47 protein-coding genes (1 of these 47 running past the window's edge) are annotated in these 57671 nt (G+C 68.2%); 26 read left to right on the forward strand and 21 right to left on the reverse strand.

The window, feature by feature from the left end; translation table 11 throughout:
- Positions 1-560, reverse strand: a 560-nt coding sequence (locus BSE24067_RS17030; protein ID WP_174904802.1) for an SH3 domain-containing protein, incomplete at its 3' end; no start/stop codon positions are given.
- Between the two features lie 33 nt (positions 561-593).
- A complete protein-coding gene (locus BSE24067_RS17035) occupies positions 594-1028 on the reverse strand; it encodes a hypothetical protein (RefSeq protein ID WP_151065187.1) in 435 nt (144 codons plus the stop codon).
- A gap of 308 nt (positions 1029-1336) precedes the next feature.
- On the opposite strand from BSE24067_RS17035, the gene BSE24067_RS17040 reads away from it, so the two are divergent.
- Positions 1337-2896 carry a sigma-70 family RNA polymerase sigma factor gene (locus BSE24067_RS17040; protein WP_151065188.1) on the forward strand — a complete coding sequence of 520 codons (1560 nt, stop codon included), beginning with the start codon at positions 1337-1339 and terminating at the stop codon, positions 2894-2896.
- Positions 2897-3085: 189 nt separating this feature from the next.
- Positions 3086-3964 (forward strand): helix-hairpin-helix domain-containing protein, encoded by an 879-nt coding sequence (locus BSE24067_RS17045; RefSeq protein WP_151065189.1) that lies wholly within the window; start codon positions 3086-3088, stop codon positions 3962-3964.
- Between the two features lie 64 nt (positions 3965-4028).
- Here the strand turns inward: BSE24067_RS17045 and BSE24067_RS17050 are convergent, their stop codons facing one another.
- Together BSE24067_RS17050 and BSE24067_RS17055 are read right to left on the reverse strand one after the other, a co-directional pair.
- Positions 4029-4454, reverse strand: a complete 426-nt coding sequence (locus BSE24067_RS17050) for a helix-turn-helix domain-containing protein (protein ID WP_151065190.1) — start codon at positions 4452-4454, stop codon at positions 4029-4031.
- A 242-nt stretch (positions 4455-4696) separates the two neighbouring features.
- Positions 4697-6211, reverse strand: a complete 1515-nt coding sequence (locus tag BSE24067_RS17055) for an acetyl-CoA hydrolase/transferase family protein (protein ID WP_151065191.1) — start codon at positions 6209-6211, stop codon at positions 4697-4699.
- A gap of 631 nt (positions 6212-6842) precedes the next feature.
- Between BSE24067_RS17055 and BSE24067_RS17060 the strand changes: the two genes are divergently transcribed.
- The 7 genes from BSE24067_RS17060 to BSE24067_RS17090 are packed head-to-tail and all read left to right on the forward strand — an operon-like array spanning position 6843 to position 14138.
- Positions 6843-7601, forward strand: a complete 759-nt coding sequence (locus BSE24067_RS17060; RefSeq protein WP_151065192.1) for a CDP-alcohol phosphatidyltransferase family protein — start codon at positions 6843-6845, stop codon at positions 7599-7601.
- The gene (locus tag BSE24067_RS17065) at positions 7598-8407 is read left to right on the forward strand and encodes a HalD/BesD family halogenase (RefSeq protein WP_151065193.1); all 810 of its coding nucleotides are present in this window, start codon (positions 7598-7600) and stop codon (positions 8405-8407) included. The genes BSE24067_RS17060 and BSE24067_RS17065 overlap by 4 nt, the downstream gene beginning before the upstream one ends.
- A complete protein-coding gene (locus BSE24067_RS17070) occupies positions 8404-9405 on the forward strand; it encodes an HpnL family protein (RefSeq protein ID WP_151065194.1) in 1002 nt (333 codons plus the stop codon). The genes BSE24067_RS17065 and BSE24067_RS17070 overlap by 4 nt, the downstream gene beginning before the upstream one ends.
- Positions 9406-9440: 35 nt before the next feature.
- A complete protein-coding gene (locus tag BSE24067_RS17075) occupies positions 9441-10208 on the forward strand; it encodes a phosphocholine cytidylyltransferase family protein (protein ID WP_151065195.1) in 768 nt (255 codons plus the stop codon).
- Positions 10205-11890: a phosphoenolpyruvate mutase gene (aepX, locus tag BSE24067_RS17080; protein ID WP_151065196.1), complete on the forward strand. Its 1686-nt coding sequence runs from the start codon at positions 10205-10207 to the stop codon at positions 11888-11890. Before BSE24067_RS17075 ends, aepX begins: the two co-directional genes overlap by 4 nt.
- Positions 11887-13074, forward strand: a complete 1188-nt coding sequence (gene aepY / locus BSE24067_RS17085) for a phosphonopyruvate decarboxylase (RefSeq protein ID WP_151065197.1) — start codon at positions 11887-11889, stop codon at positions 13072-13074. Before aepX ends, aepY begins: the two co-directional genes overlap by 4 nt.
- Positions 13074-14138 (forward strand): 2-aminoethylphosphonate aminotransferase, encoded by a 1065-nt coding sequence (locus tag BSE24067_RS17090; protein WP_151065198.1) that lies wholly within the window; start codon positions 13074-13076, stop codon positions 14136-14138. Before aepY ends, BSE24067_RS17090 begins: the two co-directional genes overlap by 1 nt.
- Positions 14139-14190: 52 nt before the next feature.
- On the opposite strand, the gene BSE24067_RS17095 is transcribed toward BSE24067_RS17090, so the two are convergent.
- Positions 14191-14847, reverse strand: coding sequence for an HD domain-containing protein (locus BSE24067_RS17095; RefSeq protein ID WP_151065199.1), 657 nt, complete (start codon positions 14845-14847; stop codon positions 14191-14193).
- 171 nt (positions 14848-15018) lie between these two features.
- On the opposite strand from BSE24067_RS17095, the gene pdxR reads away from it, so the two are divergent.
- The 3 genes from pdxR to BSE24067_RS17110 all read left to right on the forward strand — a co-directional run bounded on the left by pdxR (position 15019) and on the right by BSE24067_RS17110 (position 17446).
- Complete coding sequence (pdxR, locus tag BSE24067_RS17100) at positions 15019-16431, forward strand: MocR-like pyridoxine biosynthesis transcription factor PdxR (protein WP_151065200.1); 1413 nt, start codon at positions 15019-15021, stop codon at positions 16429-16431.
- Between the two features lie 118 nt (positions 16432-16549).
- Positions 16550-16966, forward strand: coding sequence for a cupin domain-containing protein (locus tag BSE24067_RS17105; protein ID WP_151065226.1), 417 nt, complete (start codon positions 16550-16552; stop codon positions 16964-16966).
- A gap of 24 nt (positions 16967-16990) precedes the next feature.
- Positions 16991-17446, forward strand: coding sequence for a carboxymuconolactone decarboxylase family protein (locus tag BSE24067_RS17110; RefSeq protein ID WP_151065201.1), 456 nt, complete (start codon positions 16991-16993; stop codon positions 17444-17446).
- Positions 17447-17623: 177 nt separating this feature from the next.
- Here the strand turns inward: BSE24067_RS17110 and BSE24067_RS17115 are convergent, their stop codons facing one another.
- Entirely contained in the window at positions 17624-18775 is a 1152-nt protein-coding gene (locus BSE24067_RS17115) for an acyltransferase family protein (RefSeq protein WP_151065202.1), read from the reverse strand.
- A gap of 345 nt (positions 18776-19120) precedes the next feature.
- Between BSE24067_RS17115 and pip the strand changes: the two genes are divergently transcribed.
- Positions 19121-20053, forward strand: a complete 933-nt coding sequence (pip, locus tag BSE24067_RS17120) for a prolyl aminopeptidase (protein WP_151065203.1) — start codon at positions 19121-19123, stop codon at positions 20051-20053.
- A 66-nt stretch (positions 20054-20119) separates the two neighbouring features.
- Here the strand turns inward: pip and BSE24067_RS17125 are convergent, their stop codons facing one another.
- From BSE24067_RS17125 to BSE24067_RS17155, 7 genes are all read right to left on the reverse strand, one after another.
- Positions 20120-20392 carry a hypothetical protein gene (locus tag BSE24067_RS17125; protein ID WP_151065204.1) on the reverse strand — a complete coding sequence of 91 codons (273 nt, stop codon included), beginning with the start codon at positions 20390-20392 and terminating at the stop codon, positions 20120-20122.
- Positions 20393-20576: 184 nt separating this feature from the next.
- Positions 20577-21677 (reverse strand): transglutaminase family protein, encoded by a 1101-nt coding sequence (locus BSE24067_RS17130; RefSeq protein WP_151065205.1) that lies wholly within the window; start codon positions 21675-21677, stop codon positions 20577-20579.
- Positions 21671-24271, reverse strand: coding sequence for a circularly permuted type 2 ATP-grasp protein (locus BSE24067_RS17135; RefSeq protein WP_151065227.1), 2601 nt, complete (start codon positions 24269-24271; stop codon positions 21671-21673). Before BSE24067_RS17135 ends, BSE24067_RS17130 begins: the two co-directional genes overlap by 7 nt.
- A 236-nt stretch (positions 24272-24507) precedes the next feature.
- Positions 24508-27936 carry a transglutaminase family protein gene (locus tag BSE24067_RS17140; RefSeq protein ID WP_151065206.1) on the reverse strand — a complete coding sequence of 1143 codons (3429 nt, stop codon included), beginning with the start codon at positions 27934-27936 and terminating at the stop codon, positions 24508-24510.
- Positions 27937-28029: 93 nt separating this feature from the next.
- Entirely contained in the window at positions 28030-29046 is a 1017-nt protein-coding gene (locus tag BSE24067_RS17145; RefSeq protein ID WP_151065207.1) for a transglutaminase family protein, read from the reverse strand.
- 8 nt (positions 29047-29054) lie between these two features.
- Positions 29055-29996, reverse strand: coding sequence for an alpha-E domain-containing protein (locus BSE24067_RS17150; RefSeq protein ID WP_151065208.1), 942 nt, complete (start codon positions 29994-29996; stop codon positions 29055-29057).
- Positions 29997-30060: 64 nt separating this feature from the next.
- The gene (locus BSE24067_RS17155) at positions 30061-31476 is read right to left on the reverse strand and encodes a circularly permuted type 2 ATP-grasp protein (protein ID WP_170297484.1); all 1416 of its coding nucleotides are present in this window, start codon (positions 31474-31476) and stop codon (positions 30061-30063) included.
- Between the two features lie 781 nt (positions 31477-32257).
- Between BSE24067_RS17155 and BSE24067_RS17160 the strand changes: the two genes are divergently transcribed.
- From BSE24067_RS17160 to BSE24067_RS17205, 10 genes are all read left to right on the forward strand, one after another.
- Complete coding sequence (locus BSE24067_RS17160; protein WP_151065211.1) at positions 32258-33262, forward strand: LysR substrate-binding domain-containing protein; 1005 nt, start codon at positions 32258-32260, stop codon at positions 33260-33262.
- Positions 33263-33952: 690 nt separating this feature from the next.
- Positions 33953-34390 (forward strand): hypothetical protein, encoded by a 438-nt coding sequence (locus BSE24067_RS17165; RefSeq protein ID WP_151065212.1) that lies wholly within the window; start codon positions 33953-33955, stop codon positions 34388-34390.
- Between the two features lie 76 nt (positions 34391-34466).
- Entirely contained in the window at positions 34467-35249 is a 783-nt protein-coding gene (locus BSE24067_RS17170; RefSeq protein ID WP_151065213.1) for a hypothetical protein, read from the forward strand.
- Positions 35250-35352: 103 nt separating this feature from the next.
- The gene (gene pgaA / locus BSE24067_RS17175) at positions 35353-38274 is read left to right on the forward strand and encodes a poly-beta-1,6 N-acetyl-D-glucosamine export porin PgaA (RefSeq protein ID WP_151065214.1); all 2922 of its coding nucleotides are present in this window, start codon (positions 35353-35355) and stop codon (positions 38272-38274) included.
- 16 nt (positions 38275-38290) lie between these two features.
- Positions 38291-40384, forward strand: coding sequence for a poly-beta-1,6-N-acetyl-D-glucosamine N-deacetylase PgaB (gene pgaB / locus BSE24067_RS17180; protein WP_151065215.1), 2094 nt, complete (start codon positions 38291-38293; stop codon positions 40382-40384).
- Positions 40381-41652 carry a poly-beta-1,6-N-acetyl-D-glucosamine synthase gene (gene pgaC / locus BSE24067_RS17185; RefSeq protein WP_151065216.1) on the forward strand — a complete coding sequence of 424 codons (1272 nt, stop codon included), beginning with the start codon at positions 40381-40383 and terminating at the stop codon, positions 41650-41652. Before pgaB ends, pgaC begins: the two co-directional genes overlap by 4 nt.
- Positions 41630-42118, forward strand: coding sequence for a Biofilm PGA synthesis auxiliary protein PgaD (locus BSE24067_RS17190; protein WP_151065217.1), 489 nt, complete (start codon positions 41630-41632; stop codon positions 42116-42118). The genes pgaC and BSE24067_RS17190 overlap by 23 nt, the downstream gene beginning before the upstream one ends.
- A 117-nt stretch (positions 42119-42235) precedes the next feature.
- Complete coding sequence (gene glmS, locus BSE24067_RS17195) at positions 42236-44059, forward strand: glutamine--fructose-6-phosphate transaminase (isomerizing) (protein WP_151065218.1); 1824 nt, start codon at positions 42236-42238, stop codon at positions 44057-44059.
- Entirely contained in the window at positions 44056-45363 is a 1308-nt protein-coding gene (locus BSE24067_RS17200; protein ID WP_151065219.1) for a hypothetical protein, read from the forward strand. Before glmS ends, BSE24067_RS17200 begins: the two co-directional genes overlap by 4 nt.
- A gap of 379 nt (positions 45364-45742) precedes the next feature.
- Complete coding sequence (locus BSE24067_RS17205) at positions 45743-46579, forward strand: c-type cytochrome (RefSeq protein ID WP_151065220.1); 837 nt, start codon at positions 45743-45745, stop codon at positions 46577-46579.
- A 10-nt stretch (positions 46580-46589) separates the two neighbouring features.
- On the opposite strand, the gene BSE24067_RS17210 is transcribed toward BSE24067_RS17205, so the two are convergent.
- Genes BSE24067_RS17210 through BSE24067_RS17220 form a run of 3 tightly spaced genes read right to left on the reverse strand, consistent with a single transcriptional unit; the run spans position 46590 to position 49559 of the window.
- Positions 46590-47846 carry a Zn-dependent hydrolase gene (locus BSE24067_RS17210; protein ID WP_151065221.1) on the reverse strand — a complete coding sequence of 419 codons (1257 nt, stop codon included), beginning with the start codon at positions 47844-47846 and terminating at the stop codon, positions 46590-46592.
- The gene (locus BSE24067_RS17215) at positions 47839-48378 is read right to left on the reverse strand and encodes an L-2-amino-thiazoline-4-carboxylic acid hydrolase (protein WP_151065222.1); all 540 of its coding nucleotides are present in this window, start codon (positions 48376-48378) and stop codon (positions 47839-47841) included. The genes BSE24067_RS17210 and BSE24067_RS17215 overlap by 8 nt, the downstream gene beginning before the upstream one ends.
- 14 nt (positions 48379-48392) lie before the next feature.
- Complete coding sequence (locus BSE24067_RS17220; RefSeq protein ID WP_151065223.1) at positions 48393-49559, reverse strand: branched-chain amino acid ABC transporter substrate-binding protein; 1167 nt, start codon at positions 49557-49559, stop codon at positions 48393-48395.
- 178 nt (positions 49560-49737) lie between these two features.
- On the opposite strand from BSE24067_RS17220, the gene BSE24067_RS17225 reads away from it, so the two are divergent.
- From BSE24067_RS17225 to ahpF, 3 genes are all read left to right on the forward strand, one after another.
- On the forward strand, positions 49738-50631 hold the full coding sequence (locus tag BSE24067_RS17225; RefSeq protein WP_151065224.1) for a LysR substrate-binding domain-containing protein: 894 nt from the start codon (positions 49738-49740) through the stop codon (positions 50629-50631).
- A gap of 339 nt (positions 50632-50970) precedes the next feature.
- Entirely contained in the window at positions 50971-51534 is a 564-nt protein-coding gene (ahpC, locus tag BSE24067_RS17230) for an alkyl hydroperoxide reductase subunit C (protein WP_040139575.1), read from the forward strand.
- 122 nt (positions 51535-51656) lie between these two features.
- Positions 51657-53255: an alkyl hydroperoxide reductase subunit F gene (gene ahpF, locus BSE24067_RS17235; RefSeq protein WP_151065225.1), complete on the forward strand. Its 1599-nt coding sequence runs from the start codon at positions 51657-51659 to the stop codon at positions 53253-53255.
- A gap of 114 nt (positions 53256-53369) precedes the next feature.
- Here the strand turns inward: ahpF and BSE24067_RS17240 are convergent, their stop codons facing one another.
- The 5 genes from BSE24067_RS17240 to BSE24067_RS17260 all read right to left on the reverse strand — a co-directional run.
- Positions 53370-54161, reverse strand: coding sequence for an extensin (locus BSE24067_RS17240; protein ID WP_174904803.1), 792 nt, complete (start codon positions 54159-54161; stop codon positions 53370-53372).
- Positions 54162-54329: 168 nt separating this feature from the next.
- The gene (gene lpxO, locus BSE24067_RS17245) at positions 54330-55229 is read right to left on the reverse strand and encodes a lipid A hydroxylase LpxO (protein WP_151068541.1); all 900 of its coding nucleotides are present in this window, start codon (positions 55227-55229) and stop codon (positions 54330-54332) included.
- A gap of 194 nt (positions 55230-55423) precedes the next feature.
- Entirely contained in the window at positions 55424-55978 is a 555-nt protein-coding gene (locus BSE24067_RS17250) for a carboxymuconolactone decarboxylase family protein (RefSeq protein ID WP_151068542.1), read from the reverse strand.
- A gap of 25 nt (positions 55979-56003) precedes the next feature.
- Complete coding sequence (locus BSE24067_RS17255) at positions 56004-57338, reverse strand: aspartate aminotransferase family protein (RefSeq protein WP_151068543.1); 1335 nt, start codon at positions 57336-57338, stop codon at positions 56004-56006.
- Between the two features lie 15 nt (positions 57339-57353).
- Positions 57354-57671, reverse strand: the final stretch of a protein-coding gene (locus BSE24067_RS17260) for a C45 family autoproteolytic acyltransferase/hydrolase (protein WP_151068544.1). It continues 732 nt past the right edge of the window; only the last 318 of its 1050 coding nucleotides appear in the window; its start codon lies off the right edge, out of view — the gene reads right to left on this strand; it ends in the stop codon at positions 57354-57356.

The following is a 57671-nucleotide window of genomic DNA, read 5'->3' on the forward strand; positions in this document are numbered from 1 at the left end:
GGGCCGCTCCAGCCGCCGCGCGTGGCCGACGGCCGCGGGTCATGCTGCGCGGGCGGCGCAGGCGGCACACCGCCCGGCGCACGCTGTATCGGGCCGCCCGGTTGCGGGTGCCCGTATGCGGGCGGCATGCCGCCGGGGCCGATGCGCGGCTCCGCGCGCCGCTCCCAGCGGTCGCGATCGTGAAACCACGGCCGGTTGCGGTAATAGCGGTCCCAGTACGCGCCGATCGCGAACCCGGTCACCGGCACGCCGATGATCGCGCCGTACTCGAGCAGCGGCACGTAGCTCCCCTGATACGGATAGTCGAGCTGCTGCGCGTCGATCCAGCCGCGTACGCCCGGCAGCGCGACATCGCACCACGAGTAGTCGCTGAGGCAGCCGAACACGTCGAGCGCGGTGCCCGGCGGAATTTCCGCGACGACCGGATAGTCGGGTGCCGGCCCCGCATAGAGCTCGGCTCCCGAGTTCGTGTAGGCGCTGCGCTGCGCGTCGGCAACGCCCGGTACGGCGGCCATGCCGAACAGCACGACGCACAGACTTCGGATGATGGTGTTGCTCATGGTGCTCTCCCGCGCGGTGCCGCCGCGCGTCCGTCAGTGTCGATGGCCGCCGCCCCAGTGTCCCCCGCCCCAGTGGCCGCCGCCCCACGGACGATGCCAGTACCCGCCGCGGTATCCGCCGCCCCAATGCCCCCAGAAGCCGAGGCCGATCGTGACGGGCGGCCCGTACCAGGCCGGGTAGTACGCGGGATAGTACGCCGGGTAAGGCACGTAGACGGGAGCGGCATAAACGGCAGCCGGCGCATACGCATAATCGTCGGCGGTCGGCGGCAGGGCAGCCGCGGCGGACGGTGCCGACGCAGCCGAAGCCGCGCTGGCCGGCGCCGCCGGGATCTCGCGCTGCGACAACGTGGCAGGCACGGGCGCGTAATACGGTACATAGCCGTAAGGGCCCGTGTAATAGCAGCCGCTCAGCGCCAGCGTCGCCAGCACGATGGCGGCAGGCCTCGCGGCGGAAATCGGATTCATCTCGTAGCTCCGCAGGAATGCGCTGCACCGCATGGCGCGCGCCTGACTGTAGCTTACGTCCACTGCATATTTCCGCGGGTTTGATCGGTTACTTTTTGTTTCCGCGCGGCAGCGGCGTCGCAGGGGCCGCGCAGGCACGCGGCATGCTTCGGCGTCTGCCGCGCCGGCGTTGAAGTTGGCGCATTCGCCCTCACGTTGAATATCGAGTCAGGCTGACCGGCGCGGACGGGTGTTCGCGGCCCCCGGCGGCCTGAAACCCGCGGGCTTCGGCCCGCCCAGACAGGAACGCGGCTCACGCCGCCATCGACATGACTACGCCACGCCCCACGCTTCGGGCGGACACGCCCCTCGATCCGATCATCCAGCTGCTGGCGCTCGCCGGCGAACAGGGTTATCTGACGCACGCCGATCTCGTCGACGCGCTGCCGCCGGAAAGCGACGGCCCCGACGCGCTGGACGTCGTGCGCGCCGCGCTCGCGGACATCGGCATCGCCGTGCTCGACGAGCCGCCCGAGCCGGTGCCGTTCGCGGGTGCGGCGCCAGTCGACGTCGATCGCGACACGCTCGACGAAGGCCGCGCGCTCCTGGGCGACCTCGCGCGCGGCACGAGCGCATCGACCGATCCGCTCGCGCTCTACATGCGGCGCATCCATGCGGTGCCGCTGCTCAAGCGCGAGGACGAAATCGTGCTCGCCCGCGAAATCGAAACGGGCCGCCATCAGATCCTGCATGCGCTCGCCGGATATCCGGCCGCGGTCGACACTCTGCTCGCACGCCGCGGCGCCACGGGTGCATCCGGCGCGGGCGGCGACGAAGGCGACGCCGTCGACGGCGGAGAAGACGACACGCTGCCGTCCCCCGCGCGCGACGATGCGCTGCAGGCCGCGGTCGCGACCGTGCGCCGAGCGCTGCACGCGCACGGCTGCCGCTCGGACGAATACCGCGACGCGCGCAACCAGCTGGCCGCTCTGCTCGGCTCGCTCCCGTGGGTCGCATCGGCCGTCGACGACGCGAGCCGCGTCGTGCGCGCGCTCGCGGCCGCACCGGTCGGCGCCGCTGCCGTCACCGGCGGCGACGACGCGTGCTTCGACTCGGTCGCACGCCGCGCGCTCGGCGCCGCGTTGAGCGACGGCCAGCAAAAGGTGCGCGACGGCACGCGCGCGATGCTCGAAGCGAACCTGCGGCTCGTGCTGTCGATCGCGCGCAAGTACCTGAACCGCGGCGTCGACCTGCCCGACCTCGTGCAGGACGGCTGTCTCGGCCTGATGCGCGCGATCGAGAAATTCGAATACCGGCGCGGTTTCAAGTTCTCGACGTACGCGACCTGGTGGATCCGCCAGGCGGTCGCGCGCGCGGTGGCCGACCGCTCGCGCACGATCCGCGTACCGGTGCACGTCGGCGACCAGTACCAGCGCGTACAGCGGCACGCGCTGCGGTTCCGCCAGCGCACCGGCCGCCGCGCGACGCCGGCCGAGCTGGCGGCCGAAACCGGCCTCGCCGAGGACAAGCTGCGCGCGGTGCTCGCGCTGCCGGCCGAACCGCTGTCGCTCGACACGCCGCTACCCGACGCGGATGCCGGCCTCGTCGACCTGATCGAGGACCAGGCGTCGGCCAGCCCGTTCGAGCGTCTCGCGGACACGCGGATGCGCGAATGCGTGTCGTCGCTGCTGCGGACGGTCACGCCGGCCGAAGCCAACGTGCTGCGCCGGCGGTTCGGCCTCGGCGGCGCGGAGCCCGACACCTACGATGCGATCGCGCAGGACGCGGGAATGTCGCGCGAGCGCGTGCGGCAGATCGAGAAGCGTGCGCTGGCGACGTTGCGCACGGTAGCCGAGGCCGAGGGCGCGCAGTCGTTCCTCGACGCGTGACGCCCACCGCCACGTTCGTGCCCCATCGCGGGCACGAACGCGCGCGGCCGGTTCCCCCAGGTGCAACGTTTGCCATTGACGCGCATCAAGTTTTGCTCATCGCTTACCGCGACAATGTGCTGAAATGAAAGGTGAAGCGGCGCATCGCGCGCCGCGGCCATTCCGTTTGCGCCTCCTCGGCCCCTCACCATGCAGACGACCTTCAGCCAGACGCACGAGGACAACCGCCGGATCGCGGACTGCCTGCGCGAAGCCGCGCAGCTGCTTGCCGACCAGGGCGCGAATCCCTATCGGGCGGCCGCGTACCGCGTAGCGGCCGACACGATCGAGTCGATCGACGGCGGCATCCGTCCGCTGTTCGACGCGGGTGGCGTCGACGCGCTCGGCGCGCTGCCGCAGATCGGCACCGGCGTCGCGCAAGCGATCGCCGAATTGCTGGTGACGGGGCGCTGGCGCCTGCTCGACCGGCTGCGCGGCGATGCAGAACGCGCGTCCGCGTTCGAAGCCGTGCCGGGCATCGGTCACGCGCTCGCGCTGCGGATTCACGACGAATTGCATATCGACACGCTCGAGGAGCTCGAACGCGCCGCCCGCAACGGCCGGCTCGAAGCGATCGCCGGCGTCGGCCCGCGGCGCGCAGCCGGGATCCGCGCGGCGCTCGACGACGTGCTGGCGCGCCGCCGGCGCTGGCAAGGCCACGCGCGCGACGCCGATCTCGGCACCGAGCCGCCGGTCGAGCTGCTGCTGTACATCGACCGCCTGTACCGCAACAAGGCCGCGGCCGGCGCGCTGCCGATGCTCGTGTCGCGGCGGCTGAACGCGGACGTCAGCGTGTCGCCGCCCGTCATGCACATGACGAAGGGCGGCTGGCATTTCACCGCGCTGTGCCCGTTTCCCGCGCGCGCGCAGGAGTCCGGCCGCACCGCGGACTGGGTCGCGCTCTACTTCTACGATGCGTTGCAGTGCGAGCACCAGCGGACGGTCGTCACCGGCACGCTCGGCTCGCTCGTCGGCAAGCGCATCGTGCGCGGACGTGAAATGGAATGCCGCGTGTATTACGCGGGATGATGCGCGCGGGCCGCAGGCGGCCGCGCCGCGGCGCGTGCTCGACGCTCCGTTGCCCGCGACGGGCCTAAGCGCTTTCCGGCTTCGCGCGGCGCAGCGGATGGCGATGCGCGGCGATTCTGAGCAGCTTCTGGAACGACGGACATTCGAGATGGCGCGGCGCCGGACACACGGCCGCGTGCCGCAGTGCGTCGCGCACCGCGCCCAGGCGACGGATCGTGCGGTCGAGCTCGTCGGCCTTGTCGTCGAGCTTCGCGCGATCGATCGCGGGCCGGCCGTCGGCGCCGAACATCGCGAGGATGTCGTCCAGCGAAAAACCGGCCTCGCGGCCGAGCGCGATCAGCGCAAGCCGCTCCAGCACCGATTCGTCGTACTGGCGGCGCAGCCCGTGACGGCCTGCCGGCACGATCAAGCCCTTTTCTTCGTAATAGCGCAGCGTCGACGCGGGCAATCCCGAGCGGCGCGCGACGTCGGCGATGTCCAGTCGGCTCATCCTTGATCTCAAGTGAACTTGAGGTTGCAAGATAGCCGTTCGACTCTTTCCGCACAAGCCTGGACCGTGATGCCGCTGCCCGCCCCGACCCGTCTTCCGCTGTGCGCGGCCGCCGCGGCCGCTCGCGCCGAAGGCACGCGATGCGCTCCGCCGACTCCCTGTTGCGCATTGCGGTGATCGGCGCGCGCCCGGCGCCGACGACGGGAACGGCGGCGCGAACGCGTCGCGCGCAGCGCGGCCGCTCAGACCTTCATCGTCCCCGTGCGCACATAGCGCTCGTGCCACGACAGCGCCTCGGCGAGCAGGTGCGGCGTGTGCTTGCCGAAGCTCTCGCGCGACGCGCGCTCGAAGTAGTCGTCGAGCATCGGCCGGTAATCGGGATGCGCGCAGGTCGCGATGATCTTGCGCGCGCGCTGCTTCGGCGACAGGCCGCGCAGGTCGGCGAGCCCCTGTTCGGTGACGACCACCGCGACGTCGTGCTCGGTATGGTCGACGTGGCTCGCCATCGGCACGATCCGCGAGATCGCGCCGCCCTTCGCGGTGCTGGCCGACATGAAGCACGACAGATAACCGTTGCGCGCGAAGTCGCCGGAGCCGCCGATGCCGTTCTGGATCTTCGTGCCCATCACGTGCGTCGAATTCACGTTGCCGTAGATGTCGGCCTCGATCATCCCGTTCATCGCGATGCAGCCGAGGCGGCGCACGAGTTCCGGATGGTTGCTGATCTCCTGCGGGCGCAGCAGGATTTTTTCGCGGAACGTCGCGATCTCGTCGGCGAAACGCTGGACGGCGGCCGGGCTCAGCGACAGCGCGGTCGCCGACGCGAAGCTCAGCGTGCCGTCGTCGAGCAGGTCGAGCATGCCGTCCTGGATCACCTCGGTGTACGCGGTCAGGTTCGAGAAGCCGGCCGAGCTCAGCTCCGCGAGCACCGCGTTCGTGATGTTGCCGACGCCCGACTGCAGCGGCAGCAGATTGTCCGGCAGGCGGCCGCGCTTCACTTCGTGGCGCAGGAAGTCGATCAGCTGCAGCGCGATCTGCTTCGACGTCGCGTCCGGCGCGGAGAACGCGTTGCTGCGGTCCGGCGCGTCGGTCTCGACGATCGCGACGATCTTGTCCGCCGGGCAGCGCAGGTACGGCTCGCCGATCCGGTCGTCGCTTTTCGTCAGCGGAATCGGCTTGCGATGCGGCGGCAACGCGGTGCCGTAATAGATGTCGTGCATTCCGTCGAGGCCGAGCGGCTGGCGTGCGTTCACCTCGAGGATCACGTGCTTCGCCCGCTCGAGCCACGTCTTGTTGTTGCCGATCGACGCGGACGGAATCAGCAGACCGTCGTCGCGGATGCCCGCGACTTCGACGATCGCGACGTCCAGCTCGCCGTACAGCCCGAACCACGCGTATTGCGCGACGTGGCTCAGGTGGACGTCCTGGTAGTCGACCTCGCCGCTATTGATCTTGTCGCGCAGCGTCGGGTCGGACTGGTACGGCAGGCGCATCGAGATGCCGTCGGTGCGGGCGAGCGCGCCGTCGAGCTCGGGCGCGGTGGACGCACCGGTCAGCACGTTGATCCGGAAGTCCTCGCCGCGCGCGTGGGCCGCTTCGATGTGGGCGGCGAGCGCTGCCGGCACGGCCTTCGGATAGCCGGAGCCGGTGAAGCCGCTCATCGCGACGGTCATGCCGGGACGGATCAGCGCGGCGGCTTCGTCGGCGGTGCGGACGAGTGAACGCAGCGCGGGAGCAAGGATGCGTGAAGAAGACATGGCAGGTTATCTGACGCTTTTGGTGTGTCGTTGACGTCGCGGGGGGTGTCTCCTGAGCGACGCGAAGCCCTTGGGGCCGCAACGGGCGGCCCGGCACCACAGGCACGGTCGGAGTATCGCAGAGGCAATCGCGGCGAAATGTCTGCCGGTTGCAAAAGATACTTGCAGGTTGCAACGGGTATCGAACGGCCGTTCTGTGACAGGCACGGCGATGGCTCGAATGCACGCGAAAGCCGCGTGAAAGCGAACCGAAGGTCTGCCGCGGTCCATTCGACGAGCGGCTGAACCGGCTGAACGCCAATCGGCCGGCGCCGTTCGTTCCGCATTCACTACGGATCGTCGAACAATCGGCATGCGTCGGGTCGCCCGGAATTGCCGCAGCCGATTGTCATCCGGCCGCGCTTTTTCGGGCCTGATCCACGTCAAGCCGCGCGCACGCGCGAATCGACCGCCGCCCTTGACAGCCGTGTCACGCGAGCCACACTGAACCACGCACGGCCCGCGCGCGAGCGCCGTTTCGCGCGTCCGGTTTGCGACCGGCCGATGCCCGTATTACGCGGTAACACTCCCGCATGTCAGGACATTGATCGAATAAAAAGCAACAAATTACAATTCCGTATATATTTCGCCGATGGACCAAAGAAAAACCGCCACACGTTCCGAACCGCCGTTGCCACGCACCTGGGATGCGCGGCTCGCGCGCTCGCTCGTTCGACCGCTGATCGACACGCCCGTCACCCCGAATCACCTCACCACCGTCCGTCTGCTGATCGGACTCGCCGGCGCCTGGTGCCTTGCGCAAGGCGGCTTCGGCTGGAGCAACGCCGGTGCATTCCTGATCGTGCTGTCGAACTTCGTCGACCACACCGACGGCGAACTCGCGCGGATCAGCGGCAAGACCAGCAAGATCGGTCACTTTTACGACCTCGCGGCCGATGCGCTCGTGACGGTCGCGCTGTTCGTCAGCATGGGCGTCGGCATCGTCGCGCAGGGCGGGCAGATGGCCGTATCGCCGGTGCTGCTCGGCGCGGTGGCCGGTGCCGCCGTCGCGCTGATCTTCTTCCTGCGCATGCGGATCGAATCGATCGCCGGCAAGGCCGGCACCAAGCAGGCGTTCGCCGGCGGCTTCGAGACCGAAGACGTGCTTTACCTGCTGCCGATCGTGACGCTCGTCGACGGCGTCCAGCCGTTCCTGCTCGCGGCGTCGATCGGCGCCCCGCTGTTCGCCGCATGGGTCGTGATCGACTGGTGGCGCATCGTGCGCCGCGGCAGCGCCCCGCGAGCAAACGCCGGGCCGTCCCAAGTTTTCTCGTCCCCTTCGGGGGGCCTGTCGCATAGCGACAGGTCTGGGGGCGCTCAAAGTTCCACTGAAATCCAGGCTTCGAAATGACTTCTAGCACGCGCGACGACTCCGTGCTGAGCCCGGCACGCCCCGCGCCTGCGCGCGCGGCAGCGGCCGATCCCGATCGCACCGTGGCCGACTGTGTCGGCCGTCTCGACGTCGACCGCCTGCGCGGCGACTACACGCGCCAGGGCTCGTTCCTGTATCTCGACGCGTTCCTGCCGGCCGACGCGCACGCGAAGCTCGCGGCGGCGGCCCGCGCGCTGCAGCCGCGCCTGAACCGCAATTACCTGCCCGGCCACAAGCAGGGCGGCAGCGTGAGCCGTCATGCGATCGACGAGCACGCGCCGTACATCGCCGAGCTGTACCGGTCGAAGGCGCTGATCGGCTTCCTCGAGAAGATCACCGGCGACAAGCTGATGCTGTCGCCGGACGACGATCCTCACGCGTACGCGCTCTACTACTACACGAAGCCCGGCGACCACATCGGCTGGCACTACGACACGTCGTACTACGACGGCCGCCGCTACACGCTGCTGATCGGCGTGATCGACGAATCGTCGTGCCGGCTCGACTACGAACTGCATACGCGCAATCCTGACGTGCCCGACGAGCCGGGCTCCGTGCAGATCGCCGACGGCGGCATCGTGCTGTTCGACGGCGACAAGCTGCGCCACCGGATCACGCCGCTCGGCCAGAACGAGACGCGCGTGTCGCTGACGTTCGAATACGTGACCAACCCCGGCATGCGGCCGTGGAAGCGCTTCATCTCGAACATGAAGGACGCGATCGCGTATTTCGGTTTCCGGCAGGTATTCAAGCAGCTGGCCACGCGCCGGCCGAGCGGGTCATGACACGCGCCGGCCTGATCCTGCTGTCCCTCGGTACGGCACTGTTCGTCGCACTGCTCGCGTGGCAGGGCGTCGGCGCGGTCGCGTCGACGTTCCTCGCGGCCGGCTGGGGCCTCGCGCTCGTCGCGGCGTTCCACGTCGTGCCGCTCGTGATCGATGCTTTCGCGATTTCCGTGATGTTCGGCCGTGGCCAGCCGGGCGCCGATCTCGGCAATGCGCTGCGCGCGCGCTGGGTCGGCGAATCGGTGAACAGCCTGCTGCCCGCCGGACAGATCGGCGGCCCGGTGCTGATGGTGCGCCACCTCGCGCAGCGCGGCACGCGGATGGCCGACGCGGCCGCCGTCGTCACGGTCAGCACGACGATGCAGGCGCTCGCGCAGATGGCGTTCGCGCTGATCGGCATCGCCACGTTCAGCGTCTATGCGACGCACGAATCGGTCGCTCACCTGCGCACGCCGGCGCTGATCGCCACCGGCGTGCTCGGCGCTCTCGCCGTCGCGTTCTACACGGCGCAGCGGCGCGGGCTGTTCGGCCGCGGGATGCGCCTCGCGTCGAAGCTGCTCGGGCCGCGCGACTGGTCGTCGCTCGCGACCCGTGCGGATGCGATCGACAACGCGGTCGGCGCGCTGTACCGCGATCGCGCGAAGGTCGCGAAGACCTTCGCGTTGAGCCTCGCCGGCTGGATCGTCGGCACCGCCGAAGTGTGGCTCGCGCTGCACTTTCTCGGGCACCCGGTCAGCTGGCTCGACGCGCTGCTGCTCGAGAGCGTCGGCCAGGCGATCCGCGGTGCGGCGTTCGCGATCCCGGGCTCGCTCGGCGCACAGGAAGGCGGTTATCTGCTGCTCGCGCCGCTGGTCGGCCTGCCGCCCGACGCGGCGCTCGCGCTGTCGCTCGCGAAGCGCGCGCGCGAACTCGCGCTCGGCCTGCCGGGCCTGCTCTATCTGCATTTCAGTGAAAGAAACTGGCAGCGGCGCCACGCGCCGCAGCCGCTCGCCGACTGATCGTTCAGATCGCCGGCTTTTTGGTTGGAGAACCCATGCGAGCCATCATTCTTGCGGCAGGCCTCGGCTTGCGCCTGCAACAACCGCCCGAGGCGCAGTTTCCGAAGTGCCTGCTGCGCTTCGACGACGTGTCGCTGCTCGAGCGCCATCTGCGTGTGCTCGACGCCGCGGGCGTCGATGAAATCGTGCTCGGGCTCGGCTTCCAGCACGAGAAGGTCGAGCAGGAGCTGAAGCGCCTCGGCCGCACCGCCGAGATCGTGATCAACGACCGCTACGACCTCGGCAGCGTGCTGACCGTGCACACCGTCGCCGATGCGATGACGCGCGGCGGCGACGTACTGCTGATGGATGCGGACGTGCTGTACGACGAGAACATCCTGCACGCGCTGATCGCCGATGCCGACAAGGCCGTCGACCGCCTGCTGATCGACCGCGACTTCGAGGCCGGCGACGAGCCCGTCAAGCTGTGCCTGAAGAACGGCGTGCCGGTCGAGCTGCGCAAGCAGCTCGCGGTCGACCTCGACTACGACACGATCGGCGAATCCGTCGGCTTCTTCCGCTTCACCGAAGGCACCGCGCGCCGCCTCGCGGCGATCGTCGCCAGCTACGTCGACAGCGGCCGCGCGAACATGCCGCACGAGGAAGCCGTGCGCGATTTGCTGCTCGAAGGCGGCCATGCGTTCGACGTCGCCGACGTCACCGGTTCGCCGTGGATCGAGATCGACTTCCCGAACGACGTCGCACGCGCGACGCAAGACATTCTCCCCCTGATTCAACGCACTACCGCAGGAGCCGCACGATGAACGCACGCGAACCCAACTTCTCCGAATCGCGCAGCGCACGCCTGCGCCGCATGCTCGTCAGCAGCGAGCTCGAATTCCTGATGGAAGCGCACAACGGGCTGTCCGCGCGCATCGTTCGCGAAGCCGGCTTCAAGGGCATCTGGGCATCGGGCCTCGCGATCTCCGCGCAGTTCGGCGTGCGCGACAACAACGAAGCGAGCTGGACGCAGGTCGTCGACGTGCTCGAATTCATGGCCGATGCGAGCGACCTGCCGATCCTGCTCGACGGCGACACCGGCTACGGCAACTTCAACAACGTGCGCCGCCTCGTGAAGAAGCTCGAGCAGCGCGGCATCGCCGGCGTGTGCATCGAGGACAAGCAGTTCCCGAAGACCAACAGCTTCATCGACGGCGAACGCCAGCCGCTCGCCGAAATCGACGAGTTCTGCGGCAAGATCAAGGCCGGCAAGGATTCGCAGAGCGATCCCGACTTCTCGATCGTCGCGCGCGTCGAGGCGCTGATCGCGGGCTGGGGGATGGACGAGGCGCTGCGCCGCGCGAACGCGTACGCGGAAGCCGGCGCCGATGCGATCCTGATCCACAGCAAGCTGTCGCGCCCGGACGAAATCCTGCAGTTCGCGCGCGAATGGAGCGGCAAGGCGCCGCTCGTGATCGTGCCGACCAAGTACTACAGCACGCCGACCGACGTGTTCCGCCAGGCCGGCATCAGCACCGTGATCTGGGCGAACCACCTGATCCGCGCGTCCGCGTCGGCGATGCAGGCCGTCGCGCGCGAGATTCACGAGAACGAGACGCTGATCAACGTCGAGGACCGCGTCGCATCGGTCAACGAGATCTTCCGCCTGCAGGATGCCGACGAATACTCGGCGGCCGAGCGTATCTACCTGTCGTCGTCGTCGCGCGCGTCGAACGCGGCGGTGGTGCTCGCCGCGAGCCGCGGCAAGGGGCTCGAAGCCGTCACCGAAGATAAACCCAAGGTCATGCTGCCGGTCGCCGGCAAGCCGCTGTTGCGCTGGCTCGTCGACGGCTTCAAGAAGCATGGCGTGAACGACATCACCGTGGTCGGCGGCTATCGCGCCGACGCGATCGACACGTCGGGCATCAAGCTCGTCGTCAACGAGCGCCATGCGCAGACGGGCGAGCTCGCGTCGCTCGCATGCGCGGCCGACCGCCTGACCGGCGACACCGTGATCTCGTACGGCGACCTGCTGTTCCGCAGCTACATCCTGCGCGACCTCGCGGAGAGCGAGGCCGAGTTCAGCGTCGTGGTGGATTCGTCGCTCACGGAGACCAACCAGAGCGTGCGCGACTTCGCGCTCTGTTCGGCCGCGGACGACCGCGGCCTGTTCGGCCAGAAGACGTACCTGCAACGCGTGTCGAGCGACGTTGCCGCCGGCACGCCGCACGGCCGCTGGATCGGCCTGCTGAACGTGCGCGGCGCAGGTGTCGACCGCCTGAAGGCGATGCTTGCAACGCTGCAGGCGCGTCCTGATTTCGACACGCTCGACATTCCGTCGCTGCTGAACGAACTGATCGCCGCCGGCGAGAAGATCGAGGTGCAGTACGTGCACGGCCACTGGCGCGGCGTCAACGATCTCGAGGACTTCCGCCGCGCGGGCGACTTCGCGCACGGCCAGACGCCGCTGTCCGAGCCGGGCGCCGGCAACGGGAGCGCGCAATGATCGAGGCGGCCCAGTTCGTCGAGGCCGCGCGCGAACGCGGCTTCGACTGGTACGCGGGCGTGCCGTGCTCGTACCTGACGCCGTTCATCAACTACGTGCTGCAGGATCCGACGCTGCATTACCTGTCCGCCGCGAACGAAGGCGACGCGGTCGCGCTGATCGCGGGCGCGACGCTCGGCGGCAAGCGCGGGATCGCGATGATGCAGAACTCGGGGCTCGGCAACGCGGTGAGCCCGCTCACGTCGCTCACGTGGACGTTCCGGCTGCCGCAGCTGCTGATCGTCACGTGGCGCGGGCAGCCGGGCGTGCCCGACGAGCCGCAGCACGCGCTGATGGGGCCGATCACGCCGGCGATGCTCGACACGATGGAGATTCCGTGGGAGACGTTCCCGACCGACGCCGAACAGGTCGGCCCGGCGCTCGACCGCGCGATCGCGCACATGGACGCCACCGGCCGCCCGTACGCGCTCGTGATGCAGAAAGGCAGCGTCGCGCCGTATGAACTGAAGGCGAACCCGGCGGCGCCGCCGCGTGCGCACGTCGCCGCGCAGTCGGCGCCACGCGCGGCGTCGCCGGCCGCATGGCCGACCCGCCACGATGCGCTGCAGCGCGTGATCGCGCACACGCCGGTCGATTCGACCGTCGTGCTCGCATCGACCGGCTTCTGCGGCCGCGAACTCTATGCGATCGACGATCGGCCGAACCAGCTGTACATGGTCGGCTCGATGGGCTGCGTGACGCCGCTCGCGCTCGGTCTCGCGCTCGCGCGCCCCGACCTGCGCGTGGTGGCCGTCGACGGCGACGGCGCCGCGCTGATGCGCATGGGCGTGTTCGCGACGCTGGGCACGTACGGCCCGTCGAACCTCACGCACGTACTGCTCGACAACGGTGCGCACGAATCGACGGGCGGCCAGGCGACCGTGTCGCAGCACGTGTCGTTCGCGGGCGTCGCGGCCGCGTGCGGCTATGCGTCGGCCGTCGAAGGCGACACGCTCGACGTGCTCGATGCGGCGCTCGACGCCGCGCATCCGGCGGACGGCGCGCGCTTCGTGCGGCTTGCGATCCGCACGGGCGTGCCCGACGGCCTGCCCCGCCCGACCGTCACGCCGGTCGAGGTCAAGACCCGCCTGATGCGGCATATCGGCGCCGCGCAGACCGAAGCCCACGTTGAAGGAGCCCATTGATGCTGCTGCTGAACCCCGGCCCGGTCACGCTCTCCGAACGCGTGCGCCGCAGCCTGCTGCAACCCGATCTGTGCCATCGCGAAAGCGAATTCTTCGACTTGCAGGATGAAGCGCGTGCGCGCCTCGTCGCCGCGTACGAACTCGATCCGGCCGAATGGGCCGCCGTGCTGATGACGGGCTCGGGCACGGCCGCCGTCGAAAGCATGATCGCGGCGCTCGTGCCGCAAGACGGCAAGCTGCTCGTGATCGAGAACGGCGTGTACGGCGAGCGGATCACGCAGATCGCCACGCAGTACCGGATCGCGCATGACGTGCTGAAGCACGAGTGGATGCAGGCGCCCGACCTCGCGCAGATCGCCGCGCGGCTCGACGCGGGCGGGTATTCGCACGTCGCGGTGATTCATCACGAGACGACGACCGGCCGGCTGAACGATCTCGGTGCGATCGCCGACGTATGCCGCGCGCGCGGCGTGAAGATGCTCGTCGACGGCGTCAGCAGTTTCGGCGCGGAGGCGATCGACTTCGCCGGCGGCGTGATCGACGCGGTCGCCGCGACCGCGAACAAGTGCCTGCACGGCGTGCCGGGCGCGGCGTTCGTGATCGTGCGCCGCAGCGCGCTCGCGAAGGCCGCGAGCCGGACTTACTACCTCGATCTCGGGCGGCTCGCGAAGCTGCGGGATCAGCGCAATACGCCGTTCACGCCGTCCGTGCACGCGTATTACGCGCTCGTCGAGGCGCTGCGCGAGTTCGACGAGGCCGGCGGCTGGCGTGCGCGCCATGCGCATTACAAGGCGCTCGCCGATCAGGCGCAGGCCGGGCTCGCCGCGCGCGGGATGCCGCTGGTGCTGCCGGAGGGGGCGTCGTCGGTCGTGCTGCGCGCGTATCGGCTGCCGCAGGGTGTCACGTACGAAACGCTGCACGACGGGCTGAAGGCGCGCGGCTTCGTGATCTACGCAGGGCAAGGCGGGTTGTCGAAGGAACTGTTCCGGATTTCGACGATGGGCGCGATTCAAGCGGCCGACGTCGAGCGGTTGCTCGACGGGTTCACGGCGTTGACGCAGTAAGCGTCGAGCCCCGCTTCGTCCACGAGAGGCCCGCAAGGGCCTTTCTTCTTTCTTATGCCCAGCTCGAGTTCAACATGATGCTGCACACGTTCACGCGGGTGAACCCCGGATCCTTGTGCGCGAGAAAGTCATCGTTGAAGGTGCCGAACGTCGTGCCGGGGCGATGCTTCATGCCGTCGTAGAACGCATCGATCATCTTGTTCGCAAAGTCCGCGCCGCGCGGATAGGCTTCGACCACCGCGGCGCGCTGCTCGTCGGTGAAGAGATCGAAGCCGCGCCCCGCCACGTCCATTCCCGCTCCCGCTTGAACCAGCGCGATCTCTCCGTGCATGTGCTCCGGAATGCCCGGCGTCGTATGGAGCGCAACGGCCATCCAGACCTTCTCTATGTCCGACTCGGAAATACGATGGCTGCGCAGGAAATCGCGCGCCGCATTGGCGCCGTCCACTTCGAAGCGAAGCTGGCTTTCGTGGTAGACCGACGTCAATCCGATATCGTGAAACATCGCCGCGACATAGAGGAGCTCGCGATCGAACGCCATGTTCTTCCGTTGCCCGAGCAGCGCGCCCCACAGGTACACGCGCGTCGAGTGATTGAACAGCAAATCGCCCTCGGTATCGCGAATGAGTTGCGTGACCTCCCGCGCCAGCTGGCTGTCCGGGATCACCGCATTGATCGATCTATTCGTCTGCACGATGTCTTCCTTCATCTGTTTGCTCGATTTCGTGTGGCTCACCTGATCCGGCGCGCATCCGATTCGCCGCAGTCGGGCATCGGACTCGGGCCCGGACCGATTGGCCACGTCCACGGAGAAAAGCTACGCTTCTCCCGAGACATCAGATAGTCCCAAGATCGGCGAATCCGAATGCACCATCGACACATGACGACGCTCTCCTTTGACGTGGATCGCTCCACACGCACGTCGCTGTCCGTCCAGATCTACAGTTCGATCCGCGATGCGATCGAATCCGGCAAGCTGGCTTCGGGCGCGCGGCTGCCTTCCTGGGCCGATCTGGCCGCGCAGCTCGGCGTATCGCGCGGCACCGTGCGCGCCGCCTACGAGCGTCTGATCGACGAACAATTCGCGATCGGCCTCGGCGCGGCCGGCACGCGGGTTGCCGAGCGCCCTGCCGCGCCGATGGCGGCCCGCTGGACGCCGGAGGCGTCGCCGCTTCCGGATCTGTTCGACGCGTTCGGCACGGCACCGCTGCCGTTTCAAATGGGCGTACCGTCGCAGGCAGCCTTTCCGTTCAAGCTCTGGTCGCGGATCCAGGCGCGGTCGGCGCGCCGGGCGTCCGCAGCGCCCGTGGGATACCCGGACCCGCGCGGCGACCCGGACTTGCGCAGGGAAATTGCCGCCTACCTCGGCGTCGCACGCGGTCTTCGATGCAGCCCGTCGCAGGTTTTCGTCACCGCCGGCTTTTCCGGCGCGCTCGGCCTCGCGATACGCGGACTCGGCATGGAAGGCCGGCAAGCGTGGATCGAGGATCCCGGCTTTCCGCTCACGCGTACCGCGCTCGGGCTGGCCGGCATGACGGTGACGGCCGTGCCGGTGGACGGCGACGGGCTCGACGTCGATGCCGGCATCCGGCACGCGAACGAAGCCGCGCTTGCGGTCGTCACGCCGGGCCAGCAGGCGCCGCTCGGGGTGACGATGTCGCTCGCCCGGCGGGTTTCACTGCTCGCGTGGGCCCGACGAAACGACGCGTGGATCGTCGAAGACGATTATCTGAGCGAGCTCCAGTTGAGCGGGCGGGCCGCGCCCGCGCTTGCGTCGATCGATCAGGACGGACGGGTGCTGCACATCGGCAGTTTCAGCAAGACGATCAGCCCCGCGCTGCGCCTGGGTTTTCTCGTGGTCCCGCCGGACCTGGCGCGCCGCCTCGGCGATGTCGCCGCGTGCCTCGCGCCCGCGCCGGCGGCATGCGTGCAGCATGCCGTCACCGAATTCATGCATGACGGGCACTATCTGCGCCATTTGCGCCGGATGAAACGCCTCTACGCGGCGCACCGGGAGAACCTGATTCGTTGTCTGAAAGAGCAGGACCCGGCCGTGATCAAGATTCAGGCCACGGCCGGCATGGCGGTGGTGACGACGCTGCCCCCGGACGTCTCGGACGTCGATATCGCGTCGCGCGCACGCGCATGCGGGCTGGCGCCGGTCCCGCTGTCGCCGTGGTACACGCGCACGCGCGGGCAACAAGGGCTGCTGCTCGGCGTGACGAATCTGAACGAACGCACGCTCCGGACCGACTGTCACCGTCTGGTGGAGCTCATTCGCGAGCGCGGCTGAGAGCCGGCGCGCGGGACGCCGTCAGCTCGTCTTGGTACAAGAAAAATGTTCATTCCTGGTGCTTTCTACTGTTCGCGCACAACACGACAATGTGCAGACATCAACGAGCCAGACGACCATGAACATTCAGTCCATTGCAATTGCCGCGTGCGCGGGCATCGCCTGCTGCATCGCAGTGCCGGCCGCGGCGCACGGCGCGGGTGAAACCGTCACGCCGAACTTCCAGCACGCGATTCCCAACATCCCCGGCAAGTCGTTGACGGCCGTCGTCGTCGACTACGCGCCCGGCGCGGCATCGTCCGCGCACCGGCATGCGGGCTCTGCTTTCATCTACGCCTACGTGGTATCGGGCGACATCGAGTCCCAAGTGAACGACGGCCCGACCCGCGTCTATCACGCCGGAGAAAGCTTCTTCGAGGCACCCGGCGCCGTTCATCGCGTGAGCCGCAATGCAAGCGGCAAGCGGCCCGCCCGGTTGCTCGCGGTATTCGTCGCGGACAGCAACGACAAGGTCCTGACCACCCCGGTCAAGTAAAGCCCTTCATCAAGGAGTCAGATCATGAGCAAGCGTCTCGATTACAACCAGATCGCACCGGCCGGCGCGAAGGCCCTGGGCGGTGTTTACGGTTATGTGATGCAGAGCGGGCTGTCGCCCGTTCTCGTCGACCTCGTCTACCTTCGCGTATCGCAGATCAATAACTGCGCGTACTGCCTGGACATGCATACCCGAGACCTGCTGAAGAAAGGCGTGAAGGTCGACAAGCTCGCGCTCGTGCAGGCATGGAGGGAGGCCGGCAATCTGTTCGACGAACGCGAGCGGGCCGCGCTCGCATGGGCGGAATCGGTCACGCTCGTCGCGGCAACCGGCGTACCGGACGAAGCGTACGATGCCGCGCGCGCCGTGTTCGATGAGCGCGAGATCGTGGACCTCACGATTGCGATCAGCCTGATGAACACGTACAACCGGATGGCCATCAGCTTCCGCAACACGCCGCAGGCCGTGCTGGAGCAATGACGCGGTTCGGGAACGCCGGTTCGCCCCGCTGCCGGCGCGCGTCCCGCGCCGGCAGGACAGGCAGCCGACAATCGGCGTCGCATGTACGGCGGCAAGTGCCGCGCAATGCTGATGTATCGGCACTTCCGATATTCGCCGGCGTCTCGCAAAGAGCCTCGGAAACGCTGCAGCGGCCGCCTACTCCACCATCTTCGCCCCGATCGCATCGGTCGGCCCCGGCATCCGCAACGCATCATCACGCACGCGCCGCGCCTCGCGCGCCGTATAGCGATCCTTCAACCGCAGGAACGGCTTCTCGACGAAAAAGTAGCTCGCCGCCGCGGCCAGCAGCGCCCACACGATGCCGAGCGGAAACGCGTGCGCGGCCGGCAGGCTCGGGTTCGCGAACGGCTGCTGCCACAGATACAGGCTGAACGAAATCGTGCCGATGAACACTACCGGCTTGGCCCGCAACCACCGCGCGCACCAGAACTCGCTGCGGAAATTCAGCACGACGATCACGATTGCGATCAGTGCAGCCTCGAGCGTGACGCCATACGTCGCATTCCAGAAGCCGCCGAGCCGATGTTCGGCAACCGGCATCCCGAACAGCACGACGAAGACGAGCGCCGTCACGATGCGCGCCTCGCCGCGCCACGAACCGATCCACGCTTCGAGCCGTTCGCGCTCGAGTGCCGCGTAGCAGCCGATCAGGATCGGATCGACGCCCGTATGCAGCATCATCGCCAACTGCCCGCGCAGCGCCGGCGCGACGAAATACGTCAGCGCGCGCACCAGCGGCACGATCAGGATCAGCGCGGCGAGCCACCGCGTGCCGCGCCGGCGCGCGCCGTACACGAACAGCAGCGGCCAGAACCAGTAGAACTGCTCCTCGAGCGCGAGCGACCAGAAATGGCCGAGATACCACGCGCCGTCCGGATGCAGCGCGTTGTCGCCGGCCAGCCCGAACCACGCCGAGTAGTTCCACACATGCAGCGCCGCATACAGCCACTGCCGGCGGTCCACGTCGAGCCAGCCGGTAACGGCGAGCACGCCGACGGCCGCAAGATACACCTGGCAGGCCGGCCAGATCCGCAACGCACGGCGAACGTAGAACGACGTCAGCGCGATGCCGCCGGTGCGCGCGAATTCCGCGCGCAGCACGTTGGTGATCAGGAAGCCGCTGAGGACGAAGAAGATCAGCACGCCGAGCCGACCGTCGGCGATCAGCCGCAACGGCGCGAACCAGCCGGTGTAGCCGCCCGGCAGCACGCGCTGCGCATGGCCGACGACGACCATCGTCACCGCGACGGCGCGCAACCCGGTCAACTGCGTGACGCGATGGTTCATCGGCTGGTTCCCGTTGGCACGTGAGGGGCGATGCGGTGGCCGGCGCCCGCGCACGGCACGCCGATATGCCGCCGCGATTTTGTATGAAAAATATCGGAATGAAATTGCGCAAAAATTTCCCGGCGCCGATGCAGGCCGAAACGCGGGCGCCGCGCCACGCGAGCCGGCCGGTACGCAATGAACGGATTGAATGGGCATAATGACAAGCCTCGCCTGGCGGCGCCCGGTCCGATGCAGACACAACGAATTTGCGGCACCGCAATATCGATACTCAAGGTATTGCGGCGCGCACACCGGCCCGTGCGTCGCCCGCCTTTCTGCCGACACTCATTCCGGAGCCTGCCTGTGTACCCACCGATCGAACCCTACGCCCGCGGCCATCTCGACACCGGCGACGGCCACCGCATCTACTGGGAGCGCTGCGGCAATCCGTCCGGCAAACCGGCCGTGTTCCTGCACGGCGGGCCCGGCGCGGGTTGCAGCCCCGACCATCGCCGGCTGTTCGATCCCGAGCGTTACGACATCCTGCTGTTCGACCAGCGCGGCTGCGGACGCTCGACGCCGCATGCGAGCCTCGAGCACAACACGACGTGGGATCTGGTCGCCGACATCGAGCGGCTGCGCGAGATGGTCGGCGCAGAACGATGGCTCGTGTTCGGCGGCTCGTGGGGCAGCGCGCTTGCGCTCGCGTATGCGGAAACGCATCCGCAGCGCGTAAGCGCGCTGGTCGTGCGCGGCATCTTCACGATGCGTCGCGCGGAGCTGCTGTGGTACTACCAGGAAGGCGCGTCGTGGCTGTTTCCCGATCTGTGGGAGGAATTCCTCGCGCCGATTCCGGAGGCCGAACGCGGCGACCTGATGGCCGCATACCATCGCCGGCTGACGGGCGACGACGAAGCCGCGAAGCTCGAAGCCGCGCGCGCATGGAGCGTCTGGGAAGGCCGCACGATCACGCTGCTGCCCGATCCGACGCTGGCCGCACACTTCGCGGACGGCCACTATGCGCTCGCGTTCGCGCGGATCGAAAACCACTACTTCGTGAATCGCGGATTCGTCGAAGAAGGCCAGCTGCTGCGCGACGCGCATCGCCTCGCCGGCATTCCGGGAGCGATCGTGCAGGGCCGCTACGACATCGCGACGCCCGCGCGCACCGCATGGGATCTCGCGAAAGCGTGGCCCGACGCGACGTTCGAGATCGTGCCCGACGCCGGGCACGCATACAACGAACCGGGCATCCTGAAAGCGCTGCTCGCGGCGACTGACCGGTTCGCGGCGTAGCCCGCGCTCAAAATCGCGGCGCTACGGCGGGCCTTGCGGGCCTGCACGCGCCGCACGCATTCAAATTCAAAGCGCGGCTTCGACGATCGTCCGGCCGCTGATTGCGCGCTCGACGAGCTGTTCGTCGCCCACCTTGCGGATCGCGTCGTCGAGCAATCCTTCCGGCTCTTCGGTCGCGACCTTCAGCAAGCCCGACAGGCCGCGCGCGTCGAGCACGACGAGCGTCTCCATCGAATCCGCGCGGCTCACGAGCACGCGGCGGAACGCCGGGCCCGCGCCGAAGCTCGCGCACAGCGCTATCTTTCCGCCGCCGAGCGTGTAGTCGAAGTTCTTGATCATGTTGGCCGCCGTTGCAGGAGAATGGCGACGCGCGACGGCGCGGCGCCGTGACGTCGACGCACCCGCGCGTGCCGCCGGCGCCGGACCGCGACGCGATCCGTTCGCCGGCACGACCATCCTAGGCGTGGAGTATTAACGAAGACTTAAACGCGGAAACGGCCCCGCGCCGGTCGATCATGACGTATCACGGCGCCGCTTCGTCCAGCGGCTCGACGGTCACGCCGACCTTCAGCTCCTGATCCGCGCCGCCGCCGCGGATCACGCCGCGCAGCGGCGTCACGTCCGCGTAGTCGCGGCCGATCGACAGCATCACGTAGTCGTCGCCCGGCGCACGATCGTTGGTCGGGTCGAGTTGCAACCAGCCGCCGTCTTCCGGCCACGCGGGATCGTACACGTCGACCCACGCATGCGACGCATCGGCGCCGATCAGCCGCGGCTGGCCCGGCGGCGGCTGCGTCAGCAGATAACCGCTCACGTAACGGGCGGCGAGCCCGAGCGAGCGCAGTGCGCCGATCATCACGTGCGCGAAATCCTGGCACACGCCGCTGCGCAATCGCAATGCATCGAGCGCGGTCGTCGTGATGTCGGTGCTGTTCGGCGTATACGCGAAATCCGCATGAATGCGCCGCATCAGATCCCACGCGGCCTGGACGAGCGGCCGATGCGGCGTGAAACTCGCGGCCGCATATGCGGCCAGCTCCGGGTCGCACGCGACGTGCGGCGACGCGAACACGAACTCGCTCGCCGCGTCGTACGGCTGGCCTGCACGAAACCGCAGCCGATCGCGTACGGCTTCCCACGCCGTCGCGTGTTCGGCGTCGGGGTGCGCGATCGCGGGCGGCGGCGCGCCGCGTGCGCCTTGCGACCACACAGGCGCGCTCACGCGCACGGTGCTGCGGCTGCGCACGAGCAGCGCGTCGTGAGGCTGGTTCAGCGCGAACGACGCGCGCGCGTTGCCGAACGCATCGATCTCGGTGCCGACCGATTCCGGTGAAGGCTCGATGTCGAGCGCGAACGACAGCACCTGCTGGCGGGGCGTCGCAAGCGGCTGCAGTCGCGCCTGGTGCTGCGCGGATTCGACGCGCGCCGCGTAGCGGTATTCGGTGTCGTGCGTGACGCGCAGCACGCGGCCGCGCGCGGCGGCAGCCGGTGCGGCGGGCGCGACAGGCGCGTTCGACGAAGCCGGCGTGGCCGATTTGGCCGCCGCCGGCGTGACCGCTGGCGGCTTCGCACTGCCGGAACCGGGCGTGGGCGGCGTCTTCGCCGCGTGTTTCGTCGTCACCATAGCGTCCTGCCCGCCTCGCGCACGTGACTGAAATAGCGCTCGCCGATCCGGTTCGACAGATCCCACACCGCCTTCGCGGTCGTGTCGAGCGCGGCGAGCAGCTTGTCGTGCCGGCCGTCTTCATCGGTCTCGCACAGCTCGTGCAGCGACCACGCGGGCACGTCCGGAATCGTCTCGGCCAGCTCGGACAGCGCATAGCCCTCGCTGCGCTCGACCTTCGTCAGCCGGCCGCGCAGCGCCTGCACGACCCAGCCGAGCGAGCGCGGGTTGTCGGTGTCGAGCACGACCAGCGACAGCAGCGGCGCAACGTCGAAACCGCGCTGAAACCGCGAGCGGAACGTGATCGTGCTGTCGAACAGTTCGAGCACGAGTTCGAAGCCGTCCTGCCGGTGCACCGCGCCCTCGTCGAACGCGAACTTCAGCACGCTGCACAGGAAGTCCAGCCGGTCGATCTGCCGGCCGATCGACAGCAGCCGCCAACCGTCGTCGCGCGTCATGTTGTCGGTCTGCGCGCCGGTAATCGCGCCGAGCAGCAGCCCGAGCCGCTCGAGCAGTTGCAGCGCCTCGTTGCCGAGCTGCTCCTCCGCCTCCGGATGGTCGGCGCTGTCGGCGAACAGCTGCGTCGCGTCGTCGATCAGCCGCCACTGGTCGCTCGACAGCCGCTCGCGGATCGCCGCGGCCGCGCCGCGCATCCCGAACAGGCACGACGCGATGCCCGACGTGCGGTCCGCGCCGCGCGTCAGCGACGTCGCGAGCGCGTACTGGAACGCGCGCGGCGCGTCGACGGCATTCGGCGCATCGGCGGCGACCAGCCCCGTGTCGCGGCACAACGTGTCGATCAGCTCCAGGTGGGCGGGACTGTCGACGTCGTCCTCGCCGCGCAGCCGCTCCAGCGCCGCACGCGCGAGCCGCATCAGGTTGGTCGCGCGCTCGGTGTAGCGGCCGAGCCAGAACAGGTTCTCGGCCGCGCGGCTCGCGATCGCGCGCGGGCGCTCGACGAGATCGTCGGGGCCGAGACGCGTCTGCAGCAGTGTCGTCGAATCGACGATGCCTTCGGTCATCACCCACGTATCGATGGTGCTGCCGCCGCGCGGCATCGGCGCGTTGAACAGCGTGTCGCGCGTGCCGACGCGCGACAGGCCGCCCGGCAGAAGCCGCCAGCGCTGCGCGCCGTCGGCGAGCGCGAACACGCGCAGCAGCAGCGGCTTCGGCACGATTCGCGCGCCGCCCTGGCCGTCGGGCTGCCCCGGCCACGTCGGCGCCTGCGACAGCGGTAGGTCGGCCTGCACGGTGTAATGCTCGGGCCGCGCCACGATCCGCGCACGCCACTCGGCCAGTTGCGCCGGCGTGAGCCGCGAACCGATCACCGGGTCGAACGCGCCGCCGTCCTGCACGTCCGGCGGATACGACGGCTTCACGATGCAGCGCGCGAGCTGCGGCAGCGCGTCGTCGCACGCGGCCGCCTCGCCGCACCACCACGAATGCACGGCCGGCAGCGTCAGCGTTTCGCCGAGCAGCGCTTCCGCGAGGCGCGGCATGAAGCCGAGCATGCCCGGCGATTCGAGGAAGCCCGAGCCCGGCGCGTTCGCGAGCAGCACGTTGCCGGCGCGCACGGCCTGCAACAGCCCCGGCACGCCGAGCATCGAATCGGGCCGCAGCTCCAGCGGATCGAGCCACGCGTCGTCGACGCGCCGCAGGATCCCGTGCACGGGTTCGAGCCCGCGCAGCGTCTTCAGGAACACGTGGTTGTCGCGCGCGGTCAGGTCGCCGCCCTCGACGAGCGTGAGGCCGAGGTAGCGCGCGAGATACGCGTGCTCGAAGTACGTCGCGCTGTGCGGCCCCGGCGTCAGCAGCACGATCCGCGAGTTCTTCGTGGCCGGGCTGAGCGCCTGCATGCTCTGCAGCAGCGACCGGTATGCGGACGCGAGCCGCTGCACGCGCAGCCCGCGGAAGCCGCGCGGAAAGAGCCGCGACACGATCAGCCGGTTTTCGAGCAGATAGCCGAGGCCGGCCGCGCCCTGCGTGTGCTGCGCGACGATTCGCCATTGCCCGTCGGGGCCGCGCGCGAGATCGAACGCGACGACGTGCAGCCACGTATCGCCCGGCACGCGCGCGCCGCGCATCGCACGCAGGTAGCCCGGATGCCCGGTCACGAGCGCCGGCGGCAGCAATCCGCGCTGCAGGATCGTCTGCGGCCCGTACAGGTCGGCCATCGTCGCGTTCAGCAGCCGCACGCGCTGCAGCACGCCGCGCTCGATCGCGACCCAGTCCTCGGGCGTGACGATCAGCGGCAGCAGGTCGAGCGACCACGGGCCGGCCGCGCCGTCGCCCGCGCGTTGTTCGTGGAGCTGGTAGAACAGGCCGTTCTCGCGCATGCGCCGCTGCAGCGCATCGGCGCGGCGATCGAGGTCCGCCACGCCGTCGCTGCCGATGGACGTAAAAAAGCTGCGCCATGCGGGCGCGAGCGGCGGCGCATTCAGGCCGGCGGCACTGCCGCGCAGTTCGTCGTAGCGGCCGGCTGCGGCGGGCGCCGCGAGCGCGGCGGCCAGTTCCGCGGCGTCCGGCTGCGCGCCGGTATCGAAAAGCGTGGGCATCGCGTCGGCGTCGGCGAGATCGTCGGGGTAAATGGGCGGCACGGTCGGTATCGTTCCGTCGTCAGGGTGCGGCCGCGCCCGCGCGCCGCCGCACCGGCGGCCGGGCGCCGCGGGTGCGACGAGTACGGCGGGCAGCCGCAATCTGCCCGCATCCTAACACTTGGGCGCCGCCGCGATCGGCCGGCGTGCCGGGCGGCCGCGCACCGCGCATCGTCGTGCGTCGTTTCATCCGATGATCATGGCCGCCGCAGGTCGAGCGTGAACGGGAATTCACGGCTCGGCGCGGCCGGCGCCACGGTCATCCGTCCCGGCGTGTGCCCCATCGCGACGAAGCGCGCGAGCCGGCGGCTCTCGGCCTCGTACGCGTTGACCGGGAACGTCGCATAGTTGCGTCCGCCCGGATGCGCGACGTGATACCGGCAGCCGCCGAGCGAGCGCTCCAGCCACGTATCGACGATGTCGAACCTGAGCGGCGCGTGCACGCCGATGGTGGGATGCAGTGCCGACGGCGGCGCCCACGCCTTGTAGCGCACGCCCGCGACGTATTCGCCGACGGTGCCGGTCGGCTGCAGCGGCAGCGCGCGGCCGTTGACGGTCACGACGTGCCGGTTGTCGTTCAACCCGGTCACGCGCACTTCGAGCCGTTCGAGCGACGAGTCGACGTAGCGCACCGTGCCGCCGATCGCGCCCTCCTCGCCCATCACGTGCCACGGCTCCAGCGCGCCGCGCAGCGACAGCTGCATCCCGTTCACCGCGATCTGGCCGAACAGCGGGAAGCGGAATTCGAAATGCGGCGCGAACCACGCGGGATCGAACGCGAAACCGGCGTCGCGCAGCTCGGCGAGCACGTCGTCGAAATCCATCTTCAGGAACGCGGGCAGCATGAAGCGATCGTGCAACGCGGTGCCCCAGCGCGTGAGCGGCGTCGTATACGGCGCGGCCCAGAAGCGGGCGACCAGCGCACGCAGCAGCAGTTGCTGCACGATGCTCATCCGCGCATGCGGCGGCATCTCGAACGCGCGCAGTTCGAGCAGGCCGAGCCGGCCGGTCGACGAATCGGGCGAATACAGCTTGTCGATGCAGAATTCGCTGCGGTGCGTGTTGCCGGTCACGTCGATCAGCAGGTTGCGCAGCACGCGATCGACGAGCCACGGCGGCATGTCCTGTCCGTACAGCAGCTTGTTGCGCTGGATTTCCGCGAACGCGATGTCGAGTTCGTACAGCTGATCGTTGCGCGCCTCGTCGACACGCGGCGCCTGGCTCGTCGGACCGATGAACAACCCGGAGAACAGGTACGACAGCGACGGATGGTTGTGCCAATAAGCGATCAGGCTCGCGAGCAGATCCGGGCGACGCAGGAACGGGCTGTCGGCCGGCGTCGCGCCGCCGAGCACGAAGTGGTTGCCGCCGCCCGTGCCGACGTGCCGCCCGTCGACCATGAACTTCTCGCTGGACAGCCGCGACTGCCACGCGGCGTCGTACAGGAATTCGGTCTGGTCGACGAGTTCGGCGAAGCTCTTCGCCGGATGCACGTTCACCTCGATCACGCCGGGGTCTGGCGTGACCTGCAGCAGCTTGAGCCGTGCGTCGCGCGGCGGCGGGTAGCCTTCGAGCACGAGCTTCACGTCGAGTGCGTGCGCGGTCAGCTCGATCGCGGCCAGCAGGTCGAGATAATCCTCGAGCGCGGCCAGCGGCGGCATGAACACGTACAGGATCCCGTTGCGCACTTCGACGCACAGCGCGGTCCGCGTGATCCAGGCGGCCGATTCGAAGCGCTCGGGGGCGCGCTGCGGCTCGAGCGGGCCGCGCGCGGCATACGGATGCTGGTCGCCGGCGGCCGTGCCGTCGCTGCGCCATTGCATGACCGTGTGCGCGGGCGCTTCGCGTTGCACGCCGGCCAGGTAGCGCGGCGCGTCGGCCGTGCCCGCATGACGCGCACGGAATGTGGCCGCGTCCGGCAGCACGTCGCGCGGCGCGAACGGATCGCGTTCGACGAGATACGGATAGTCGGCGGCGGCGACCCACGGCAGCGAATCGAGCGGCAGCCGATAGCCCATCGGGGAATCGCCGGGCACGAGGTACATCCGCTCGTCGCGGAAGAACCACGGGCCCGTCTGCCAGCGCGGACCTTCGAGGCCGGGCACATCGTCCGTGCGCTTGATCGGCAGCACGTAGCCGACGACGCTGTCGAGCTGCTGGTCGAACACCTTGCGCAGCCGCGCACGTTCGAGCTCGTCGTCGAGCCGCGAGTCGAACGGATCGACGTTCACGGGCAACCGGCGCTCGCGCCACAGGTAGTACCACACGTCCTCGTAGCCGGGCCGCACGAACTCGTCGGTGAGCCCGAGGCGCGCGGCGAGCGCATCGATGAAGCGCTTCGCATCGGCGCTCGTGCACGCGGACGGCTCGCGCTCGTCGGCGAACAGCGACGGATCGTGCCACACGGGCTGGCCGTCCGCGCGCCAGAAGATCGATAGCGCCCAGCGCGGCAGCTGCTCGCCCGGATACCACTTGCCCTGCCCGAAATGCAGGAAGCCCCCTTCGCCGTATTCCGCGCGCAGCCGCTGCACGAGCTCGGTCGCGTAGCCGCGCTTGGTCGGACCGAGCGCGTCGGTGTTCCACTCGGCGCCGTCGCGATCGTCGATCGACACGAAGGTCGGCTCGCCGCCTTGCGTGAGCCGCACGTCGCCAGCCGTCAACGCGCCGTCGACCTGCGCGCCGAGCGTGCGCACGGCGTCCCACTGCGAATCGGTATAGGGCTTCGTCACGCGCGGCGATTCGTACACGCGCGTCACGGTCATCTCGTGCTCGAACGAAACTTCGCATTCGTCGATCAGCCCTTCGACCGGCGCGGCGCTGGTCGGCTGCGGTGTGCACGCGAGCGGAATGTGCCCTTCGCCGGCAAGCAGGCCCGACGTCGGATCGAAGCCGATCCAGCCGGCACCCGGCAGATAGACTTCACACCACGCGTGCAGGTCGGTGAAATCGACCGACGTGCCGCTCGGGCCGTCGAGCGCCTTCACGTCGGGCGTGAGCTGGATCAGATAGCCGGACACGAAACGCGCGGCGATGCCGAGATGCCGGCACAGCTGCACGAGCAGCCACGCGCTGTCGCGGCACGATCCGGACGCGAGTTCGAGCGTCTGCTCGGGCGTCTGCACGCCCGGCTCCATCCGCACGAGATAGCTGATGTCGCGCTGCAGTTGCTGGTTCAGCGCGACGAGAAAGTTCACGGTGCCGGCCGGCGTGCGATCGACGCCGTCGAGATACGCGCGGAACAGCGGCGCCGCGCTCGTCTGCGGATCGCACGCGAGATACGGCGCGAGCTCGGTCTTCAGCGCGTCGTCATAGCTGAACGGGTATTGCTCCGCGCTCGCTTCGAGAAAGAAGTCGAACGGGTTGTACACCGACATCTCGGCAATGAGATCGATCGTGATCGCGAAGTGCTTGGTGCGCTCCGGAAACACGAGCCGCGCGAGATAGTTCGAGAATGGATCCTGCTGCCAGTTGATGAAGTGCTGCGCGGGCTCGACCGTCATCGAATACGCGACGATCGGCGTCCGGCAATGCGGCGCGGGCCGCAGCCGCACGATCTGCGGCCCGAGGTTGACCGGCCGGTCGTAGCGGTAGCGGGTGGTGTGATGCAGCGCGACGTGGATAGGCATGGGAAAGCCGCTCGGTTCGGGTTGGGCCGGCCGCGCGCGCCGCGCCGCCGTCGCTGCGGCGGCACGGCACGGCGGAGTCGGCGAAGGTGCGCGTCAGACGAGTTCCGGCGACTGCACGACACTGATTTCGACGGCGACGGCGCTCGCGCCGAGCCCCGTCACCGGTTGCGCGTCGCGATGGTCGAGGCCGACCGCGATGCGCACGTAGCGCTCGTCCGGGCAGCGGTTCATGAAAGGATCGAAACCGACCCAGCCGAGCCCTTCGACGTATGCCTCCGCCCACGCATGGCCGGCCGGCTGCTGCATCAGCGCCGCGGCCTGCGGCTGCGCGCCGAGCGCCGGGTGAGGCACGCCCATCGATTGCGCGGCATGCGATGCGCCGAGCACCTGCTGCATGCCGTCGCCGGTCTGCAGCGCCAGCGCTTCTTCGGCTTCGGCTTCGGCTTCGGCTTCGGCTTCGGATTCGGCCTCGGCATCGTCGCCGCTCGCGCTCTGCTTCGCGTCGGCGATGCGCTGCATCGCGCTGTCGGCGAGCACGTAGCCGGAGATGTAGCGCGCCGGCACCTTCAGCGCACGCGCAGCCGCGATGAACGCATGCGCATGATCGCGGCTCGTGCCCTCGCCGCTTTGCAGCGCGGTTTCCGCATCGACCGCCGCATCGGCGAGATTCGGCGCGTATGCGATACGGCCGTGCACTTCCGTCATCAGCCAGTGCAGCGCATCGAGGCTGCGCGGCTCGATCGGAATGGCCTGCGTGAGTTCGCGCACGGTGTCCCCGGCCTTCGTGAGCGCGGTTTCTCGCTCGAAGATCCACGGCGGCGCATAGCCGTCGGTATTGCCGAGAATGCCGGCACGGTCCTGCGTCTCGACGACGCCGGCCGCGACCACGACGATCTCCTGCTTCGCGCCGCGGTCGTGCCGCACGAGGTCGATCCGGTTGCCGAGCCCGTCCGCGTAGGACAACGTCGGCTCGACGCCGTCGATCGTGACCTGCCACGCGCGCACCGTTTGCCCGGGCCCCGACTGCGGGCGCAGCCGCAGCCGTTGCAGCGCATGGGTGGCTTGATCGTCGAACTGATAACGCGAGATGTGTCGGATGGCGAGTCGCATGGCGGGCCTCAGTCGAAGTTGTACGCCTCGGCGATGTCGATCCCGAGACTGTTGTTGCGGCCGATGAAATCGGTCAGGAACTCGTGCAGGCCGCTCTTGAAGATCCGGTCGACCGACGTGTCGGACAGCATCTGCAGGATCTTCGCGGCCGTGTCGTGACACGGGTGTGTCACGCCGTAATCCTTCGCGAGCATGTTGAGGCTCGATACGACGCGCCCGTAGCAATAGCGCAGCGAGCGCGGCATGCGGCCGTTCAGGATCAGGTAATCGGCGATGTTCATCGGCTTGTATTGCACGTCGTACACCCACCGATACGAACGATGCGCGGCCACGCAGCGCAGGATCGTCTCCCACTGGTAGTTGTCGAGGATCGTGCCCACGTGCGACACCGACGGCAGCAGCAGGTGGTATTTCACGTCGAGGATGCGCGCGGTGTTGTCGGCGCGCTCGACGAACGCGCCGATCTGCGCGAAATCGAAGATCTCGTTGCGCAGCATCGTGCTGTAGAAGCTGCCGAGAATCAGCGCGGTTTCGCGCTTCACTTCGTCGAGCACGGCGGGCAGCGCGCTCTCCGGCACTGGCTGCGCGAACGCGCGGCCGAGCGCGAGCCACGCGCCGTTCACGCTCTCCCACGCCTCGCGCGTGAGCGCCGTGCGCACCATCCGCGCGTTCGAGCGCGCCGCTTCGATGCACGACAGCACGCTCGACGGGTTGTCGCGGTCGCGCAGCAGGTAGTCGGTCACGGTGTCGGCGGCATATGCGTCGTACTTCCGACGATAGCCGTCGTCCGCGCCCGAGCTGACCAGCACCGACGACCATTCGGCCGGCGCGTCGGACGTGCGCGTGAGCGCCATCCGCAGCCCGGCATCGACGATGCGCGCGATGTTCTCCGCGCGCTCGATATAGCGGTACATCCAATAGAGGCCGCTCGCAGTTCGTCCCAGAAGCATCTCGTGTCCACTCCGTCTTCGTTCGGTTCGCGCGCCGGCTGCGGCGCGCGCGGTCGTGCGCGGCTCAGTCGGCCAGCACCCAGGTGTCCTTGGTGCCGCCGCCCTGGCTCGAGTTGACGACGAGCGACCCTTCCTTCAGCGCGACGCGCGTGAGCCCGCCCGGCGTGATGCGGATCCGGTCCGACACCAGCACGAACGGCCGCAGGTCGACGTGGCGCGGCGCGAGGCCGGCATCGGTCAGGATCGGCGTCGTGGACAACGCCAGCGTGGGTTGCGCGATGTAGTTCGCGGGGCGCGCGCGCAGCTTCGCGGCGAACGCGTCGAGTTCGGCCTTCGACGCGCACGGGCCGACCAGCATCCCGTAGCCGCCGGAGCCGTGCACTTCCTTCACGACGAGTTCGTCGAGATGGTCGAGCACGTATTTGAGGCTGTCGGCCTCGCCGCAGCGCCAGGTCGGCACGTTCTCCAGCAGCGCCTTGCGGCCCGTGTAGAACTCGACGATCTCCGGCATGTACGAGTAGATCGCCTTGTCGTCGGCGATGCCGGTGCCGGGCGCGTTCGCGATCGTGATGTTGCCGGCGCGGTAGACGTCCATGATCCCGGCCACGCCGAGCACCGAATCGGGGCGGAACGTGAGCGGATCGAGGAACGCGTCGTCGACGCGGCGATACAGCACGTCGATCGGCTGGAAGCCTTCGGTCGTGCGCATCGCGACGCGGCCGTCGATCACCTGCAGGTCGCTGCCCTCGACGAGGTGCACGCCCATCTGGTCGGCGAGGAACGAATGTTCGTAGTACGCGGAATTGTGGATGCCGGGCGTGAGCACGGCGATCGTCGGATTGTCGGCGTTGCCGCCCGGCGGACAAACGGCCGCGAGCGACTGGCGCAGCATCTGCGGATAGGTCTCGACCGGGCGCACCTTCACTTGCTGGAACAGCTCGGGAAACAGCTGCATCATCGTTTCGCGGTTCTCGAGCATGTACGACACGCCCGACGGTGTGCGCGCGTTGTCCTCCAGCACGTAGAACTCGTTCTCGCCGGTGCGCACGATGTCGACGCCGATGATGTGCGTGTACACGTTGCCGGGCGGCCGGAAGTCGATCATCTCGGGGATGAACGCGTCGTTGTGCGCGATCAGGTGCTTCGGCACGATGCCCGCGCGCACGATTTCCTGGCGGTGGTAGATGTCGTCGAGGAACGCGTTGAGCGCCATCACGCGCTGCTCGATCCCGAGCGACAGCCGGCTCCATTCCGCGCCGGAGATGATCCTCGGCACGATGTCGAACGGAATCAGCCGCTCGGCGGCCTGTGCATCCCCGTACACGGCGAACGTGATGCCCGTCCTGCGGAATACGCCTTCCGCATCGTGGGCCTTCTGGGCAAGGCTCGCGGGGTTCTGCGTGTCGAGCCATTGCTTCAGGCGCGCGTAGGGCGCCCTTACCATGTCGCCGGATTGCAGCATTTCATCGAATGGCTTCATCGATCTTTTCTCCATCGATCGTTTTCCCCGGCATTGCGCATGCCGGACCGGCGTACTGACTATCTTGCAAGGAACGTGCCTTGCGATATCCCCTCAGGTTCCCCCATTTTGTCGCGCGGCCGGCACGCCCCCGCAGCATGCCGCACCATCATGGTGCGGCGTACCGCGCAACACGCGCCCCAGTGGCGTGCCGTCGCCCGGCGGCGGCGGCTGTTGCGCTGCGTCCGTCGAACATAGTTCGCCTGCGTGTCACGACTGTGCAATCTGCACTGCACCAATCCTACTGCTGCCCACCCGCCTGCCGCGACCGCGATGCCGGCCCTCGGCGGCTGCGTGTCCGCGTCGGCACGGCTTCCCGCCGCGGTGCGGCAGGTCGCGCCACGCGACCTCCCCGCCGTTCGTTGCCGCATCGCGGCGAATCGCGCTGCGACCGTGCGAACCCGTGACGGCGGCCCGTGATGCACCGCTGACGCGACGGCGCCGCATCCCCCGGTGGCCCGGCGGAATAGCGAAAAGGCGGGCCGGCACGAGGCCGGCCCGGGGGGGAAGTGCCGTCCGCGACAGGCCGGGCAGTTCGACGCGGTGAACTAACCGGTTAGCCGGATCAGGCCCCTCGAACTTATGCAGCCGTAATACCGCCGACAACGCCCATGCATATTTCGACTAACACTGATCGAAAAAAAACATCGGCCCGCATCCGCGAGGCGCGGTACGCTACCAAACCGGTTCAGCGAAATGGCGCCGCCCGTCGCGGCGCCGACTATAAACAGCGAAGATCAACATGGAAGCGAAGTGGCTGGAAGATTTCCTGAGCCTTGCGGATACCAAGAGCTTTTCCCGGGCAGCACGTCATCGGCACCTCACGCAGTCGGCATTCAGCAGGCGAATCGCCGCGCTCGAAACGTGGATGGACGCGAAGCTGGTCGACCGCAGCATCAACCCGATCGCGCTGACGCCGGCCGGGCAGATGTTCCGCGGGCTGGCCGCGGACATCCTGCGCAGCATGTATGCGGCCCGCAATCTCGTGAACGGCTACGACCAGTTCGCGGCCAGCGATCAGGTCGTTCGCTTCGCGGTCGCGCACACGCTCGTGTTCACGCTGTTTCCCGAATGGCTGAAGCAGCTCAACGGGGAAGTCGGCCACGTGAGCGCGCGCGTCAATGCGGTGAACGTGCCCGAAGGCGTGCAGCAGCTCGTCGAAGGTGAATGCGACCTGCTGCTCGGCTACCACCATCCGCAGCTGCCGATCGTGCTCGATCCGAATCACTTTCCGTTCGTCACGCTCGGCGTCGAACGGATCCTGCCGGTGTCGACGCCCGACGCGCGCGGCAAGCCGGTTTTCGAACTGCCGGGCACGGCCGACGCGCCGCTGCCGCTGCTCGCATATTCGTCGGGCGCGTTCCTCGGCAACGTCGTCGAGATGCTGCTGCTGAACGCGTCGGAATCGTACGCGCTGCACCGGTGCTTCGAAACGCACATGTCCGAGGCGCTGAAGGGGATGGTCGTCGCCGGGCACGGGATCGGCTGGCTGCCGGAAAGCTGCGTCGCGAAGGAACTCGCGGAGGGCTCGCTCGTCTGCGCGGGCTCGGCGGACTGGATCACCGAGCTCGAGATTCGCTTGTACCGGTCGGCGCGCAAGCGCGGGCTCGCGGCCGAACAGCTGTGGAGCTACATCATGAACCGGCCGCGTGCGGCAGCCGACGGCACGATCGCCGCCGCTTCGCCGATCACCCCGCTCGCGCCGGCCGTGCGCATCGCGCGCCGCAGCGCGGGCGGCAGCCGCTGACGCTTTTCGTCGAGCTTCGCCGGCCCTTCGTACTGATCGCCGCGCGCGGCGCGGATGAAAACCGGCCGTCACGCGGCATTTTCATTCTCATGCGGGCCGGAGCACTTTCCGGCCCTGCTCCGCACCCGCCAATTACGTCACACCGATTATCGATAATACGAAAACGGCAAACGTTTGCGCGCGCGAGTGGATTTTCTACTCACCACCATCTCGACCCAGCATTACTTTCCGATTCGTCGGGCGGAAATACCCTGTTACAGAAAATAACCGAAGTTTCGATTTTCATCAGATGCGGTTTTGCGAAAAAAACTCGCACCCCCTTTTTCGTTTCACGCCGCGCGTGCTCCGAAGGTATGCGTAATACATCGATGACAGAGGCAAATCCGCCTTTTATCAGTCGTTATTTTTCGGCAAAAATTCCGATACGTCTTACATCGTAAGTTTCTGGACGAGTCACCACTACTGCCGAGCAAATTTCGTGTCCGGCAATATCGACTTTATTCAGCGTTAATCCATTTCGTCGAATGAGTAGCACCCCTGTTTAAATACGACGTTTAAAGCGCGTCTCATTGGGACCACTCTCAGTTGTTTGTTCAAAACCCATCGTGTATCAATAGCGTGTCGCAAAAAGAACGCCGTTAATCCGACTCGGAATAAATGCGTTGTCATCGATTCCGGATGGAGGTTGCAATGTCTTCCTCGACGTTTGAACAGCATGCTCGCGCGCTCCTCGGCATCGTCGTAACCGCCTTCTGCGTCAATGCCGGAGCACAGACTCCGCCCCGAAACCAGTCGGCGACGCCAGCGTCCGGCGACGGCTCGGGGCGATACACGATTTCGTACATCTGCGGTGATGCACGAATCGACGGTACGGCGCCGCTTCCCCCCGACGGGCGTCCGTACAACCTGGGCGTGTCGTTCGTATCGGGCGGCACCGGGCAACCGCTGTCGAACGTGGACGTGCGGCTGAGACGGCATGGCCGCGTACTCGTCGAGTTCAAGGCAACCGGGCCGCGCTGTCTGTTCAGCGTGCCCGACGCAAGCTACCGGGTCGAAGGGACCTATCAGGGGGCCACGCAGTTCGCGATCGTCGAAACGGGTGCCCTCACCACGCAGTTGAAATGGTGAACCGCATCCGGACCCGCGTGCCGACGGCGCGCGGGATCGCACCGTTCCCCGCCATCCATCATACGAGGAGGATTGAATGACTCGTGCAGAACGACCGGACGGCTCGCCCGTCCGTGAGCCGAAACCCTCATGGGGTCCGGGAAAGAATGCGGCGCTCAGCATCGTTGCGTTTGCCGCGATCTTCGGGGCCTTCGCGTATGTCGAGCGAGACGGGAGGGTCGGCCATGCGAGCGTGACGCACGACATCGCCGGCGTGATCGGCAGCGCCGTCGGGAAGTACCGCAGCCTCGTCGAGACTGCGGCGACGGGCGCGTCCGGTGCACCCGGCTCAGCCGCGCCAGGCGGCGCGACGTCGACCGTCGCGCAGGCCGCAATGCCTGCGATGCCCGCGCCGCCTGCCTCGGCGACGCCTTCGGTATCGGCCGCAGCCGCCGCCGAACCGGCCGTGCAGCCGCCACCGGCAGCCCGCTCCACCGCGCGTCACGCGCGCCCCACCCATGCGCCGTCCACGCGGCTCGCAGCCGACGCGTATGCCGCGTCGGCCAGCGGTCGTACCGGGCGAGCGGCCGATGCGCACCGTACGTCACGGACGCAGACGCTGGCGCGCACGAGAAAACGTGCCGACCCCGCACCCGGACTGCAGCCGCAGTCGTATACCGCGGACACCGCGCACATGGAGCCCGCCAGCGTCACACGCGACGATCTGGAATGGGCCCGCGCACTGGCCCGGGCGCGCTCGTGCGCCGTGATCGACGCATGGAACTGCGTGGAGCAGAACGCGAGCCGCGCACTCGCCATCGACCCGAAGAACAGCGAATCGCGCGCGCTGCTCGGACAAGCGATCCGCAACCGCCTGTGAGCCGGTCGCATGCCGCCGGATCTCGCTGCCCGGCGGCGCGACGGCCGGCGCGCGTCGCCGGGCGTGTAATCGAGGTGATCGTTACAAAGTGAGGAGACACACCGTGGCCAACAATCGTCAACAACAATGCACGACCGTCGCTCCGCCCGCACGGCGGATCCTCCTGCATGCGCCGCTGCTCCTGCTGCTCGTCGCGTCCGGCTCCTGCCTTGCCGCCGAAGGCGACGAGCAGCCGCGCGGCGCGAGTGAAATCGCCGGAACGAACGGCGCGGCGGACGCGCCGCCGCCCGACGTGCAGCCGGCCGGTGTGTCGATGCAGGGCGCCCAGGCCGCCGGCGCCCTGCCCCCGAATGCGCCCACGCCGATCGCGCAGGCGTCCGATGCGTCGATGCAGATCGCGCAGGCTTCGGCCCCCCAGCCGCCGGCGATGCCGACCACGGTCGTGGTCGAACCGGAAGCGCCGCAGCGGAGCGATCCGGCACCGGGCGCGCAACCGTCGAATGCGCCGACGCAGGGCACGCCGGCATCGGATACCGCGGCGCCGAACACGTCGGCACCGCATTCGCAGACGTCGGATGCGCCGATCCAGCTGGCACAGGTATCCGATACGCCGTCGTCGACCATCCCGGCATCTCGTTCGCAGTCGCCGGATGCGCCGATGCAATTGGCGCAAGCATCCGACACCGCGTCTGCGAACGTCCCCGCATCTCGTTCGCAGACGATGCAACTCGCTCAACCGTCCGACGCCGTGCCGCCGGCAACGCCTGCACCGGTCGCGCAGGCGACCGATGCGCCAATCCAGCTCGCGCAGGCAACGGACACGTCGCCGCCCGCCCCTCCTGCACCTGCGTCCGACGCGCCCGCGCCGAGCGCGCACCCGTCCGACGCCCCTACGGGGCTCGCACAGACCGCGCGCCCCGCACCGGCGAATCCGCCGACCCGGACCGCGCAACTCTCCGGCACGCCGATGCCGAACTCGCCGGCCCCCGTTACCACGGCGCCCGGCGCGCAGCCGCCATCGACGCCCGCGCCCGGTTCTCAATCGCCGGGCGCGGAACTGCCCGGCCAGGCAACGCAACGCTCGCAGGGGCCAGACGTCCAGGCACCGAACGCGCAGGCGCCGAACCTGCGTACCGCCGACGTCGCGACCGTGCGCAACGACGTGTTCGGCCTCGCGGCGAGCGGCGGCGCGGTGAAGGCGCTCGAAGAAGCGAAGGCGCGGCCCGATGCGTTCTCCGCGGTCGACGTCGCGCAGCTCGAGGAACTGTCGATTCGCCAGCAGGTACGCGGCGGCCGCGACAAGTCGCGCTCGATGACGAGTCCCGACCGCTTCGACGGCCTCGACAACGCCTTGCGCGCGGCGGACGAGCTCGACAAGCGAATGCCGGCCACGCCCGAATACACGCCGGTCCGGACCGCGCTCGCCGGCGACCGCACGGTCGCGCTGGCCGCGCGCGGCGACATGAAGCAGGCCGTCGCGACGTTCGAGACGATCCCGTCCAGCGCGGAAATCTCGATCGACGCGCTGGCGGCCGTCGGCGATGCGTATCTGTACCTGAGCGAGCCCGGCAAGGCGAACACGGTCTACGCGCGTGCGCTGCAGCAGGCGACCGCGTCGCCGACGGATCGCGCGACCCGCGGCTTCCAGTACGGCGCGCGCACGCAGCCGATCGAGCTGCGCGAAGGGCTGTTCTGGTCGTACGTCGACCAGGGGCGCGCGCCGGAAGCGAAGCAGGTGCTCGACGACATGGAGAAGTCGCTGCCGCCGGTCAAGCAGGTGACGAACGTCGGTCCGGGAGAAAGCGACTATCTGCGCTACTACCGGCTGCGCGCGCAGTACCTGATCTTCACCGGGCACGTCGACGAAGGGATCGCCGCGCTCGAGCAGCTCGAAAAGGAGGTGCCGTTCAACGCGGAGGTCCGGGCCGCGCATGCGGACGCGGTATCGGGCCAGTCGCATCCGCGCCAGGCGATCGCGATGTATCGCGCGTCGCTGACCGATCACCCGGACAGCGTCGAAATGCTCGCGGGCCTCGGCCGCGCGTCGCTCGTGGCGGACGACTACGCGACCGCGCGCACGGTCGACCAGACGCTCGACAACACGTTCCCGGACAGCGGCGCCGTGCGCGGCTTCAAGCGCGACTACAAGGCGTACCGCAGCCCCGTGTTCACGACCGACCTGAGCTTCGAACACGGCAACAGCGCGCTGGCCGACAACAGCTTCACGTCGGACAGCTACGTGTATTCGCCGCCGTTCGGCGACAACTGGCGCGTGTTCTCGCATACGTTCTTCGGCTACGCGCAGACCGACGGCGGCACCATCAAGCGCACGCGCACCGGCATCGGCGGCGACTACCGGCACGGGCCGCTCACCGTGCAGGGCGAAGTCACGCGCTCGTTCGGCACGGACGGCCGCACCGGCGGCCGCGGGTCGATTGCGTACGCGCTGAACGACTACTGGACCGTCAACGCCGGGCTCGACTCCAACGACAACTCGCTGCCGTGGAAGGCATACGCCGCGCACATCTGGGGCCGCTCCGCGAATGCGTCGGTCGTGTTCCGGCAGAACGACCGGCGCGAGGTCAAGCTCAGCTACGGCGTGAGCCGCTACAGCGATTCGAACTTCCATCAGGAGATCGCGGCGACGGCCACGCAGCGCGTGTACACGTCTGCCCGGCAGCTCGTCAACGTATCGCTGGATCTGGGCACCGACAGCAACACGCGGCGCGACGCGCCCTACTACAGTCCGGCCCGCGACTATGCGGCCGCCGTGACCGTCATGCACCAGATGATGCTGTGGAAGAAGGGCGACATGGGGTTGCAGCAGCGCCTCTCCGTGTCGGGCGGCGCCTATAACGAGCGCGGCTTCGGCACGAGCGCGCTGTGGAGCGCGCGCCTCGAACATGCGTGGACGTTCAAGCACGACATCACGCTGAGCTATGGCATCGAGGTCAGCAGCCACGCGTACGACGGTCAGCGCGAGCGCTCCGAAACCGGCTTCCTGTCGGTCAACCTGCCGTTCTAATCAGGAGAAACGCGTAATGCAATCCAGACGGACCTTCATGTGCGGATGCCTCGGGGCGTTTGCTGCATGTTCCCTGTTTCCCGGCGTGTCCAACGCCAAGATGATCGACTTGCTGCCGCCGTCCGATCCGGCCGACGGCAAGACGTTTCGCGTGATCTGCCTGCACGACGTGCGCGACAACCTGATGGCGTCGTTCTCGTCGCCGTCGGCCATCATCGACCCGTTCGCGGTCGATACCGGCACGCTGACCGCGATCTTCTCGTGGCTGCAGACCAACAACTACCACACGATCACGGTCAAGCAGATCGAGGAGTCGCGGCGCGGCGGCAAGCCGCTGCCGCCGCGCGCGGTGCTGCTCACGTTCGACGACGGCTTCCGCAGCCACTACACGAAGGTGCTGCCGCTGCTCGAGCGCTTCAAGTATCCGGCGGTGATGGGCCTCGTCACCGCATGGATCGACACGCCGCCCGATACGCCGATCCGCATCAGCGACAAGGTTCAGGTGCCGCGCGACTACTTCCTGTCGTGGGACGAGGTGAAGAAGCTCGGCCAGTCGGAATTCGTCGAGCTCGGCTGCCACACCCACAATCTCCACCACGGTGCGGTCGCGAATCCGCAGGGCAACGAATTGCCGGCGACCACGTCGCATCTCTACCTGCAAGACCAGAAACGCTATGAAACGGACGCCGAATTTCACGCACGCGTGCACAACGACCTGCAGACTTGCATGCGGCAGATCCATGAACGCACGGGCATCGTCCCACGCTCGATGGTGTGGCCATACGGCGCGGAAAATCAGCCCGTGCGCCAGATATCGACAGCGCTCGGCATGAACGTCCAGTTCAGCCTCGACGCCGGCCCCAATACGCCGGACGTGCCGATGGACCGGCTGAGGCGGATCCTGCTGATGTACGACGTGGACATCGGCGGATTCGAACGCTCGATGCGCGAGCCGGCGTCCAACCGCGGCGACGTCGACGTGCCCGAGCGCATCGTGCAGGTCGATCTCGACCAGGTCTACGATCCCGATCCCGCGCGGCAGGAAGCGAATCTCGGCAAGCTGATCGAGCGCATCTACCGGATGCAGCCGAAATCGGTGTACCTGCAGGCGTACGCGGACCCGAAGGGCACCGGCGTGGCCGAAGCCGTGTATTTCCCGAACCGGCACCTGCCGATGCGCGCCGATCTGTTCTCGCGCGCCGCGTGGCAGCTGAACACGCGCGCCAACGTGCAGGTGTACGCATGGATGCCGGTGCTCGCGTTCCGGCCGCCGCCCGACAAGCTGCGCGGGCTTCAGGCCGTGACCGCCTACGGCGGCGCGCCGGCCCGCGAGAACGGCTCGCGCGTGTTCCGGCTGAGCCCGTTCGACCCGGACGCGCGGCTGATGATTCAGCAGGTCTACGAGGATATGAGCAAGCACGCGTCGTTCAGCGGGATCCTGTTCGGCGACGACGCCGTACTCGACGACTACGAGGACGCGGGCAAGCACGCGCAGCGCGTGTATTCGCAGTGGGGGCTGCCGTCCGACGTCGGCAAGATCCGCGAGAACCCCGAGCTGATGAAGCGCTGGACGCGCCAGAAGTCGCGCTATCTGATCGACATGACGAAGCAGCTCGAGCAGATCGTGCTCGCGCACCAGAACGTAGGCGACGTGCTGACCGCGCGCAACATCTTCGCGATGCCGGTGCTGAAGCCGGAATCGGAAGCGTGGTTCGCGCAGAACTACGACGATTTCCTCGCCACGTACGACTACGTCGCGCTGATGGCGATGCCGTACATGGAGCAGGCGAAGGATCCGCAAGGCTGGCTGGACCAGCTCGTGCAGGCCGTCCGCGCGAAGCAGCGCGGGCTGCAGCGCACCGTGTTCGAGCTGCAGTCGTACGACTGGCATGCGCAGAAGCAGGTGCCGGCCAGCACGCTGCTGTCTCAGATGCGGCGGCTGCGCAGCGAAGGCGCGGTGAATTTCGGCTACTACCCCGACAACTTCCTGAACGGCCAGCCCGAGCTCGACGCGATGCGCGACGTGATGTCGCTGAAGTCCCGCCTCGATCCCACCTCCATCAACGCGCTGATGCAAATGCAACATCCGAAGGGAACCAAAACACCATGAACTCCCACAGTCTCATCCAGCGCGTGCAGGACTTCGTCTTCTACTATCCGTTCTTCATGTCGTATCTGTGGATGATCGGCGGCGTCGTGCATTACTTCCTGCTCGAGGAGGGTCGCGTATTGTCGACGCGCACGATCGCGTCGAGCGGAATTCCGAAGGTTTCCATCGTCGTGCCGTGCTTCAACGAGGCGTCGAATGCGCGCAGCGTGATCCGTCACCTGAATGCGATGGACTACCCGAACTACGACATCATCGCCGTGAACGACGGCAGCAAGGACCGCACCGGCGAGATCCTGAACGAGCTGGCCGTCGAGATCCCGCGCCTGCTCGTGATCCATCACGCGCGCAACGAAGGCAAGGCGGTCGGGCTCACGACGGCGGCCGCCGTATCGAATGCGGAGTACCTGCTCTGCATCGACGGCGACGCGCTGCTCGCGCACGACGCGATCGGCTGGATGCTCGAGCATTTCCTGACCGATCCGGGCGTCGGCGCGGTCACGGGCAATCCGCGGATCCGCACGCGCACGTCGCTGCTCGGGCGCATGCAGGTCGGCGAATTCTCGTCGATCGTCGGGCTGATCAAACGCACGCAGCAGGTGTACGGCCGCATCTTCACGGTGTCCGGCGTGATCACGATGTTCCGCAAGACCGCGCTCGCCGACGTCGGCTACTGGAGCTCGGACATGCTGACCGAGGACATCGACATCAGCTGGAAGCTGCAGTGCCGCGACTGGCGCGTCGTCTACGAGCCGCACGCGCTCAGCTGGATCCTGATGCCCGAGACGATGAAGGGGCTCTACCGGCAGCGGCTGCGCTGGTCGAAGGGCGGCATCCAGGTGCTGCTCAAGTATGCGGGCACGCTGATGCGGCCCACGCAGATGATGATGTGGCCGCTGTTCGTCGAGTACCTGATCGGTATCGCATGGGCGTACGCGATGTCGTTCATCCTGCTGCTCGCGGTGGTCGACGTCTTCTATCCGCTTCCGCCGAGCTGGCATGTGTCCGTGGTGCCGCACTGGCACGGGATGCTGCTGGTCGCGACCTGCATCCTGCAGCTGATCATCGGCAGCATGATCGATCGTCGTTACGACGAGAAACTCCTGATGTACTTCCTTGACACCATCTGGTACCCCGTGGCGTTCTGGTTGATCACCATGATCACCACCGTCGTGGCCCTGCCCGCCGTCGTATTGCGGGGCCGCGGCAAGCGCGCCGTGTGGGTCAGTCCCGACCGAGGCATTCAACATGAAGAACGCGCCGATTATTGACCTTTCCCTGCGCGCACCGCGCGACATGATTGCCGAACGCGGCAACATAGTCGGCCCCGTGCTGGTTGCGTGGTTCCGCCTCGTGCGGCCTGCGCTGGTCGGGGGCGTCTGGGCATCGATCTGCATCTACACGTACCGCTATTTGCTGCCATTCAACGAGGCCGAGATGCCGATCGAGCAGATCGTGTTCTACGTGACCAGCATCGCGCTGATCGCCGGCACGATCGTCACATGGCTGATCGCGGGGCGCGTCGTGCATCCGTTCGCGTACCGGCTGCGCGTGTCGAAGATGCTGCGGCGCTCGGCCAGCGTGAAGGTGCGCTCGATGCCGCCCACCGCGCTCGCCGGCGACCGCCGGCGCGGCACGCGACGCACGACGCGCATTCTCGTCGCGTCGCACGACGCGAACGGCTCGATCTCGGGCATCGAATGGATCGCGCATGCGGAGCCGCAGCCGCGCGAGTGAATGCCGGAGACGTGCAGCGCCGCGCGCGCCGGACGCCGCGGCGCCGCAGCGCTCCTCATATCGTGCTGGCGCGCGCCGCGTGCCAGCCGCAAAAACTTCCTGGAGACGAGGTGAATCATGTGCGGAATCGTCGGAGCAAGCGGCCTGAAGAATCAGGTGCCGCAACTGGTCAATGCGCTGAGCCGGCTCGAGTATCGCGGCTACGATTCGTGCGGCATCGCCGTGCTGCGTGACGGGCATTTGCGCAGCGAACGCACGCTGCGGCGCGTGGCGGACCTGCAGGATCGCGTGCTGACGCTCGGTCTCGAAGGTCAGACGTGCATCGCGCACACGCGCTGGGCGACGCACGGCGCGCCGTCCGAAATGAACGCGCACCCGATCGTGTCGGGCGACACGATCGCGGTCGTGCACAACGGAATCATCGAAAACCATGACGAATTGCGCGCCGAACTGCGGCAACGCGGCTACACGTTCCGCGGCGAAACCGACACCGAGGTGATCGCGCACCTGATCCACAGCGTATATCGCGACGATCTGTTCGATGCGGTCGTGCGCGCGGTCAAGCGGCTGCACGGCGCCTATGCGATCGCCGTGCTGAGCGCGCGCGAACCCCAACGGCTGGTCGCCGCGCGCGCCGGCTCGCCGCTCGTGATCGGCATCGGCGCGGACCAGAACTATCTGGCGTCCGACTGCGCGGCGCTCGGCGACCTGACCGACCGCTTCGTCTATCTCGAGGACGGCGACGTCGCGCTGATCACGCCGGAGCGCATCGACGTGGTCGATTCGGTCGGCGCCGAAGCGAGGCGGCCGCTGTGCGAGGTCAAGGCGCGCGCCGACGATGCAGCACTCGGCCCGTACCAGCATTTCATGCAGAAGGAAATCTTCGAGCAGCCGAAGGCGATCGCGGCCACGATCGACGGCATCGACACGATCTCGCCCGCGCTGTTCGGCGGCAGCGACAGCGCACGCGCGTTGCTGTCGCGGACGAGAAGCGTGCTGCTGCTCGGCTGCGGCACCAGCTACTACGCGGGCCTGACCGCGAAATACTGGCTCGAGAGCATCGCGGGCATCCCCGCGCAGGTCGAGATCGCCAGCGAATACCGCTACCGCGATACCGTCCCCGATCCGCGCACGCTGGTGGTCGGCATCTCGCAGTCCGGCGAGACCGCCGACACGATCGGCGCGATCGAGCGCGCGCGCGGGATGGGCCAGGATCTGTCGATGGCGATCTGCAACGTGGCGACCAGCTCGATCGCGCGCGCCGCACCGCTGTGTTTCCTCACGCGCGCCGGCATCGAGCTCGGCGTCGCATCGACCAAGGCGTTCACGACGCAGCTCGTCGCGCTGTTCCTGCTGACGCTGACGCTCGCGCAGCAGCGCGGCCGGCTCGACGCCGCGCAGGTCGCGACGCACCTGAAGAAGCTGCACGAACTGCCGGACCGCATCGGCCACGCGCTCGCGCTCGAAACGCAAATCATGGGTTGGGCCACGAAGTTCGCGCGCACCGAGAACGCGCTGTTCCTCGGCCGCGGCATTCACTACCCGATCGCGCTGGAAGGCGCGCTGAAGCTCAAGGAAGTGTCGTACATCCACGCGGAAGGCTATCCGGCCGGCGAACTGAAGCACGGACCGCTCGCGCTGGTCACGAGCGCGATGCCGGTCGTCACGATCGCGCCGGACGATCGCCTGTTCCAGAAGCTGAAATCGAACATGGCGGAGGTGCGCGCGCGCGGCGGACGGCTGTACGTGCTCGCGGGCCATCAGCTCGAGATCGACGCCGATCGCGACACGCACCTGATCCGCGTGCGCGAATCGGGCGACGTGCTGTCGCCGATCGTCAACGTGATCGCGCTGCAGTTGCTGGCCTATCACGTCGGCTGCGCGCGCGGCGCCGACGTCGACAAGCCGCGTAACCTCGCGAAATCGGTCACGGTCGAATGACGACGCTGCCAGTCCGGTTGCCGGGTGCGGTGCGATCGCACCCGGCGTTGCGCGCGGCGACGCGGCTCGCCGCGGCCGCGATCTTCGGCGCCGGTTACGGCGCGGGCTGCATCGCGGCGCCCGCCGGCGCACCGGTTGTGCACACGGTCACGATCGACGCGCCCGCCGAGCCGGCCGCCGGCGACAAGGACACCGGCGATCCGCGCCGCTTCATGCACGGCGTCGGCGTGGCCGATGCCGGCGACGGCAAGCGCTGGGTGTTCTTCAGCAGCGCGGGGCTGCCGCCGCGCGGCGCGACGCGCAACGGCAGCTGGTCGCACGACGTGTACGTGGGCGAATGGCAGCCCGGCAAACCGCAGCTGACGAACGTGCGCACGTTCATCAGCCGGCCGGAGGCGCAGGAGCCCGTGTCGATCGCGCAGAACGGGCGCGGCGACATCTTCGTCACGTTCGAGGACGGCTGGAACACGTCGCAGGAAGTCAGCCAGCGATACGGCGTCTATCGGCGCAACTTGAAGCCGATCAAGCCGTATCCGCGCGACGTCGAAGCGGGCGGCCATTCGGGGCACGTCGCCGCCGCGGGCGAGCGCTTCGTCGTGTTCTACTCCGCCGACTGGGTCGACGGCGGCGGCGTCGACAATCTCGGCAGCGGCAACGGCGTGTACGTAAAAACCTACGATTCGGCCGGACGCGTGCTGAATCATGTGCCGGTCGCCGCGCATCGCCGCGAATGGTGGCCGATCGTCGCGGGCTCGCCGCGCCGTGCGTTGCTGGTCTGGCAGAAATACATCGAAGGCAGCACGGACGCGACGCTCGAATATGCGATGTTCGATCCGTTCACCGCGAAGCTCGACAAGCTCGGGGCGCTGAGCGACGCGATCCAGTACTACGTGTATTCGTCCGCATACGTGCCCGCGGTCGACCGCTTCATCGTCGTCACGACGACCGCGGACAACCGCGGCGTCGCGATGCTGATCGGCCCCGACGGCCGCCGCATCGCCACGCTCGACTGCCTGCCGCCATCGGTGCGCGAATCGGGAATCGGCGTCGATGGCGCGCACGCATACGTGCCGACTCGCGACGGGCGGCTGCTGACGCTGACGCTGACGGCCACGGCCATGTCGGTCACGGGTGCGCAGCGTTCGCCGGTTCCGTGGGGCTCGACCGGCATCGCCGCGTTTCCGGCACGCGGCGGCACGATGCATGTCGTGTCGCTGACGCCGACCGGCACGCGCGAAGCCGATTTCGACACGACGCGCGAAGCGCCTTTGCCGAAGACCGAAGTGCAGTGCCAGAGCCATTGACGTCGGCTCATGGCGCGCGGGATCGGCGTGAGCAGTTCATGCCGATGTGACGCCGCGCGGATCGCGCAATGCGATCGTGTCTGCGTCGGGCTGTCGGGCTGTCCGCATGCTGTCATGCTGTCATGCTGTCATGCCGGCCTGACTGCCTTCTGCCCGCATGCCCGCCTACCCGCCTACCCGCCTGACTGCCTGACTGCCTGACCGCCTGACCGCCGGGCACGGGCGCCCGGCCGTGGTCTGCTCCGATCCGCGCCGTTACGCCTGCACCGCGCCGAAGTCGCCAGCGCCGCGCGTACCGGATAGACTGTCGCCCGATTCCTTCGACCGGCCGCGGCGCCCCCCGCCCGCGAGCGCCCTCGCCCCCTTTCACGGAGAACGGATGCTGAAGCGCCAGTGGTTTTCGCTGTTGCTGCTGATGGTGTGCCTGATCGCGACGCGCGCGTCCGCGCACGGCACACTCGAACTCGAAACCGACGGTACGCGGCGCGTGCTGACGCGGCAGACGCTGCTCGCGCGCGCCGACGCGACGGACATCCACGTGCCGCGCGACATCGCGTACGGCCGGCCGATGACGTTCCGCGCGGTGCCGTTCGCGGCGCTGCTCGGCGACACGCCGCTGCCGGCCGACGGCGTGCTGGAGACGCGCGCGGCCGACGGTTTCGCCGCGCAACTGCCGCTCGATCTCGCGCGCCGCCGCGCGCCGGCCGGCGCCGTTGCGTGGCTCGCGATCGAGGATCCGGCGCACCCGTGGCCCGCGCTGCCGGGTAAATCGGTCAGCGCGGGGCCGTTCTATCTCGTGTGGACCGGGCCGGACGCGTCGTCGGTGCGCGGCGAGCAGTGGCCGTACCAGATCGTGCGCATCACGGTCGAATCGTCGCCGCTCGCGCGCTGGCCGTCGCTCGCGGTCGATCCGTCGCTGCCGGCGAACGACCCGGCCCGCGCGGGCCAGCGGCTCTTCGTCACGCAATGCCTTGCATGCCACCGCATCGACGGCGCGGGCAGCAGCCAGGCCGGGCCGGACCTGAACACGCCGATGAATCCGGTCGACTACTTCCAGCCCGGCGCGCTGCGCCGCTACATCCGCAACCCGGCGTCGGTGCGCGACTGGCCGGGCCGCGTGATGCCGGCATTCCCGCCCGATCAGCTGAGCGACCGGGAACTCGAACAGATCGTCGCTTACCTCGCGTACGTCGCGCGGCGCAAGACCGGCAAGTAAGCCGCGGCCGTCACGCGCCGGGTTCCTGCGCGCTTTGCAACACCGCGCGCAGCAGCACGTCGGCGCCGGCCGTCGACCATTCCGGCGTGATCGCCTCGGCTTCGTTGTGGCTGAGACCGTCGACGCACGGCACGAAGATCATGCCGGTCGGCGCGACGCGCGCGACGTAGCACGCGTCGTGGCCCGCGCCGGACACGATGTCCATGTGCGACAGCCCGAGCGCCTGCGCGGCGTCGCGCACCGTGTCGATGCAGCGCGGCGCGAACGGCACCGGCGCATACGTGAAGATCTGTTCGATCCGCGCGCCGAGACCCGCGTCGGCCGCCACGCGCGCCAGTTCCGCGCGCAGCGCCGCATCGAGTTCGTCGAGCACCGCGTCGTCCGGATGACGGAATTCGACCGTGAAGAAGCAGTTGCCGGGCACCGTGTTGCGCGAATTCGGCCGCGCGTCGATCATCCCGACCGTCGCGCGCGCATGCGGCGCATGACGGCGGCCGAGCGCATCGACGAACTGGATCATCCGCGCGGCGCCGACCAGCGTGTCGCGCCGGAATTCCATCGGCGTCGTGCCCGCGTGCGCGTCGACGCCGGTCAACGTCACCTCGTACCAGCGCTGCCCCTGCCCGGCCGTCACGACACCGATCGTCTTGCCCGCGCGTTCGAGAATCGCGCCCTGTTCGATGTGCAGCTCGTACGCGGCGTGCACGGGATAGCCGCCGACGGGCTCGGTGCCCGCATAGCCGATCCGCGCGAGTTCCTCGCCGATCGTCTTGCCGGCGCCATCGGTGCGCGACAGCCCGTATGCGAGCGAATACACGCCCGAGAACACGCCGGCCGAGATCATCGCCGGCGCGAAGCGCGAGCCTTCCTCGTTGGTCCAGATCACGACGTCGATCGGACGCTCGGTCTCGATGCCCGCATCGTTGAGCGCGCGCACGACCTCGAGGCCGCCGAGCACGCCGTAGATGCCGTCGTAGCGGCCGCCGGTCGGCTGCGAATCGGCGTGCGAGCCCGTCATCACCGGCGCCGCGTCAGGATTGCGGCCCGCGCGGCGCGCGAACACGTTGCCCATCCGGTCGATCCGCACGGCGCAGCCGGCATCGCGCGCCCACTGCACGAACAGGTCGCGCGATTCGCGGTCGAGGTCGGTCAGCGCGAGACGGCAGACCCCGCCCTTCGGCGTCGCGCCAATCTGCGCCATCCGCTCGAGCGACGCCCACAGACGTGCACCGTCGACGCGCGGCGCGCCAGCGAGATCGTCACGCATTGCCGGCCTCCGGCGCGTCGTCGCGCGGCGCGGCGCGCAGCGCATAGCGGAAATCGCAGCGCTTGCCGCCCTGCATGATCGTGCTCGTGCGCGTCAACGCGATGCGCGGGTCGTAACCCTCGATGAAGTAGCTGTCGCGCGCGCAACTCAGCAAATGGCCGATCTCGCCGAGCCCCATCGCGTGATACATCTCCGCGTAGCTGCAACGGTGCACGTCGTAGTCGTAGTGCGCGTCGTCCGCGCGATGCACGGCGACGTCGAGCGCGTCGTCCTTCTCCCACAGCACCTGCAGCGCGATGAACGACTGCACGCTCGTGCCGTCGGGCTCCTGCGCGGCGAACGTGCGGCCCGCGTCGACGGCCGCGCCGCGCACGGCTTCCGCGATCACGGCCTGCGCACGCTCGGTGCCGAATTCGCGCTTCATGATCTCGTAGATCGGCTTGATGATTTCCGCTTCGATGCGGCGCCGCGCGAGGATGCCGAGGCGCGTGTCCTCGGGTGCCGCGGCGGATTCGTGAATCGTGTCGGTCATGGGGTGTCTCCGCGTTATCTGGTTGCGGTGCGCGCGCCGCCGAGCACGTCGACGACCGTCCACTTGCCGCCGCGCACCTGGTAGATCGTGAATGCCGGATCCTTCAGGTTGCCTTCGCCGTCGAACGCGACCCTGCCCGTGACGCCCGGCCGGTCGGTGGCGCGCACCGCTGCCACCAGCTTCGCCGGCTGCGTCGTGCCGGCCTTCTGCGCGGCGGCGATCAGCGTGGCGGCCGCGTCGTACGCGAACGGCGCGTGCAGTTCGATCGGCGAGTGGAAGCGCGCGCGGTATTGCGCATCGAACGCGTTGCCGCCCGGCATCCGGTCGAGCGGCAGGCCCGGCTCGAGCGCGGTCACGCCGTCGCCGTCCTTGCCGGCGATCGACAGGAAGGTCTGGCTCACGAAACCGCCGGCGCCGAGCAGCGGCGCGTTCACGCCGAGCTGCCGCATGCGGCGCGCGATCGGCGCGGCCTGCGCATCCAGCCCGCCGAAGAACACGAGATCCGCGCGCTTGCCCTTGATCGCGGTCAGCACGCCGCTGAAGTCGGTCGTCTTGTCGTTTACGTACTGGCGATCGACGATCGTGCCGCCGTTCGCCTGCACACCCTTGATGAACTGATCGGCGAGCCCCGCGCCGAACGACGTGCGATCGTCGATCACGGCGATGCGCTTCGCCTTCAGCGTCTTCACCGCATAGGCGCCGGTGAAATTGCCGCCCGCATCGTCGTGCCCCATGATCCGGAACGCCGTCGCGTAGCCCTGCTGCGTGTACTGATGACCGGTGGACGCCGGCGCGATCTGCGGAATGCCCGCATCGCGGTAGACGCGCGACGCCGGCACGCTGCAACCCGTGTTCCAGTGACCGACGACGCCGATCACGTGCTGGTCGACGAGCTGCTGCGCGACCGCGACGGCCGTGCGCGGATCGGATTGGTCGTCGGCCGCGACGAGCTTGTAGACGACCGGCTTGCCGCCGATGCTCGGATGCTTCGCGTTCGCATCGTCGATCGCGAGTTGCGCGCCGTTTTGCAGGTCTTTGCCGATCCGTGCAGACGGACCGGTGAGCGGCGCGGCGAGACCGATCAGGATCGTCTGCGGCGCGGACTGCGCGAAGGCGGGAACGGCGGCGATCAGCGTGGCCGCGGAGAACGCGAGGCTGGCGGGAAGGAAAGCGATTTTCATGTGCGGGGATCGGTTGGCTCGAATCAAAACATGAAAAATATTAAAGATTCATCACCTGCAGTCCAAATACCCAATTGTTGGATGCTTATGCGATTCGCGACACAATATCGTAAACGCCTGTAAATACGCGATATTTTCATGTTGTCGCTTACCCTGATTTTTCGATAAAATTCGACACATGAAAAATATCGAACAGTTGCCGCACGATCCGCCGCTGCGCGCCGTCCGCGCGTTCGAGGCATTCGCGCGCCTCGGATCGGTCACCGCGGCCGCGCACGAGCTCGACATCACGCCGTCCGCGGTCAGCCATCAGCTGCAATTGCTGGAAGCGTTCATCCAGACGCCGCTCACGGTGCGGGAAGGCCGGCTGCTCGCGCTCACGGACGAGGGGCGCGACTACTACCGCTCGATCAGCGCCGCGTTCTCCGTGCTGCGCAGCGCGACGCGCTTCGTGCGCGACCGGTCGTCGCTGCGGCAGATCACGATCAGCCTGATCCCGCTGCTCGGCATCGGCTGGTTCATTCCGCGGCTGCACGCGTTCCTCGCCGAGAACACCGACGTCGACGTGACCGTGTTGTATGCGCATCACCGCAACTACCGAAGCGACGCGTCGGACCTGTCGATCCGCTTCGGCACCGGCGACTGGCCCGGCTACCGCTGCGAGCGGCTGCTGCCGGGCGCGATGGTGCCGATGTGCAGCCCGTCGTTCCTGAAGCGTCACGGGCCGTTCCGCACGCCGGCCGATCTCGCGCACGCGCCGCTCGTGCACGACGAGGATCGCAGCACGTGGGTCAACTGGCTGCATGGCGCCGGCGTGCGGCACGTGTCGCATGCGGTGGGGCCGATGTTCGAGGACGGCCAGCTGACGCTGAGCGCGGCGCGCGCGGACCTCGGCGCGGCGCTGCTGCGCGCGCCGCTGGTCGAGCGCGAACTGGCGAACGGCGAACTCGTGCAGCTGTTCGACCATGCGCTCGACGACGGACGCGATTACTACCTGTGCACGCGCGAGGATGCAGACATGCCGGACGGCGCCAGACGCCTGGCCGAATGGCTGAGGCGGATGGCCGCTTGAGCCGCGGCCCCGGTCGCGGCCCGACGGCGCTCTCCGACGCTGCACCCGCCAGCCTGCGCCCATGCGTTGCGCCGGCGCGCAGATGCATCTGCGCGCAACGGCCCCACTCCGCCACATCGCGCTTCCCCGCGTTGACCGCCGCGACGCGCGCGCCACATCGTGCGGCGTGGTCACGCACGCGCGTCACGGGCCGGAAGTCGCGCGGCCCCGCCGGAACAGGGGCCGGAAGCAGATAGAAATTTCCGATGCCGCGGATTAAAACAAGCAATTTCACAAACCGAGGGTGAACCCGGATACTGGGAACACTTCATCAACACCCCAGCAAAAGGAACTCGCAAGATGCCGATCATCAACACCCAGATCAAACCGTTCAAGGCAACCGCATACCACAACGGCGACTTCGTGCCCGTGACCGAAGAGAACTTCAAAGGCAAGTGGTCCGTCGTCGTGTTCTACCCGGCCGACTTCACGTTCGTCTGCCCGACCGAGCTCGGCGACCTCGCCGACCGCTACGACGAATTCCAGAAGCTGGGCGTCGAAATCTACGGCGTGTCGACCGATACGCACTTCACGCACAAGGCCTGGCACGACACGTCGGACACGATCGGCAAGATCAAGTACCCGATGATCGGCGACCCGACGCTCACGCTGTCGCGCAATTTCGACGTGCTGATCGAGGAAGAAGGGATGGCGCTGCGCGGCACGTTCGTGATCAACCCGGAAGGCGAGATCAAGCTGTGCGAAATCCACGACAACGGCATCGGCCGCGACGCAGGCGAACTGCTGCGCAAGGTGCAGGCCGCGCAATACATCGCGGCGCACCCGGGTGAAGTGTGCCCGGCCAAGTGGACGCCCGGCGCGGAAACGCTGACCCCGTCGCTCGACCTGATCGGCAAGATCTGACGATCGCACCGCGCGCGCCGCACGGTGCGCGCGTGTCGCGATGCGGGCCGCCTCGCGCGGCCCGCGCCCTCCTCCGGCACGACGTGCCCGACCCGCCTCATCAATACGGAATCCGAAACGCCATGCTCGACGCCAATCTCAAGAACCAACTGAAAGCGTACCTCGAAAAGATCACGCGCCCGATCGAACTCGCCGCATCGATCGACGACAGCGCGAAGTCGCAGGAGCTGCTTGCGCTGCTGAACGAGATTGCGTCGCTGACGTCGCGCGTGACCGTGACCGAACGCCGCGACGACGCCGAGCGCAAGCCGTCGTTCTCGATCGGCGAACCGGGCAAGCCGGCCGGCATCCGCTTCGCCGGCATCCCGATGGGCCATGAATTCACGTCGCTCGTGCTCGCGCTGCTGCAGACGGGCGGCCACCCGATCAAGCTCGACGCCGACGTGATCGAACAGATCCGCGCGCTCGACGGCGACTACGCGTTCGAAACGTATTTCTCGCTGTCGTGCCAGAACTGCCCGGAAGTCGTGCAGGCGCTGAACGTGATGTCGCTGATCAACCCGCGCATCCGTCACGTCGCGATCGACGGCGCGCTGTTCCAGAACGAAGTCGACGCGCGCCAGATCATGGCCGTGCCGACCATGTTCCTGAACGGCGAGTCGTTCGGCCAGGGCCGCAGCAGCGTGAAGGAAATCCTCGCGAAGCTCGATACGGGCGCGAGCGCGCGTGCCGCGAAGTCGCTCGACAACAAGCCGGTGTTCGACACGCTGATCGTCGGCGGCGGCCCGGCCGGTGCGGCCGCCGCGATCTACTCGGCGCGCAAGGGCATCGCGACGGGCGTCGTCGCCGAGCGTTTCGGCGGCCAGGTGCTCGACACGATGGCGATCGAGAACTTCGTGTCGGTGCAGGAAACCGAAGGTCCGAAGTTCGCGACCGCGCTCGAGCAGCACGTGAAGCAGTACGACGTCGACATCATGGACGTGCAGCGCGCGGACGCGCTGATTCCGGGCGACGTGCACCAGATCCGCCTCGCGAACGGCGCGGTGCTGAAGGCAAAGACGATCATTCTCGCGACCGGCGCGCGCTGGCGCGAAATCAACGTGCCGGGCGAGCGCGAATACCGCAACCGCGGTGTCGCGTACTGCCCGCACTGCGACGGCCCGCTGTTCAAGGGCAAGCACGTCGCGGTGGTCGGCGGCGGCAACTCGGGTGTCGAGGCCGCGATCGACCTGGCCGGCATCGTGAAGGAAGTCACGCTGATCGAGTTCGGTGCGCAACTGCGCGCGGACGAAGTGCTGCAGCGCAAGCTGCGCAGCCTGCCGAACGTGACGATCGTCACGCAGGCGCAGACGACCGAGCTGACCGGCGACGGCAGCAAGCTGAACGGGCTCGTCTACAAGGATCTGCGCTCCGGTGAAACGAAGCGCGTCGACCTCGAAGGCGTGTTCGTGCAGATCGGCCTGGTGCCGAACACCGAATGGCTGAAGGGCACGGTCGAACTGTCGAAGCACGGCGAGATCGTCGTCGATGCGCGCGGTGCGACGTCGGTGCCGGGTGTGTTCGCCGCCGGCGACGTGACGACGGTGCCGTTCAAGCAGATCGTGATCGCGGTCGGCGAAGGCGCGAAGGCGTCGCTCGGCGCGTTCGATCACCTGATCCGGCAGGATGCGACGCCGGCCGCGGCCGACGCGCCGCAGGCCGAAGAAGCGATCGCCGCGTAACGCGCGACGCATCGCACAGGTTCGTCTCTCTTGGCCCCGCACGCCCTGGTCGGCGTGCGGGGTCCTTTTTCATCCGGCGACGAGAGGCACGGCGCGAGCGCGACGCCCGCGTCGTCACTGCGCGGCCGCGGGAGCGGGATTCGCCGGCGCGGGCGCCTTGAAGCTGCTCGACTGCCGGACCAGCTGATCGGTCATCGCGGCGGCAACCGAATTCGCGCCGCCCGACGTGTGCGATCGCTCGGCGCTTGGCGGCGGCACGTACTGCGGCGGCGGCAACGACGGATCGAGCTTCGCCGATTCGCGCACGAGCGCGGCGGTTTCCGGCGTTTCGGATTTCATCGCGGGCGTTGCCGCTGCGTGCCGTTCGAGCCCGTCGCGCTTGCGCGGCGCGTGCTGTGGCGGCTGATACGCGTGCTGCGTCGACGGCGTCGCCGTCGCGGTTTGCACCGGCTGGGCAGGTGGTGCAGGGGGCGCCGATTGAATGGACGGCGCGTTCGCCGGGGTCGAATCCTCGGGCTCGACCGTCACGACATGGACGGTGGGCGGCTTCGTGACCGGCTTCGCTGCCGGCGGCTGCGCGGCGATCACGGGCGCGACGGCACCGGGGGCCGGTGCCGCGCTCGGGCGCGCCAGCGCCGCGGCGGGCGGCGGCACGGCCGCGTGTTGCGGCACGGGGCCGGGCACATGCGCGGAAGGGACTGCGACGCGCGCGGGCGGTGCGATCGCGCCGTGCGCGGTGTGGCCGTCGTCGGCGGCCGCCACGGTGGCGGCCGGCGGAGCGGAATCGCCGATGCCGGCCTCCGCGATCGCGCGGTGGTCCGCACGCAGCAGCATCACGTAGCCGGTGCCTGCCGCGGCAACCAGCAATCCGCCGGCAATCATCAAGGTTTTTCGGGTACTGGTCATGCTCGCTCACCGATCTTGTCGACGTGAACAAGCCATCATACCTGCGCATCCGCGCTCGATCCCGCGCGAATACATTTGGTTGCATTGATGGCGACCCAAGGCCGGCGTGCCCGTGAAACGCCGCGCCGCCCTTTCGTCAGACGGTTCGGCTCGCTCGTGTTCGGTCTGTCAGATACAGAAGACCGCCACCGCGATCCCGCCGAACAGCGCCCACTTGACGATGTAGTACACGGTGCGATTCCATGCCTTCAGCCGCTTGCCGGCCCGGCGGATCGCATACAGATACTTGAACGCACGATTGAGCCCGCCGGTGCGGTCGCCCGTCTCGTTCGGCGACGCGGCCGCGCGCATCAGCAGTTGCCCGAACGCGTCGTTGATGCGCTGCGCCCATCGATATTTCATCGGCCGGTCGATGTCGCAGAACAGGATCACGCGATCGTGCGCGGTGCGATTCTCGGCCCAGTGCAGGTAGGTCTCGTCGAACATCACGGCCTCGCCGTCGCGCCATGCGTACGACTCGCCGTCGACGACGATCCGGCACGCGTCGTCGTTCGGCGTGTCGAGCCCGAGGTGATACCGCAGCGAACCCGCATACGGATCGCGATGCAGCCCGAGCTTGCCGCCCGGCGGCAACTGCGCGAACATCGCGGCCTTGATCGACGGAATCCGCGACAGGATCGCGACCGTGCGCGGGCACAACGCCTGCGCGGACGGATGCGGCGCGTCGTACCACTTCAGGTAGAAGCGCTTCCAGCCGTTGCGAAAGAACGAATTGAAGCCGATGTCGTTGTACTCGCCGGATGCCTTGATCCGGCTCGCGTCACGCAGCGCGAGCGCTTCGTCGCGGATGGTCCGCCATTCGCGCTGCAACGCCGCCAGTTCCGGAAAGTGCCGCGTATCGATAAACGGCGTGGTCGGCACCGACGAGAACGCGTAGGAAAAGCAGTTCAGCGGGGCGGTGAAGGTCGAGTGGTCGGATAGCTGCCTGAACAGCCGGTGCCGAACCTTGCCGCGCCGGTGCGTGTACGCGACACACGCAATGAACACGATCAACAGGACCCACCGCATCGCTCTTTCCCCCGCAAACGCTTTGCCGGAATTTTAGGTGCGGGGAAAATTTCCTGCACTGAAGCGCAGGCGGTGCGATGCGCGCGGCCGGGATGTGGCAAGCACGCGGCTGAACTCGCGCGCACACGCCGACACGCCCGCGCCGACGGGCTTTTCGGCGCCATCGGCACGCATGCGGCACGCGCGTGCGACGATTATTCCGGAAACGGCAAATCAGTTTGTCCGTCTGCGCGCATATCGAACGTGTTGAGCGTCATCGCGACGAGCGCGTAATAACCGAGCAGCGCGACGAGGTTCACGACGGTCTCGTGGCCGAAACGGGCGTGCGCGCGCGCGAACGTAGCATCGCTCACGCGCCGCGTGTCGTACAGCTCGGTGGCGAACGCATGAATCAGCGCATCGTCGTCCGACTCGAACACCGGCTCGACGCCGCGGCGGATCGCATCGGCCGTCGCGGCCGGCACGCCGGCATCGAGCGCGATCGGATGATGGATGTGCCACTCGGCCTGCGAGCGCCAGCGCGCGGCCGTCACGAGAATCGCGAGCTCCGACAGCCGCAGCGGCAAGCCCGTGCGATAGCGGCAGAACGCGCCGAGCCGCTGCGCGTGCTGCGCGAGCTCGGGGCTCGCGATCCAGCCGAGGAACGGCCCGTTCAGGTTGCCGCGCGGGCCGCTGAGGATTTCGGCGAGCACGGCCTTCTGCTCGTCGGTGGCCGACGCGGGGTCGAACGGAGGCAGTCTGTCTGTCATGGTGAGGATTCTGTAATGTCGGGGTTCAGGCGCCGGCCGATGCGAGCGCCGCATCGATCGCACCGGACAGCCGTTCGACGATCGTGTCGATCTGCTGCGCGGTGCACACGAACGGCGGCGCGACGAGGATGTGATCGCCGTGCACGCCATCGATCGTACCGCCCATCGGATACACCATCAGCCCGCGCTGCATCGCCTCGCGCTTGACCGCCGCATGCAGCTTCAGCGCGGGATCGAACGTCGCCTTGCTGGCGCGGTCGCGCACGAGTTCGACGCCGACGAACAGCCCGCGGCCGCGCACGTCGCCGACATGCGGATGCGCGGCGTAATGCGCGCGCAACGACGCACGCAACTGCTCGCCGCGCGCCTTCACGTTGTCGAGCAGCTTCTCTTCGGCGATCACGCGCTGCACTTCCAGCGCGGCCGCACACGCGGTCGCATGGCCCAGATACGTGTGGCCGTGCTGGAAGAAGCCGGAGCCGTCGACGATCGTCCGGTAGATGCGGTCGCTCACCAGCGTCGCGCCGATCGGCTGGTAGCCGGCGCCGAGCCCTTTCGCGATCGTCAGCAGGTCCGGTGCGACGTTGTCCTCGTCGCACGCGAACAGATAACCGGTTCGGCCCATCCCTGACATGATTTCGTCGAGGATCAGCAGCACGCCGTACTTGTCGCACACCGCGCGAATCTTCTGCAGGTAGGTACGCACCGGCGGCACCGCGCCGGCCGTGGCGCCGACCACCGTTTCCGCGACGAACGCCGCGACGTTTTCCGCGCCGAGTTCGGCGATCTTCTGCTCGAGTTCGTCGGCGAGCCGCTGCGCATACGCTTCGTCGGTCTCGCCTGCCGCCTGGTCGCGATACGCGTAGCACGGGCTCACGTGATGCGCTTCGATCAACAACGGCAGGAACGGCTCGCGCCGCCACGCGTTGCCGCCGATCGCGAGCGCGCCGAGCGTGTTGCCGTGATAGCTCTGGCGGCGCGCGATGAAGTGGCGGCGCTGCGGCTCGCCTTTCTCGACGAAATACTGGCGCGCGAGCTTCAGCGCGGCTTCGATCGCCTCGGATCCGCCCGATACGAAATACACGTGCTCGAGCCCGGCCGGCGCGGCCTCGACGAGCCGGTCGGCCAGTTCCTCGGCCACGTCGGTCGTGAAGAACGACGTATGCGCGTACGGCAGCTGCTGCGCCTGCCGCTTGATCGCGTCGATCACGCGCTGGTTGCTGTGGCCGAGACACGACACGGCCGCACCGCCGCACGCGTCGATATAGCGTTTGCCGGTCGAATCGATGATCTCGATGCCGTCGCCTGCGACGGCGGTGGGCAAGGTCGTGCGCGGAGCACGATGAAAAACGGTCGTCATGCGTTGCCTCATGGATCAGGACGCGCGGGGCGCGTGCGCGAACGGCACGATACGTGTCGCGAAGCGCTGCGTGCCGTGTTGATGGATCGTGAAGTCGATCGCGGTGTCGCGAATCGCGAACACCGCCGTCGCCAGCGTGTTTTCGTCGTCGGGGTCGGCCGGATCGTCGCGATAGATCGGCAGCCCTTCCGGTGCGCGATCGCCGAGCACGCGCAGCAGCACGGCTTCGTCGAGCGCGCCGATGCCCGGCGTCAGCGCATCGACGCGCCGCTGGCGATCGCCGGACGACTGCGTGACGATCTGCGCTTCCGCATCGCATCCCGGATGCACGAG

The organism is Burkholderia latens, from assembly GCF_902499045.1.
GTDB lineage: Bacteria > Pseudomonadota > Gammaproteobacteria > Burkholderiales > Burkholderiaceae > Burkholderia > Burkholderia latens.

Excerpts from the sequence above, each read along its gene's own strand:
- BSE24067_RS17035 (WP_151065187.1), bottom strand. The coding sequence starts at position 1,028 with ATGAATCCGATTTCCGCCGCGAGGCCTGCCGCCATCGTGCTGGCGACG.
- BSE24067_RS17040 (WP_151065188.1), top strand. The coding sequence starts at position 1,337 with ATGACTACGCCACGCCCCACGCTTCGGGCGGACACGCCCCTCGATCCG.
- BSE24067_RS17045 (WP_151065189.1), top strand. The coding sequence starts at position 3,086 with ATGCAGACGACCTTCAGCCAGACGCACGAGGACAACCGCCGGATCGCG.
- BSE24067_RS17050 (WP_151065190.1), bottom strand. The coding sequence starts at position 4,454 with ATGAGCCGACTGGACATCGCCGACGTCGCGCGCCGCTCGGGATTGCCC.
- BSE24067_RS17055 (WP_151065191.1), bottom strand. The coding sequence starts at position 6,211 with ATGTCTTCTTCACGCATCCTTGCTCCCGCGCTGCGTTCACTCGTCCGC.
- BSE24067_RS17060 (WP_151065192.1), top strand. The coding sequence starts at position 6,843 with ATGGACCAAAGAAAAACCGCCACACGTTCCGAACCGCCGTTGCCACGC.
- BSE24067_RS17065 (WP_151065193.1), top strand. The coding sequence starts at position 7,598 with ATGACTTCTAGCACGCGCGACGACTCCGTGCTGAGCCCGGCACGCCCC.
- BSE24067_RS17070 (WP_151065194.1), top strand. The coding sequence starts at position 8,404 with ATGACACGCGCCGGCCTGATCCTGCTGTCCCTCGGTACGGCACTGTTC.
- BSE24067_RS17075 (WP_151065195.1), top strand. The coding sequence starts at position 9,441 with ATGCGAGCCATCATTCTTGCGGCAGGCCTCGGCTTGCGCCTGCAACAA.
- aepX (WP_151065196.1), top strand. The coding sequence starts at position 10,205 with ATGAACGCACGCGAACCCAACTTCTCCGAATCGCGCAGCGCACGCCTG.
- aepY (WP_151065197.1), top strand. The coding sequence starts at position 11,887 with ATGATCGAGGCGGCCCAGTTCGTCGAGGCCGCGCGCGAACGCGGCTTC.
- BSE24067_RS17090 (WP_151065198.1), top strand. The coding sequence starts at position 13,074 with ATGCTGCTGCTGAACCCCGGCCCGGTCACGCTCTCCGAACGCGTGCGC.
- BSE24067_RS17095 (WP_151065199.1), bottom strand. The coding sequence starts at position 14,847 with ATGAAGGAAGACATCGTGCAGACGAATAGATCGATCAATGCGGTGATC.
- pdxR (WP_151065200.1), top strand. The coding sequence starts at position 15,019 with ATGACGACGCTCTCCTTTGACGTGGATCGCTCCACACGCACGTCGCTG.
- BSE24067_RS17105 (WP_151065226.1), top strand. The coding sequence starts at position 16,550 with ATGAACATTCAGTCCATTGCAATTGCCGCGTGCGCGGGCATCGCCTGC.
- BSE24067_RS17110 (WP_151065201.1), top strand. The coding sequence starts at position 16,991 with ATGAGCAAGCGTCTCGATTACAACCAGATCGCACCGGCCGGCGCGAAG.
- BSE24067_RS17115 (WP_151065202.1), bottom strand. The coding sequence starts at position 18,775 with ATGAACCATCGCGTCACGCAGTTGACCGGGTTGCGCGCCGTCGCGGTG.
- BSE24067_RS17125 (WP_151065204.1), bottom strand. The coding sequence starts at position 20,392 with ATGATCAAGAACTTCGACTACACGCTCGGCGGCGGAAAGATAGCGCTG.
- BSE24067_RS17130 (WP_151065205.1), bottom strand. The coding sequence starts at position 21,677 with ATGGTGACGACGAAACACGCGGCGAAGACGCCGCCCACGCCCGGTTCC.
- BSE24067_RS17135 (WP_151065227.1), bottom strand. The coding sequence starts at position 24,271 with ATGCCCACGCTTTTCGATACCGGCGCGCAGCCGGACGCCGCGGAACTG.
- BSE24067_RS17140 (WP_151065206.1), bottom strand. The coding sequence starts at position 27,936 with ATGCCTATCCACGTCGCGCTGCATCACACCACCCGCTACCGCTACGAC.
- BSE24067_RS17145 (WP_151065207.1), bottom strand. The coding sequence starts at position 29,046 with ATGCGACTCGCCATCCGACACATCTCGCGTTATCAGTTCGACGATCAA.
- BSE24067_RS17150 (WP_151065208.1), bottom strand. The coding sequence starts at position 29,996 with ATGCTTCTGGGACGAACTGCGAGCGGCCTCTATTGGATGTACCGCTAT.
- BSE24067_RS17155 (WP_170297484.1), bottom strand. The coding sequence starts at position 31,476 with ATGAAGCCATTCGATGAAATGCTGCAATCCGGCGACATGGTAAGGGCG.
- BSE24067_RS17160 (WP_151065211.1), top strand. The coding sequence starts at position 32,258 with ATGGAAGCGAAGTGGCTGGAAGATTTCCTGAGCCTTGCGGATACCAAG.
- BSE24067_RS17165 (WP_151065212.1), top strand. The coding sequence starts at position 33,953 with ATGTCTTCCTCGACGTTTGAACAGCATGCTCGCGCGCTCCTCGGCATC.
- BSE24067_RS17170 (WP_151065213.1), top strand. The coding sequence starts at position 34,467 with ATGACTCGTGCAGAACGACCGGACGGCTCGCCCGTCCGTGAGCCGAAA.
- pgaB (WP_151065215.1), top strand. The coding sequence starts at position 38,291 with ATGCAATCCAGACGGACCTTCATGTGCGGATGCCTCGGGGCGTTTGCT.
- pgaC (WP_151065216.1), top strand. The coding sequence starts at position 40,381 with ATGAACTCCCACAGTCTCATCCAGCGCGTGCAGGACTTCGTCTTCTAC.
- BSE24067_RS17190 (WP_151065217.1), top strand. The coding sequence starts at position 41,630 with ATGAAGAACGCGCCGATTATTGACCTTTCCCTGCGCGCACCGCGCGAC.
- glmS (WP_151065218.1), top strand. The coding sequence starts at position 42,236 with ATGTGCGGAATCGTCGGAGCAAGCGGCCTGAAGAATCAGGTGCCGCAA.
- BSE24067_RS17200 (WP_151065219.1), top strand. The coding sequence starts at position 44,056 with ATGACGACGCTGCCAGTCCGGTTGCCGGGTGCGGTGCGATCGCACCCG.
- BSE24067_RS17205 (WP_151065220.1), top strand. The coding sequence starts at position 45,743 with ATGCTGAAGCGCCAGTGGTTTTCGCTGTTGCTGCTGATGGTGTGCCTG.
- BSE24067_RS17210 (WP_151065221.1), bottom strand. The coding sequence starts at position 47,846 with ATGCGTGACGATCTCGCTGGCGCGCCGCGCGTCGACGGTGCACGTCTG.
- BSE24067_RS17215 (WP_151065222.1), bottom strand. The coding sequence starts at position 48,378 with ATGACCGACACGATTCACGAATCCGCCGCGGCACCCGAGGACACGCGC.
- BSE24067_RS17220 (WP_151065223.1), bottom strand. The coding sequence starts at position 49,559 with ATGAAAATCGCTTTCCTTCCCGCCAGCCTCGCGTTCTCCGCGGCCACG.
- BSE24067_RS17225 (WP_151065224.1), top strand. The coding sequence starts at position 49,738 with ATGAAAAATATCGAACAGTTGCCGCACGATCCGCCGCTGCGCGCCGTC.
- ahpC (WP_040139575.1), top strand. The coding sequence starts at position 50,971 with ATGCCGATCATCAACACCCAGATCAAACCGTTCAAGGCAACCGCATAC.
- ahpF (WP_151065225.1), top strand. The coding sequence starts at position 51,657 with ATGCTCGACGCCAATCTCAAGAACCAACTGAAAGCGTACCTCGAAAAG.
- BSE24067_RS17240 (WP_174904803.1), bottom strand. The coding sequence starts at position 54,161 with ATGACCAGTACCCGAAAAACCTTGATGATTGCCGGCGGATTGCTGGTT.
- lpxO (WP_151068541.1), bottom strand. The coding sequence starts at position 55,229 with ATGCGGTGGGTCCTGTTGATCGTGTTCATTGCGTGTGTCGCGTACACG.
- BSE24067_RS17250 (WP_151068542.1), bottom strand. The coding sequence starts at position 55,978 with ATGACAGACAGACTGCCTCCGTTCGACCCCGCGTCGGCCACCGACGAG.
- BSE24067_RS17255 (WP_151068543.1), bottom strand. The coding sequence starts at position 57,338 with ATGACGACCGTTTTTCATCGTGCTCCGCGCACGACCTTGCCCACCGCC.